The sequence below is a fragment of the uncultured Campylobacter sp. genome (assembly GCF_937980635.1).
Taxonomy (GTDB): Bacteria; Campylobacterota; Campylobacteria; order Campylobacterales; family Campylobacteraceae; genus Campylobacter_B.
Genome location: NZ_CALJPG010000016.1, coordinates 1 through 57,671 on the forward strand (window position 1 = coordinate 1; position 57,671 = coordinate 57,671).

The following is a 57,671-nucleotide window of genomic DNA, read 5'->3' on the forward strand; positions in this document are numbered from 1 at the left end:
GCGGTGCAAACCGCGCTCGTAAAGCTAGCCATATTAAATTTGCCGCCGATAAGCGCGGCGGAATTTAGCGAAAAATTTTAAAACCAAGCTTGTGATCAGATATATCTTGCCGCATGAAATTTAAAAGCTAGAATTTTGCCGCGCAGAATTCCGTTGCGCTGTGGAGCTTTGCAGAAAAAAAAATGAGAGGATTTTTTAGCTGAATAAACGACGCCGGGCAAACAGCGCGAAATTTTTAACTTAATCTTGGAGGATTATGCGAAATAAGCAGCCTTATATCGAAGGCAGGATAAAAAACTTGCGCATCCGCGTCCTTAGGCAGGAGATCGAGACGCTCGTGCTTTTTGAGATCGGCGGCGTTCGCTTTCGTATGCGTTGCAGGGCGTTCTCGTTTAAGCAGGGCGATTTAGTGCGCGTAAAATACTGCGAGCAGGGATATTTAGGCAGCCTCGTCGCCTTGGAGGTCGAGCGTCACAGAATGCCTTTGGAATATGCCCGCGATTTTGAATTGAGCGTGCTGGATGCCGCAAGACGCGCGCTATATTTAGTTTGGGACATTTTGATTACGTTTGGTCTAATTTTTTTCGTCACGGCGGTGTTTTACGCGATCTACCTTGCGCCCAAAAAAGACGCATTCCCAAACCTAGGCGATTTTTTCTACACTTGCGCGGCGCTTGCGTTTGTTGCGATGATAATTCTGGCATACATTTACGCAGCCGCCTGCGCTATTAAGAGCCGCGCACCTCGTTTGACACAACTGGTGTTTAACTTTGCCGAGAGACTACTTAGCTTAGCGCGACTATTTTGGGCAGTATTGATTGCTTGTGTTGCTGCGATTGCGGTGCTGGTTTGGATTTATATGATATTTATTAAGGATAAAACGGCAAGCCTGAGTGATTTTTTCTATTCTTGCGTGGTGCTTGCGTTTGTGTGCGTGATATGCATGGTTTACTCCACTTGCATGCAAAAACTCTCATCGTGGCGCAAGCGTCGTAAGAAATAGCGCTACTCCGCCGCATAAATACACAGTGCGGAATTTTATAATTACGTAGCCTCAAATTTTGCATAGCAGAATTCTGCACTGCGCTATAAATTTTATGCGCCCGAAATTTTAAAATTCCGTTTCGCGAGAATACGGAAGCGGCAAAATTCCGCCACGCGAATAAAGCATACCGCTGCAAATTTTACATTTTTAAAATTTCCGTGCTCCTAAGCCTTTAATCGTTCGCCGTTTATTTTAAAGCTGGTGGAAGCTCAAACAAACTAAAGCTCGTTTGAGCCGGAATTTCGGATAAATTTAAATCGCGCTTCGCACTAGAGTCTAAGCAATCGACCCAATAAGCGACGATTTAAAACGTTATCTCCCAGTTAAATCTAAAATTTCTGCGCGGCGCGTAAAACCTGCCGATGCCCGCACCCGTCGCCTGATCGATCATATTGACCGTTCCGAAAGCCCTGATCGAGCGCGCGCTATCCCAAGTGATATATTTGGCGTTGGTTAGGTTGTAAACGCCTAGACTAAAGTTAAAATTTTTTTGCGGCTTTGCATAAGCAATAACGTCCACTACCGTATAATCACCGCTTCGCCAACCTTTGGTATTATCGGTTACGGGCTCTCCGTTTACTATAGAAGCATCGATGTGTCCCCAATACGGATCCGTTCTTTCGACTTGGCTTTTCCAATACATATTGTAGGTATCTTTGCGCTTCTTGGCTCCTACGTCGGTGATGAAAAGATCAATGCCATATTTGTCGCCTGGCGTGGAATAGCCGATATTATAAACAGAAGTAGGCGGTTGGATCGCATTCATAGGCACCTCTTCGCCCCTGCTGCATCCGGAGTTTGAATTATTGGCGTTTGAGCCGTTGCTGGCGCACGACATTCTGCCTTTTTGTCTGCTATATTTATACCCCAGCCTAAATCCCTCCAGGCTCTCCGATACATCGCCGAGCTCCAGATGGGTATTTATCTCAAATCCATGCACTTTGGCGCTATCTCGGTTTACGTTTTGATAAAACGGATACGGTATCTGTTGATCTACGACTTGTAAATTTCCCAAAAATTCAAGATCGATAAAATTTTTATAATCCGTCTTAAAAACATCAAAAGTTATGCGACTTCTCTCGCTATAAAAGGTAAGAGCGATCTCTTTCGTCCTTGCGATCTCGGCTTCCAGATCGATATTTGGACGGATAGAAAAGTCTGGATGCTTAAAGGTCATATACGCCTCATCCGATGTCGGAGCACGGAAGCCCTTGGAGCCCTTTAGTTGTATCCTCATCCAATCCAGCGGGTCTAAATTTAGACCTAGTTTATATGATCCGCTTTTGTATTCCTTCTCTCTTAGTAGAAATTTTAAATTTTGCTGATAATTCTCTTCTCCATAAGAGGATTTATAGCTATATGTTCCGGTTCCGTCAAAAGGATTATAAGGATAGGGCACCCAAAGACCTATTATCATACCCCTTGGCACTTCGGGATAACCTGTATATTTTGGTTTATGCTTTACCTTGTCGTAGCGGTAGCCAAGATCAAAGCCTACATATTTGGTGATTTGAATTTCATCCCCGATATAACCCGCCGTAGTCGTAGTTTGCACCGGAATCAGATAGGTGTTAATGTCAGTAGTATTATTTCTTAATCTTCCAAGCCTATTCCAATCCGGATTTATTACTCCCTTGGCTGTTTTGCCAAAAAATATATCATTCCACCATTGCGAATTTCCTTCATAAAATCCGTCTCTATTGATCATGGATTTATCTGTTCTATCAAAAAGCCCGCCGTATGATATGGAGTTATCAATGACGTTAAATAGGTTAAGCTCTTTATCAAAATCCAAATTTAATTGCTGGGTATTGGTCTCTAATGTCCTATCGGAATATATTATACGATTATAGCCATCTGTATACGGAGTTAGAAAAAATAACTTATGTTCTTTCGTCATATCGTCTGCATCGCTGGAATCTTTTTTTATAGTTCCGTAAACCCTTCCGTCGGGAAGAGTATGTTTTTCTATCTCTCTTTCTACCAATTCATAGTTATAATCCCAAGTATCCCCATCGTATGTTTCTTTCAATACTTTAAATTTTTTATTGCAATCTATTTTGGAACAATCTAAATAAAGTCCATCTTTGATTGTATAATCGGAATAACGGGAAAGCGCATTGCCAGAACCATCTTTAATAGCGCCCTCTTGCCAACCACCAGGAGTAGGATCGACACTAAGTGGCTTATTATCTTTATCTACGAGATCATATCCACTTGAGTTTTCATTTAGATGCATTCCCGATGGATTTTGTGTTTGCTGGCAGGCGCTCCCCTGGCAACCCTCTTTATTGATCGCGCGATTTTTAATGTTTTGCTTCGAGTATGAAATTTTAACGTGATCCCAAAGCGGCGTCTCGCTGAAATTTTCGTAGCTGAATTGCACGTTTCTTCGATCGGAGCTGTCGTGGTTCGTCCTGCTTCCGTATCGTTCCGGAGCGCCCGGGCGACTGCCGAGCCTGAGCGTGTAAGATAGGTCTTCGCCGTCGGAATTGAGCTTTGAGTTATCCACCGCAACGGAAAATCTATTCTCATCGCCCGGCTGAAATCCCACCTTTACGAGCGTGCTTTTTTTGGTTATGGTATATGGGTCTGCTTTTTCGCGAGTTTTTCCTATATGAAGTTTGTCCTCTTTGCTATCATATATGTCGTAGAAATAGTTTTTTCTTTCATGTCCGTGCCTATCGGTGTTTATAACCAAAAGATCAAACCAGCCGTACCTAGCTGCACCGGTGAAGGAGTGAAAATTTTGACTATCGACGCTTTGATAGCCCTGCTTAAAGCCGAAATGGTAATTCTTTTCCGTCAAGAAATCCCTGGCGTCTTTGGTTTCAAACATAACCGATCCGCCGAGTGCGCCGCTTCCCGCTTTTATGGAATCGGCTCCTTTGGTGATATTGGCCGTTTTGACGTTTTCCATCTCTACGCCGTTTCTTGTGTTGTTAAAATTTCCATACCCCTCAAAGAGGTCTTTAAAGCCTTGCGAGCTTAAAGTCTCCGCTTGACGAAGCCCGTCCACCGTGATAGCCACACGGTTTTCGTCCACGCCGCGAACGGCATATCCGCTAGCGCCAAATCTACCTGTTTCGACTGCCGTGATACCCGTTTGGTATCGCACCAAGTCTCTGCTATCGGTGATCTGCTGCTTCTTGATAGTCTGCGCGGTAGTTTTAGTTTCGCCAACCTTTTGCTCGGCTACGCTTTGCGAATCGACATTGCCCGTTACCTGGATAGTTCCCAGTTCTTGTGAGTTGGTCGGCTCTTCCGCGTAAAGCGAGCCATAAAAGAGCAGCGAGGCATAGAGAGAGAATCTTCTAAACATTCATATTTCCTTTAATGATTATAGAATTGATTATTAACGCGGCGAATAATAATACAAAGATTTTTAATGTTTAATTAAATTGCAGTTTAAATTTAGGGATAAATTTTAAATGCTTGAAATTTTGATTTTTAAGAAGTATAAAATTTTGAATAGGTCTAGGAATACGTAACAGGCGTATTTTGAGCTTTAATCTAGCTCTAAATTTTGCAAAGCGTTTTTAAAACGGCTAGCAAAAATACTGAAAATTATAAAAGAGCGAATGATAACAAAGCGCATTTTATAATATGTAACGCGCTTTTTTAATTATGATATTTTTACCGGTAATTTTAAAATTTTATACCAAATCGCTGCATTGTAAATTTATAATTTTATAGATTGTTGTCTCGCAGGATTTGTTAGCAGATCTATTTATCGGTGCCGGAATAGGGCATAAATTTTGCCGGGCAGAATTCCGCGCCATGCTATAAATTTTATACGCCGCGAAATTTTGAAATTTTGTTTTGCACAAATACGGCGAGTGGCAAAATCCTGCCACGCAAATAAACCATACCGCGTTGCGGCATTGATAATTTACTCGTTTATTCCGCCAAATTAACCCATGCCGTCGTAAATTTTATGTTTTAAAATTTCACGCCGAATCTTTTGCGGCTAAAAAATACCCCGCAGAGCCGCTGTGTCCTCTACATGTCTGTACGGCAAGAAATAATGCACGAAGTTTGTGCAAGCGCCGTCAGGCACGCATATTTCGGCGCTCAGTCTGTGTTTGACATGCGCAGAATCAAGATCAGGTATCTCCAATCCGCCGCTTTTGTAACCGCTATAGCCCATCTCTATCGGCACCTCTAGCTTATCTTTTTCAAAAACGACGCGTCCGCTTTGCACCTGCTCGAGTTTGATGTTTTTTAGCACGATCTCGGGCGCGCTCACGTGGTCAAAATTTATACTTAGTTCATACGGGGCGCCGGTGGAGTTGTCGTCCGAGAAGTCGGGCTTCGGTTCGCGCTCGTCGCGCCATAATCGTCCGCCGATAGTGGTAGCTCTTAAGCGGACACTGACGCTAAAATCCTTCAGATCCAGCGAAGCGCTGCTAAAATCACGGATGAGCGTCCAGGCTACGACGGTGCGGCCGAAAAATTTATCGGCGATCATATATGTGCCGAAAAGCGAGCTTATGACCACCCAAAACAGAAATATAAATTTAAAAATCTTACGTAAAACAAACTTTAACATCTTCATCGCTATCCTTTCAATCTAAAGCTTAAGCGGAATTCCGCCCGCAAATCCGCGGATTAAAATTCCGTGTGCGGATTTCGCTTATGAAATTTTGCGCTTTTTCAGTCTGCGGCGGAATTTTAAGACAGAATTCCGTGGCTAAATTTTACTGCGAAATTATAAAACAAATTTCGCCCATGAAATTTTCCCTAGAACTGCGCCTGTAAAATTCCATAAACGAAATTTGGAGATGAAATTTTATGGGCGGAATTCCATAGTTAAAATTTCACGGCAAGGCTCAGAAATCAATTATCGCGGCAAAATTCCACGCCTTAAAATTTTAAGAAAGTATGAAATTTTTTATCTGATCGCAGATCACCTCTTCGGACTGTGCGGCGTCGATTTGCAGGGTCTCGACGCCGCACGCCGCGCATGCCCGCGCCATAAGATCTTGCACACGCATTAGGTATTTTAGCCCGCGAGCCTCGATTATATCGCTGCTAGCGCGCGTTTTTAGCCGCTGCCCGATGAGCTTCTCGTCCGCCGAAAACAGCACGATTTTATCTGCAAATTTGCCCCCAAGCGCAAATTTGTTAAGCGCGATAAGCTCGCTAAGATCCGCGTTTTCGTCGTTTGCCAGCGCATAGGCGATCCCCGAGATGAAGCCGCGATCGCTTAGCACGAGCCTGTCCGCGCCGCCCTTTATCACGCGCTCGTAGTGCTCGGCGCGGTCTGCGAGAAATAAAAGCAGCTCGGCGCGCTTTGAAATTTCGCCGCAGACCTCGCGCAGATTTATGCTGCCGCGCCGCCACTTAAAATCCTCGCCCAAAACGAGGCTTCGTACCGCCTCGCCAAGCTTCGTGCCGCCGGGCTCCTTAGTCACGATCGCTTGCGGAAAAGCCGCCGCCAGCCGCGCTATCTGCGTGCTTTTGCCCACGCCGTCGATACCTTCGAATATTACATACATTTTTCGCCTTTAAATTTGTGCGTTATTTTACAAGCTTATAGCTAAATAGCGGCTTGTTTTAACAGCGGGGCGTAAAATTTCGCCTCAAAATCGGGCTTCTACGAGAGCTTGTGCGAGCCGATTTTTATTTTTCGGCATAAAATTTATCGGGCGCTTTGTTGCTCGGCTCTTACTCTTTGCGGCACGGCTCGCGGTTAAATTTAGCGCTTGGGCGGATGCGCCGAATAGGCGGTGAGTAAATTTTGCGCTTTCGGACATATACCGAGCGGAGCAGGACGCCAGTCGATAAAGATGGCGCGTCGTGCGGATAGAATAATGGCACGTTGGGCGAAGCAAGGCGTCATCATACAGAGCAGGACATGTACCATACGAAGCGTATGGCGCTAGACGGAAATGGCGGCGCTTCTGGCGGAGTAGGGCGGCAGCATCATTCGGCGTAGGGTATGTTTATTGGCAGTGCGGGTGGGCAAACGCTGCGCGCAATGATAAAATCGCGACGATGAAATTTAAATTTTGCCCTTATACGTGCTTACGAGCTCGGGATTTATCGCTATGAAATCTTTCCTCAGATCGCCAAGATCGCAATCGGTGGCCGTGATCGTAAAATCATCCGTCATATCAAGCGCAAATTCGCCAAGACCTGCTTTGAGCTGCTTCACGCACTCCCAAATGAGCTTTTTAGCCTGCGCATATTTATCATTTAGCTGCGTTTCTTGATTGAAAAGATCAAAAATTTTCGCCGTTTCGTAGTCTACTTCGACCTCGGCTCGAAACTCGTAATCAGGAACAAGCCAAAGAAGCCAACCGTCCTTTCGCGCAAGCCACTGCGCGCGCTGTTCTTGCGAGCCGAATCCGATGATCGGCGGCAAACTCCTATTGTCGCAAGCTAAATTTATGCAGTAGAGTTTACAGGCGGGCGCGTGCTTTTTGATCGTCTCTTTAATCGCGGGCAGCAGCCTTTGAGCGGCGAGCTCATAGAGCTTTTTGTAGCTCATTTTTTTATCAGGTTTTTTGTAGTGCACGTAGCCGCCCTCGACTATTAAGCTTAGCTCGCCCATTGCGTCAAATTCATAGTTTGTTACGTCATTCCTTCTGCCTGCGCGAGGGTGCTCTACATACTCCCGTCTTTGTGCGAGCTTGCCGCCTTCGTAAGTAAAATTTTCTATCCCATAGGCGTTGTTGTCAAAGGCCGAGTAGATGGACTTTAGCTCGCCATTTTCATAGATAAATCTTTTTATATTGAAGCATCCTACGCATCTTTTATTGTAGCAACCGAAATGATATTTTAAAACTTCGTCCCGCCCCCAAAAATAAAGGCTTTCAAAGAAACTTTTTTTGCCGTCATGTTGTCTTTCAAAAACGACGCGATCTTGCGCATCAAAGCCGTATTCGTAGGCGTTTACGATCTTTTTTGGTTTAGCTTTTAAAATTTTGCCCTTTGAGAAGCGGTTATATTCGAAATAAAACGGCTCTAAATTGATATAGCTACCAGACGCCCAGCGCCTACTTACGACCTGCGCTTCGGCTATTTTATTTAGGGCTTTGTATTCATCTCTCACGCTTTTTAAAAACGTTCGCAGTCTTTCTATCTCATCCATTGCTTCGTTCATTTTATCTCCCGTGTGGTTTGTAAATTTTAAATTTAGCTGCGCCTGCGAGCTAAATTCAGGCTAAATTTCAGTCGCTTGCGAGCTCATTTTTTTAAAAATTTTAAAATTTCGCTCGGCACGAGGTGCGAAACGTCGCCGCCGTGGCTCAAAACGGAGCGGACAATCGAGCTTGAGATGAAGGCGTTTTTGAGCGTCGGCATCAAATACACGCTCTCAAATTCCTCCCATAGCGAGGCGTTTGCATAGCCGATCTGCAGCTCGTACTCAAAGTCGCTAACCGCGCGGAGTCCACGGATAACGAAGCGCACGCCGCAGGATCTGGCGAAATCCACGAGTAGATTATCAAAGCTTTGCACGCTCACGCCGCGAAGTTCGCGTGTCGCGGCTCGCGCCATCTCTAGTCTGGATTTTAGGCTGAAGTAGGGCTTCTTGCTCTCGTTGAGCGCCACTGCGACGATAACCTCATCAAAAAGCCCTAGCGCGCGCTTGATGACGTCCAGATGACCGTTCGTGATAGGATCGAAGGTGCCCGGATAGATACATTTTCTTGAGTTTTGCATTATTGCCACCTTTTAAATAGCTCGTTTTGCACGCCCAGCGCGTCGCACCACTTGCCGATTATGAAATTTTTTAAATTTTGCACGCCGCAGTAACCTGCGATCACGGGTGGAGCGATGATGACGCCGAGCGCGGCTAGCTCGCTCATCTGGCGCAGGCTGATCGCAGAAAGCGGCATCTCGCGCACGCCAAGAACCAGCCGCTTGTGCTCTTTTAACGCGACTGCAGCGGCGCGGGTGCTTAAGCTGTCGCAAAGCCCGCCGTAAATTTTAGCCAAAGAGCCGATAGAGCAGGGCGCAAAGATTGTGGCGTCAATGCCGAACGAGCCTGAAGCGGGCGGCGCGCTCAGATCGTCGTCGGGATAAAATTTTACGCTCCTAAATTCCGCGGATTTTAAGACCTCGTCCGCGTCTATGCCGCTTTCGGCGCGCAGGACGCGGCGCGCGCCCTGTGTAAGTACGGCGTGAATTTCATGCGGCGAGCTGGCAAGAAATTTAAGCAGATCAAGCCCGATCTCGCAAAAACTCGCGCCGCTTATGCAAACTAAAATTCTCATTTAAAGGCTTTCATATCGAAATTTTGCAGTTTAAAAACAAACGCGGCGGAAGGAATTTTAAAATTTGAAATTAAGATGGAGCGGGAAACGAGAGTCGAACTCGCGACATCAACCATGGCAAGGTTGCGCTCTACCACTGAGCTATTCCCGCATGCGGTAAAAATAAAGCGCGATTGTAGCCTATAAATTTTCATTTGTCAATAATTTCTCGCTTAAATTTCATAAATTTTTACGATTTCTCCAGCGCGAACTTTGTCGCATTCGGGATCAGCCAAGAAAAAATGCGATGCCGCAGCCAGCGGTCTGATACGCCCAGAAGGCGACGGCATAGGCGTAAAAACTCCGCCTTCATATGCGCCTACGGTTAAATTTACTCTGCCGCTTTTTAGCTTCAGATCGCTTGCGAGCTTGGCATAGATCGCCGCTTCTGCGCTAAAAGCCTCGCTTGCGCCGCTAAGCTTAAATAAGATCGGCAGTATGACTGCGCGCGTAAGCACGAAAGCAGCCATCGGATTGCCCGCCATTGCAAAGACGAATTTGCCGTCTTTTGCGAAGCACTTGCTGGGGCGGCCGGGCTTGATATCAATGTGATCGAAAACCTGCAAAAATCCAAGTTCACTCATAGCGCTTTGCATAAAATCCGCCTCCCCGGCACTTGCTCCACCGCTGGTAATTAGCACGTCAAATTTACGCGTAGCAGTATCTAGCGCCTCGCACACCTCGCTAAAATCATCCTTTAAAATCCCTAAATACTCATTTTCAAAGCCGTATTTTTGCAGCAATGCAGCAATGCCACTAGAGTTAGCGTTATAAATTTCGCGCTCACTTGCGCTCTGCCACGGCTCTTTTAGCTCGTTGCCGCTTGAAAATAGAGCGATTTTAGGACGCGCGTAAACGTCCACTTCGTAAATTCCTTGCGCGGCAAGAAGCATGATTTTGGCAGGGTTTAAAATTTCGCCACGGCGCAATAAAAGCTCGCCCGCACGCACTTCTTCGCCTTTTTTACGAAAGCCGTCGTGGGCATGAACGGAAGCAGGGATTTTTAGAGTTCCGCCTTGCACGTCTACATCCTCTAGCCTCGCGACGGAGTCCGCGCCTGCAGGCATTGGCGCGCCGGTCATTATCTTTTGCGCTTGTGCAGCCTTTATTTCGTAGAATTTCTCATCTCCCGCAAAAATCGTAGGCTCTACGATCTTTAGCTTTTCGTCTTTGAAGTCCGCCGCGTAGGCATAGCCGTCAAGCGCCGAATTATCGAAGCAGGGTAGGTTTTTAATCGCTGAAATATCACTAAAAAGAATGCGACCTAGGGCGCTGGGAAGAGGTACCTTTTCGCTTTGCTTGCTTGATGTGATTCTAGCCGTAGCCAAATCTATAGCCTCATTTATTCCTATCATTTTTAAGTCCTTTTTATCATTTTTACATTTAAAATTCGCGCAGTTAATATCTCGCGTGGTCTTAAATTTTATGTTGCGCCAAAGCTTGCAAAGCAAAATTTACCCAAATAAATGCGCGAAATTTTATGAGCTCAATTGCCTTATTTTACTGCGAGCGTTGCTTAAAATTTCAAAGCATATAGCTCGTAGAATTCCGCTTTGCCCTAGGAATTCCACTCACATTTGCTTAAAGAATTCCACCACGGCTCGTTCATTAAATTTTACCAAAACTTGCTATTTAAATTTAAAGAGACTCATCCTTGAAATTCTACCAAGATTTGCCTTTAAAATTTCGCCACACTTAGCTTTAGCGATTAATGCATTGCTGCTGATAGAATTTACGTGGTGCTTACGCAGCGTGGCTTTTAAACGCGTTTTGTGTAAAATTCCGCATCGCTTTATTTGTACAAGATTTTTATTCCGAAGTCCTCATTCCTCCAGCCTCTGTATGTCCGCGCCAAGCGCACCAAGCTTAGCCTCTAGTCTCTCGTAGCCGCGATCTAGGTGGTAAATTCTATGTATTTTGCTCTCGCCGCGCGCCGCAAGGGCGGCTAAAACGAGCGCCGAACTAGCTCGCAGATCGGTCGCCATCACGTCCGCGCCGTTTAGCTTGCCGCCGCTGATCGTCGCGATGTGTCCGTTTAAGCGGATATCTGCGCCCATTCTTGAGAGTTCGCTAACGTGCATGAAGCGGTTTTCAAAAAGCCTCTCGTCGATGGTGCTGACGCCCGTGGCTACACACGCCAGCGCCATAAACTGCGCCTGCATATCGGTAGGAAAGCCCGGATATTCGCTCGTGATGATTTCTACGGGTTTTATCTTTGAAGCGGGCAGGATCGTGATCTCGTCGCCGCCGTTTGAAATTTCAAATTTAAAGCCCATATCTTCAAATTTTGCAAGCACAGCGCCAAGATGAGCCGCGCAAGCGTGCGTGATCGTGATACGAGAGCCGGTGATCGCGCCTGCGCACAGATAGGTGCCTGCTTCGATGCGATCGGGAATGATCGAAATTTCGTTCAAGCTTAAAAGCTCTCCGCCACTTCCTTTGATGAGGATCTCGTTCGTGCCGATGCCCTCTATGTCGATACCTGTGCTTTTTAATGCGTTGCAAACGGCGATTACTTCGGGCTCTTTTGCCGCGTTTATGATATGAGTGGTGCCGCTTGCTAAGGCCGCCGCCATTACGATGTTTTCGGTGCCGGTGACGGTAATTTTGTCAAAATTTATAGTCGCGCCCTTAAGCCCCTTTTTTGCGGTGCAAACCACGTAACCTTGCTTGATCTTAACCTCCGCGCCCATCTTTTCAAGCGCGCTAAGGTGCAGATCAATCGGTCTGGCGCCGATCGCGCAGCCTCCGGGAAGGCTTACCTCGCAGTGTCTAAACCGCGCTAAAAGCGGCCCCAGCACTAAGATCGAAGCTCGCATTTTACGCACTATGTCGTAGATCGCCTTGGTCGAGTTTACCTCGCGCGGATCGATTTTGGCGGTGTTGGCGTCAAGAAACTCGCACTTTGCGCCTAAATTTGAAAGTAGCTGAATTAGCGTGTGGATATCGGAAACTGCGGGTAAATTTTTAATTACGACTTCGTTTTTTGAAAGAATAGATAGGGCTATGAGCGGCAGTGCGGCATTTTTTGCGCCGCTTATTTTGACGCTACCGCTTAGTTTTTTGCCCCCGTTAATTCGTAGATAATGCATGATTTCTCCGTGTAAAATTTCGGCGATTATACAGAATTTAGCTTTAAAGTTACCATTTTGTTACCACTGAGCGCTAAAATTACGCCTAAATTTAACCGTTACATAATTTTATAAGGATTTTTTATATGAAACAACTAATTATTTGCGCTTTGGGTGCGTTTTTGCTGGTCGGTTGCTCCTCAAAAGCCCCGTCTGCCGGCAGCCAGCAAGCGTATGTCTTAAACGATCATGAAGAAGGAATAACTTCGGTGCCGGGAAGCGAGTTTAACCGCCCTTTAATTGCATCTGTAGACGATTACACTGGCACTCGCGCAGGAGGGGACTGCAGCGGATTTATCACCGTGCTAAATGATAAATACGATGATCTATTTTTCAATTCAAAAGATCTGCCGAAATACTTCACAAACGGACGCAAATCCCAAGCAATATATAATTATTACAGCCGTAAAAATTTACTCAGCAATACGCCGCGAGTGGGGGATTTGGTGTTTTTTCAAAACACTTTGCGTTCTAACAAAGGTAAGGTCAATAACGAAATCAGCCATATCGGTATCGTGCGCGAGATATATGCCGATGGTCGCGTGAAATTCGTCCACAATACTCGTGGTAGAAATCAAGCGGACTTCGTAAATTTAAATAAGAAAAACGTCCATGTAGCGGGGCAAAAGATGGAAAATAGCTATATCGTGCGCTGCGGCAAAGACCGCATAAGCTGCCTAGCATCGAACCGCTTCGCAGGATACGGACGGGTGAATAACTAGAATTTTGAAAATTCTTTCGCCGTATTTTTTGAAAAATTTCTCATAACTTTTGGAATTTATTAGATTTTATGGAATTTTGTTAGACCTTTTAAAAATTCGCAGCGGTTTGATTTATGCTCTAAAATTTCAAGTGAAATTTTGCAGATAATTTAGCTTGGAATTCTAGCTATGACTTGCTTTATAGAATTTATTAAATTCCTAAAATTCTAATCAAATTTTAAAATTTTTATGGCTTTTAAACTCCTGCAGCAAAAACTTATGAATAAAAACTCACTTTGATGCTGTTATGGCAAATCAAATTAGCATTTTTAACGCGTAATTATATATAACAAGCATTTAAAATATTTACTCTAAAATTTATTTTGAAATTAATTTGAACTCAAATTTTGTTATTCTTAGTAAAATTATACTTATAATTTTACATAAAATTCTACGAAATAGCTTCATATAGCTGAAATTCCATCTTTATTAAATTTAACGGCGTGCTTGTTTTTTGATTGATGTCAGATACGCTCTATAAATTCCGTAAAACTTTCAAAAAAGATTTACGGTCTAAATTTTATTATGGAGATTTTAATTTAAAGCTCTATATCTAAATTTTAGCGCAGCTATTTTGATAAGGCGCTTACAACCAAAACTATTGCCAAAATTGTGATGCTAGCTTATCTATAATTTATCTCGAGCCTATAAAATTACACGACGCCTTTAATTTAATCAAAATTTTGCTACTATGCGTGAAAAATTTAAGGAGCTTCATGCAAACAGGCAAATTTACTCTCGCGATCATCGCGGTGAATATCCTATTTTTCGTGATTTCATTCGCATTGGAATATTTTTTCGGCTTTAAGTCCTACCTGTTTTTCGGGCTCAATCCATATTTTTTCGAGGGGATGCCGTGGCAGCTACTAAGTTCATTTTTTATGCACGGCGGAGTGATGCATCTAGCGATGAATATGGCAGTTTTGTATCAATTCGGCGGGATTTTAGAGCGAGCGTTCGGTGGGATAAAATTTACGCTACTTTACATCGCAGGAGGGCTGCTGAGCGGCGCTTTATGTCTGATTTATATCCGTTATGCCATGAGCATGGGAGAAATCGTCAATATCGTAGGCGCTAGTGGCGCTATTTGCGTGCTTTTAGGCGTGATTGCTTATTTTGATGAACACAATGCGGGCGGGATTTTTATCGCAATTTTGATAATGAGCTTTGCGCCGATGTTAATGGGCGTAAATGTGGCATGGTATGCACACATAGCGGGATTTGTGGTTGGTTATGGCTTTGGAATTATCCAGAAAAAATTTAGAATTTTGTAGAATTTAACGCTAAATTTTACATAAAATTTTATGAAAGGATGCAGATGAAACGGATATATTTTATAAGACATGCCGAGGCGCAAAGCGGCAAAAGCGATTTTGAGCGGGCATTAAGCCAAGTGGGCGAACTTTGCGCAATTAAACTCGGAGAAAAGCTGCGCAGCTTGGGACTTATGCCTGATTTGATTATTACAAGCTCGGCTATACGAGCACTCCATACGGCGCAAATTATCGCTAATGCGCTGAGCGCGACAAAAAGGGTAGTGCCATTGCGAGAGTTATACGACATAAGCTTATGGGATTTAGCAAAGTTTGTTCGCAGCTTGGATGAGAAACGATTTTTTGGGTGCAGTGTGAATGTTGAAAAATACAATGCGGTCGGTCTTAGTAGCGAAAAACATCGCGACGCAAACGCTGAAAATTCTGCTTTTAAGAGCACTAAAATTCCCGCTAGCATTAGCGAAAATAATGCGCTATCTTGCAATGATGTGGAAATTTCTAGCACAGATGTTATGCGAAATTTTAACGCAGCTAGCGCAGAATGCGTATTTATCGTTGGACATAATCCGGCAATAGGCGGAATTTGCTCACTTTTAGGAGAAAAGGAAGTCGATAAATTTCCTCCTTGTTCGATTTGCGGCTTAGAATTTAACGTTTATAAATTCTCAGATATTACCGATCATAGCGGCAAAACGGTAATGCTACAATGCCCTTAATTACGCTTTTAATGTTTAATAATTGCATTTTTGAGTATTTAAAGCTGCTTTTTGCCCAGCATTATCATATGCTCGTGAAATAAGACCATATAGCAAAATAGTAAATTACTTTGAGATAACTTTAAATTCTAAAAAATTTCCAATGATATGGCTAGCCTTGAAAATCGCAGACTAAATGAGTCAAAAAACTAAATTTCATATTTTTAGACGATCGAGCGTTAGCGCTTTTGCTTGAAATTCTATTTGCTTTGAAAAATCTTAAGTTTAAATTTTTCGGACGAAAAATTCGTGCCAAAATTTTCTCAAAAATATAAATTTATTGAGAAGAATAAAATTTATTAAGTAAAATTTAATAGTAGCTGTGGTATCATTCCCCAAAAATTTTGATAGGGAATTGAAATGAGACAGTATGAAACTTACAGATGCGAAAAGTGCGGTGCAGAGGTCGAGGTTCAAAACGTAGGCGGCGGCACGCTTAGTTGCTGCGGCGAGCCGATGAAATGTATCACCGAGGATCTGACGCAGGTAAATTTGATGAAGGCGTTCGCAGGCGAGTCCCAGGCGCGCAATAAATACGATCTTTACGGCGATTTGGCCAAAGAGGCGGGCTTTCACGCCATTGCGCGACATTTTTACGAGGCCGCTGAAAACGAAAAATGGCATGCCAGAGCTGAGCTAAAGGCGCATCATGCGGCCGCAGGTATTCCGCTTGATAAGATGGATAAAAATCTGCTTGATGCCGCCGCCGGCGAGCGCTACGAGCACGAGAGCATGTATCCGAGCTTCGCTAAAATCGCGACCGAAGAGGGCAAAAAAGAGGTTGCGCGCCTTTTTAACGCCATCGGCAAGGTCGAGCAGGAGCACGAGCGCGAATACAACGAGCTTCAAAAGATCCTGCTAGAGGAGGGCTTTTTCGAGAGCTTTGACGAGGAAGTTTGGGTGTGCGAGGTCTGCGGGCATGTTCATCGCGGCAAGAAAGCCCCAGGCGCCTGTCCGCTTTGCAAAGCTCCACGTGAGTATTTTAAAAAACAAAGGCTCGTTTAATTTTGATGCTTGCGGCACGGCGTTTTTTTTGCGATAGTTTTTGAAGCCGTCGCAAATCTCGTTTATTGTCGCGAGCCGATCGCTTAAATCTTGGTTTAAAATTTTGCGCGAGATTTCGTCTTTTTGCTCCTTTTTGCCGCGGACTCCGTGGCTAGACGAAATCTCGGGCTAAATTTATTTAGCCTAAACTCCTTTTCTTATCCCCCTAAGAAATGAAATCCTGCTCGCAAGAGCGGGATTTCCGTCGTAAAATAAATCTAAAATAATCATGCCGATGATTTTATCTCTTTAAATTTTATTAGAAATTCCTATATGATTCCTGCGCTATTTACGTAGCAAACTTCGCGCCAGTAAATTTCGTAGCAAACTTTGGTGGCAATCTTTTGCGTCTTTAAATTTTAAGGAGAATTCGGTGCGATGAGAATTTGAAAGCAAATCAAACTATAAAATTTCGATGGTTGAAATTTTAAATCAGAAATTCCATCCTTGCGGAATTTGCAGATAAATTTTATATCTACTATCTCTTAATATGCCGTTTATCTTTTGCTTATAAAATCCTCGGATGAAATCCCGTATCGTAAAAATTTAAATGAAATTTTGCACTAAATTTATCTGGAATTTTAGGCAAAATCACAAGGTAAAATTTTAGGTTTTGTTATGCGAATATGAAAAACAAATTTTAAGATTTTTCAAAATAAAATTCTAAACCTCTTGTAAAATAAATTCCATAAAAAACGATTTAAAAGCCGCCTCAAAACGAAATTCAAAAAATCTCGCTCAAGTAAGCCTCGCGCCGCTGCAAATTTTAAAATTTCACTCCTCGAATTCCTCCGCGACCTTCGCTGCAAGGCGCAGTTTGTCGCTATCGAAGTGGGTGTAGATGCGCGAAGTATTTAGGCTCGCGTGGCCGAGGGCTTCTTGGACGAGTACGAGGTCCTTTTGCTTTTTGTAAAGCATCGTTGCGAAGGTGTGGCGCAGCATATGAGCGCCGTTTTTTTCCTTGCGTATGCCCGCGCTCATTAAAATTTTCTCCACGATGCCGCTGACGTATGCTTGCGTAAGCGGCGCGCCGTTTTTGGTGACGAAAAGATAGCCCTCTTTGTTGGCAAAGTTCGTCTCCAGCGCGTTTAGATGCTCCTCGATCAGGTGGCGTTTGATCATTACGATGCGATATTTGTTGCCCTTGCCGCGGATTCGGATGACGAAAAGATCGCCCTCGGGCGCGATATCTTTGCGCTTGAGATTTATCGCTTCGCCCACGCGGATGCCGGTGTAGACGATGATTTTTACGATCAGGCGGTTGCGATGCGCAAAGGAGCGAAACTCGCTTAGATTTATCGCATCCAAAAACCGCTTCAATTCCTCCTCGCTCATAAACTCCGGAAGCTTCGTACCGCGGCTACCGCTAATGCCGCCCCAGTGCTTAAGCTCGATGCCGAAGTTATGTGAGGTGCCGTCCTGCTCGTTCTGGCGGTCGATGAAGCCGAAAAAATTTATTAGCGCGATTCGGTAGTTTTTTTTGCTCGCATCGCTCAGCCCGCCCGTAATCGAGGCTAAAATTTCGCTCAAAAGCTCCTCGTCGATATTTTTCATACTCTCAAGACCGTACTGCATGATCGCTTCGTAAAATTTTTTAAGCGGATTGAAATAGGTATTGATGCCGGTAAGACCCGCGTTTCGAGCGTCTTTTGCGAGCCGCTCGAGTTCATTGATATTTGCTACCTCGTGATTTAACGCCAGGCTTGCACGGCGAAACAGCGCGTCGTTTTTCAGCTCCTTATTCGATAGCGCGCTTAGCTTGTAGCGCACGAATTTTACGAGCCAAAACAGCAGCGATTTTTCAAAGCTATCCTTATAGTCGAGCGGGAATTTCATCTGTTCTCCTCGCTGTCGCCGAAGATCACGAAAGGTAGCATCAGCGTGTTTTTGATGAGATTATAAGGCGTTTTTAGCACGTCGGTCGCAACGCCGGTCGAGTAGGTAGGCTTTTTCATCGTGCCGCGAATCTCGATGATCGTGGAGATCGTATTGTTTTCGCCCAAGATGATATGATTTAGCAGCGGGATTTTTGAGATTATCGAGCTTGCGTCTTTAAGGTATTTAAGCTCTAGATCGATATTCAGCGCGCCGCTTTTCATATCCACTTCGCCGTTACCAGCAATGTCTGCGCTACTGCCGGTAAAGTTCATCGCGTTTATGTAAATTTTATCGCCGCTGCGGCGAAAGTAAATTTTACCCTTCTGGACGCTAAAGCCGCGATCGTTGAAATCGGGCGTCTTAAACGTTAGTAGCGACGGCACCGAGTTTATAAAGCTAAGCAGCCTTTGATAGATGATGTAGTCCTTCAGATAGGTGTTTTGCACGTTGATCTCGCCGCGGTAGTTACGCGGATCGATACCGCTTGCTTTTAGAGTAAATACCCCTCCGTCGAAGCTCTGCGAGCCTAGGAATTGATTGAGCGCCTCGCCGCTGATGTTTTGCGCAAAAATTTGAAGCAGGCTCTTTTTAAAGATCAACTTCACGTCGCCGCGTTTGAAATTCGCGTTTAGGTTCATATTTTTGCCGTCCAGCACGCCGTTAAAATGCGTAAATTTAAGTGTCTTATTAAGATCGGATAGTACGATCGCAGAATTTTGCCCGCTGAAATTTATCGGCGAGCGCTCCTTCGTGCCGCTATTAAACTCGCTGGTTTGCACGCTCGTATTGATCGCGACGTCCACGTCTTTTAGAGCGACGAAGTTACCGCCTTTGTTTATTTTAAGAGAAATTTTACCGCTTCCGCTAGAGCCGTCCAGATCGCCCCCGCGCACCCGAAGCGCGAAAGAATCGTTTTTGTAGGCTCTGCCGTCTTTGTTTAGCAGACCGAAATCAAAGATAAGATTGTTGCTGCTGATATCCAAATTTGTAAAATCGCTGGTTAAAATTTTAAGATCTCCGCCGCTAATGCCCGCGTTTTTAAGCGTCTTAGAAAAGGGCAGAATTCCGCTAATATCGGGCGAGCTAATCTCGATCCGCTCGCCGAAACTCATCTTTGCGCCCAAAAATTGCGAACTTAGCACCGGCGCCTTGCCGCTAAAATCAAGGCTTATATTATCTCGCGCGTCACCAAATTTTAAAATTTCTTTGCCGTTCGGGGAGAGATTAAAGCTATGGATTATGCCGTTAAATTTGGCCTTGCGCGTGGCGATATCGATACTGCCGCTTGCCGTGGCGTTAAAAATTTCATTTTGTAGATTCGCGTCTTTGATGTCGATCTTTTTTTCTGTGATATGTACCCGCGCAGCTTTGGAGTGAAATTTCGCTTTAGAGATCATCAGATCGGCGTCTTTTAGCGTCACGTTCGCATCCACCTTGGCGCTTTCCTTCTCGACGTCCACGTCTATCAGCACGCGTGCATCGATCCCGCCGCCTAGCGGATATACGGGCTCGTTTATGCCGTAGCTTTGCAAAATATCCACAAGGTCTTTGCCCAAACTCTCCTTGGTTCGCAGATCCAGATATACGATCGGCTTCTCTTCAAAAAGCCCGCCGATACGCACACCGCTTCCCTCCAGGCTTTTGCCTTTAAATTTAGGCTCGTTCAGCGCAAAATTTAGATAATCGTTTTTGAGCGTGATGTTGGCGTCTTTTACCGTTACGGCTTCGATTTGCGGCTGAAATTTTATCGTAAGATCCTGCGCATAAGCCGTGGCGCTAACGTTTTCGGCGATCGGGCGCGGATCTTTTAGATCGACTTTGGCATGCAGATTTTCGATGTAGTAGTTTTGCGCGACCGCCTTGCCGTAGATCCACTCATTCGCAAGAGGATTTAGCCCTGTTAGCGCGCCCAGCTCATTCATAAAATTTTTCAGACTCAAGGCCGAGGCGCGGTTTATCTCGATATTTAACTCCGAGCCGATATTGTGCACGTCAAGCTCGCCTGCGATCTCGTGCGAAGCGAAGGTGCCGTTAAAATCATACGTATCGGCTTTGAAATTTGCTCGTGCCGTGCCGTGCAGAGTGAGATTAAAATCATTTAGCTTAAGCTCGATCGGATCGAAGTTCAGCCCGTCTGCGCCAGGCGTGATCTTTGAGCTTAGCCTAAAAAACCGCGTGTCGGCGTAAAAAACGTCGCTTTTGTATTTTAGCTTTAGGCTTTCGCCTTTTATTTTCATATTGTCTACGTCGATCTCTTCGAAAAAGGAGTTGATGAGCGAGATTTTTTTGCTAAATTCTAAAATTTTCTCGCTTTGCGTGCGCAGATCAGTGGAATTTTGCTCTAAATTTTGTGTATTATTTTGCGTAATTTCAAGATTTTTGATGCGCAGCACGAGACTTTTATTTAGCTTGAGATAAAACCCCTCAAGCTTTGCAAAGCCTACGTCCAGCTGCGAAATCGCAATACCGTGCTTTAGAGCCACGGCGCATATTATAAAAAGTATAGTAAGAGTAAGAAAAAATCTAGCTAAAAATTTATACATCATCGTCCCATTAAAAAGCTACGCTCAAAACCAAATCGAGCGTGCCGAAAAACTGCGCTTATAATATGAAATTTATTCAAAATTTTGGCTTATTTGCCTATAATTTCAGCTAAATTTTGAAAGGAATGCATGAAATTCTTTATAAAGCTCATCAAAGCGGCGTGCATTTGTATCGAGCTTGCGGCTATCGTTCTTTTGGCCGTGGGCTTTGATCTACACGAGCGCGTCGGCAACGCGAAAACCGTACAGATAGGTCAGGGCAGCTCAACGAAAATTTTATCGCAACTCTCAAAGAGTTATCCAAAATTTACGAAATTTGATGCGAGGCTACTTTCTTTTTACGGCGGCGCAAAAACCGGCGAGCTGGAGCTTAGCGGCGAAAATTTGCCCAAATATCAATTTTTGTATGAGCTAAGCGTCGCAAAGCCCGTGATGAACGAGATCAAGCTGATCCCCGGAGAGACTACGATCGTGTTTTTAAAACAACTTGCGAAAGATCGCGGACTAAGCTTTAGCGAGCTTGAGCGCGAATACAACGCCACAGCGCCGTTTTACGAGGGCTTTTTGGTTCCCGAAACCTATAAAATAGGCAAAAACGAAAGCGAAAAAAATATCATCGACCACCTCGTTTCAAGCGCGCAAAAATTCCACGAAGACTTGTCGCGCGAGCTTATCGGCGAATATAACGCCACGGCGTGGAAACAGGTGCTAATCAAAGCCTCTGTCATTCAAAAAGAGGCCGCAAACGCAGATGAGATGCCCCTCGTAGCTTCCGTCATCGACAACCGCTTGGCCAAAAATATGCGCCTTCAGATGGACGGCACGCTGAATTACGGCGAGTTTTCGCATGTCAAGATCACTCCGCAGCGCATCCGCACCGACACCAGCCACTACAACACCTACCTCAACGACGGACTTCCCAAAGAGCCCGTGTGCGTGGTCTCTCGCGATGCGATACGCGCCGTTTTCACGCCCGCAAAGAGCGAGTATCTGTATTTTATGCGAAATAAAAAAACGGGGCTTCACGATTTTGCGCGCACGCAAGCCGAGCACGAGCGCAACGTAAAGGCGCAGAGGTAAAATTTAAGGTCGCTTCGGCTTAAATTTTAAAAACGAAATTTCGTCTTTAAATTTTAAAATTTAAATCCCGCAGTTATAAAAATGCGGGCTGATATTTAGGAGATAACAATGAAAATAGCGATATTCGGCGCGGGAAACATCGGCGCGGCGGTAGCAAACGATCTTATTGTAAGCGATTCTTTAAGCCAAAAGATAGATAGCATCGTGCTTGTGGATACGGTAGAACAGATCGCGCGCGGCAAGGCACTCGATCTTGCCCATACGGCGGCGGTTTACGAGCGCGACCTGCGCATAAGCGGCAGCACCGAGCCCGGCGACATAGCGGACGCAGGCGTTGTCGTGATCACGGCGGGGCGCGCAAGAAAGGCGGGGCAGAGTAGGGAGGAGCTGTTTGGCAGCAACGCCGCCATCGTCGCGCAATGCGCGCGAGATGCCGCAAAATACGCGCCTAGCTCCATCATCATCGTCGTTACCAATCCGCTTGATATGATGGTTTATGCGGCGCTGCAGGCTAGCGGGTTTGCAAAAGAGCGCGTCATCGGCATGGCGGGCGAGCTAGATGGCGCGCGGCTTAAATTTGAACTCGCGCGCGCAAGCGGTAAGGAAATTTCATCGATGAGAAGCGCGATCGTGGGCCCGCATAGCGAAGAGATGATCGCGCTTAAAAACGAGCTGGGATTTGAAATTTCGGATGAAATTTTCGAGCGCGCGGTACAAAATACCAAATGCGCCGGCGCGCAGATCGGCGAGCTACTGGGCACGTCGGCGTATTTGGCGCCCGCTGCTGGGATCGTAAAGATCATAAAATACATCCTTTTTGATACCTGCGGCACGCTCGCCTGCTGCGTCGCGGATAGATCCGGAGTGCCTTTGGGGCGCTTCGTAAGCGTCGGCAAAATGGGCGCGATAGAGAAAAATTTTGCCTACTCTGGCGAGTTTTATGAGCAGCTTGAACGGATGCGTGAGCGGATAGCGGGGCTGAAGTTTTAGTGGATATAGAGCGAATTCGACGCGACGCGGAAACGGGATTCGTAGATTTAAAATTTCAAAGCGTAGAATTCTTGCGATAGAATTTTGCGGCATTAAATTTAACTTTGGCAAGAAATTTAAGCTCGCAGAATTTTACAGCGTAAAATTTCATTCACCATGGAATTTTAAAATTTGCGTAATTTTGCCCGCTGTGAAATTTCGTAGATTAAAATTTTACTTTGGCGAGAATTCTGTGTGGCGTAAAATTTTTAAACGCCACAAAATTTTAAAATTTAAACTCCGCAAAATTTAAAAACGAGAGGACTTTAATGCGATCAAAGCAGGCTTGCGCTGCAAAATTTCAAATTTTAAATCGCAAAGCGGGATTTAGTGCGGATTTTGATAAATTAAGGAGAAAATATGAGCGAAAATGAGAGCCAGCGCGCCGTCTGGACGGATGAGAGCCGCTGTAAGGCGTGCAATATCTGCGTAAGCGTCTGTCCTAGCGGTGCGATCGCGATGAGACAGGACGAGGGCGCCGTGCAGGGCATGATGATCGACGTTGTGGATGAGGGCGCCTGTATCGGCTGTAGGGAGTGCGAGTTGCACTGCCCTGATTTTGCGATTTTCGTTGCGCCCAAAGGCTTTAAATTCGCTCGTCTAAGCTCGCAGGCTAGAGAGATGGCAGAAAAGATCAAAAACAATAATTTTATGAAACCCAAGGACGCATAATGAGAGAGGTAATTTCCATAGGCAACGCCTTAATTGCGCGTGCGGCGATTGATTGCGGCTGTAATTTTTTCGGCGGCTATCCGATCACGCCGAGTAGCGAGATCGCGCACGAGATGAGCCGCTTGCTGCCTAAGGTCGGAGGCAAATTTATCCAGATGGAAGATGAAATTTCGGGCATTTCGGTAGCTTTAGGCGCGTCGATGAGCGGTGCAAAGGCGATGACGGCAAGCTCCGGTCCTGGAATTTCACTAAAATCAGAGCAGATTGGGCTTGGTTTTATCGCTGAAATTCCGCTTTTAATCGTAAATGTTATGCGCGGAGGTCCTAGCACAGGGCTTCCTACGCGAGTGGCACAGGGCGATATTTTGCAAGCTCGCAACCCAACTCACGGCGATTTCCAAAGCATCGCGCTGTGTCCGGGCTCGCTAAAGGAGGCTTACACGCAAACCGTGCGCGCCTTCAATCTAGCCGAGCGGTTTATGACGCCAGTATTTTTGCTACTTGATGAGACGCTTGGGCATATGCAAGCAAAGGCGGTGCTACCTGAAATTTCGGATCTAAAAATCGAGCGCAGGGCGGAATTTAAAGGTAGTCCTAAAGATTATGAGCCCTACGATGCTGCGCCCGATAAGCCTGCGGTGCTAAATCCCTTTTTTAGAGGATATCACTATCACATAACGGGGCTTCATCACGGCGCGAAGGGCTTTCCGACCGAAAATGAGCAGATCGTGGATCGCTCTATAAAAAGGCTTTTTAATAAAATTTCGGCGCATGAAGATGAGATCGTACAATATGAGGAATTTATGCTAGATGACGCCGAAATCTGCATCATCGCCTACGGCAGCGTTAGCCTAGCAGCAAAAGACGCGATTTTAAAGCTACGTAGGCAAGGCGTGCGTGTGGGACTTTTTCGCCCGATCACGCTGTGGCCAAGCCCTGCGCGCAAGCTAAGGGAGCTAGGGGAGAGATTTAATAAAATTTTGATCGCCGAGCTAAATTTAGGGCAGTATCTGCTAGAGGTGCAGCGCGCTTGCTTGAGGGATGATTTTAAGACGCTTCTTAAGGCAAACGGCAGACCGATCAGCCCTAGCGAGATTATCGAGAAAGTAAAGGAACTCTAAATGGCGTTTGATTACGATAAATATCTAAGAACGGACAAGATGCCTACGCTTTGGTGCTGGGGCTGCGGTGACGGAGTGATCTTAAAAGCGATCATCCGCGCAATTGACCGCTTAGGCTGGAGTATGGACGATGTGTGCGTGGTAAGCGGTATCGGCTGTAGCGGCAGGATGTCGAGTTACATAGATTGCAATACCGTCCATACGACGCACGGACGCGCGATAGCTTATGCTACGGGTATCAAGCTCGCAAATCCAGGTAAGCACGTAATCGTAGTCACTGGCGATGGCGATGGGCTTGCGATAGGGGGCAATCACACGATACATGGATGCCGCCGCAATATCGATCTAAATCATATCTTAGTAAATAATTTCATCTACGGGCTTACAAACTCGCAGACGAGCCCTACGACGCCGCGCGGGTTTTGGACGGTTACGGCGCAATACGGCAATGTCGATCCCAGCTTTGATGCGGCAAAACTTGCGATTGCCGCTGGAGCAACTTTTGTCGGACGTGAGAGCGTGACAAATCCCGAAAAAATCGAGCGACTTCTAGCCAAGGGCTTTGAGCACGATGGTTATAGTTTTTTTGATATTTTTAGCAACTGCCACGTAAATTTGGGTCGTAAAAATAAAATGAGCGAGGCGGTGCAAATGCTAAAGTGGCTCGATTCGCGCACGATTTCCAAAGCAAAATTTGACGCTCTTAGCGAGGATGAGCGAGCGGGGCTATTTCCGATTGGAGTTTTACATGAAGATAATGAGCACACCGAATACACAAAGGCGTATCAAAAGGTGATAGATGCGGCACAAAGCGGCGAAGCGATAAATTTTGAAGGACTAAGATGAATCAGTTAAGATTTGTGGGAGTGGGCGGTCAAGGCGTGATCTTAGCAGGTGAAATTCTAGCTGCGGCAAAGATCGCGCACGGCGGCTATGGAATCAAGGCATCTACGTATACCTCTCAGGTACGTGGCGGACCTACGAAAGTGGATATTATCTTAAGCGATGAAGAAATTCTATATCCTTACGCGAGTGAGGGCGAGATCGATTTCATGCTCGCAACGGCGCAGAGTAGCTACGATGCTTTCAAAAATGGCGTGAAAAAAGGTGGCGTGATCGTAATCGAGCCGAATTTAGTAGCGCCGAGCGATGAGGATAGGATAAACTTTAAAATTTATGAAATTCCAATCATCACCATCGCAAAATACGAAGTTGGAAACGTCATTACTCAAAGTGTCGTAGCTCTAGCGATCGCAGTAGAGCTTAGCCGCTGTATGGACTCAGGGCTCGTAAAAGAGCAAATGCTCCGCTCTGTGCCTGAAAAAACCCGTGCGCTAAATGAAAAGGCATATGATTTGGGGGTGAAATACGCGAGAGAGGTTTTAGAGCAAATTTAAAGACTTCATATAGAATTTATGATTAACCGCAAGAGTAAAATTTAAAAATTTTTATAGGTAAGATATAAAGTTTCTAGATTAGAATTTCAAAATTATATAGCTAATTGCTTACATTATTTTTTGATGGGTTGTACTAATTCAAATTGCCCGCCGCGACCTTTTAACTTTTCAGACTTTATAAAAAATTATTGCCGTTCTTTTATCCTGTTAAATTAATCTTATTCCAAAAGTTCTTTAGCTTTTTTCACCGGATTGCATTCATCGTCATTTAAACATGGCTCCAAACCATAGCTCATCTTACAAGCCAATTTTTTCTTCGAAGGCTCTATCGCCGCATCGCATACCTTTTTAAGATTTATAAATGCTCTTTTTATATTGCCCGTATAGTATAAATCATGCATCCCTGCGTTTAGGCAAAAATTTAATAATCCGGCATTGCAAGCTTTGTTTAACGCTTTTGTTGCGTCTTTATCTCTGCGCAAATATATTAATAAAATTCCCAATGCACCGCAGCTCTCAAAATTTTTTTCGTCGCATTTTGTCGATAAAGTATCTTTTAATATCGAGCAAGCTTCATAATCGCCTTTGTTCCAATCGCATTTATTCGCTAAATTTTTTAAGTTTGTATCGTTTATTGCGGCAGAGATATCAATGTCTATATTATTTTTTGCCAGCAAAGGCATGGATAAAAGTATCGCTAATGATAAAATTTTTCTCATGGTTATAGTCCTTTGATAATTTCTTTGGCTTTCATTAGCGGATCGCACTTTGCATCTTTAGAGCAGTCTTCAATCTCTTTCCTTATGCTGCAAGCAAGCCTTTTGTCCTCTGAAATTCCCTGTTTGCAAATTTTATCAAAACCCTTAGCGGCTCTTTCAAGATTTCCCGTAAAAAGTATATCGTTAATGGCAAGATAGGAGCAGTAAGACATGATATTTGCTTCACATGCTTTGATCAAAGGAGCGGATGAGAATTCGTATTGACCCAAATCCGTAAATATTATTCCGACAGCCCCGCAGCTTTCGTAATCTCCGCCGTCGCACTTCTTGGATAAAATTTCGACTAGCCTCGTGCATGCGCTGTATTTTCCGTCGCCGCTATTGCAAGCAATCGCTAAATCTTTTTCCTCTTTGGTTTTTAATAAATAATCCAAGCCTTCCGCCGCCGCAGCGGGGATCGCTGCAAATGCCGCTATAAACGCAAGTGCCAAAATTTTAATATAGAATTTTTTCATCGCAGCCCCCTATTTTTAAGCGGCGATTATATATTAAAATATTTTAGCGGGCTCTTAAAATTTTGCATAGTTAAAATTTCGATCGCCCGCTAAATTTTAGCGGCACCGTTTTCAAAAGCCGCGCCGCTTCGGGATTTAAAACACCGCTTTTAAAATTTTAAACGTCGCGATTAAATTTCAAATGTCGCTTGGCGGCTAAGTAAAATTCGCGGCGCACGATGATAAAATTTTAAAATTTCACCGCAAGCTTTAGGCGGCTTTAAATTTAACATACCGAGTTCTGTTAGCATCCCGAGTTCGGCTGTACCCGCGTTTCGCTGCCCGTGTGGATTAGCAGAGCCTTGCCGCGTCTAAATCTGCACGGCGGATCGGCTTGCACGGATGAGTACTCCTTGCCTTTAAATTTATAGATAATGTTGGAGCCTTGCATCGTCTTTTGGGAATTTTCGATCGCATCTCCGGCGACCGCGCCTACTACTGCGCCGCCCACGAGCCCCACCGTCTCAGCTAAGCGCCTGCCGCTGCTATGTTTGCCGAGCTTATGCCCGATGACCGCACCCGTAGTTCCGCCTGCGACGCCACCTAAAATTTTACCCGTATTGCCCTCGGAGCGCTCTACGTTGATTTTGGCAGGCAAGACGTCGACGATCTCGATCCGATCGCTCTGCCTCATGCGGTTCGTCTCGCTCGCGTCATAAACATCTCCGCCGTATCGATCCTGCGGGGTCGCGCAGCCACAAAGTGCGATCGCTGCAATCAAACATAATGTGAAATTCTTCATGTTTTCTCCTTTGTAATGAGCTACGGGCGGCATTATACTATTGATTTTTATACGAGCGGTTAAGTAGCAGCTTTAAAATTTTGCTGGCTCGCTGCCGCTTAAAATTAGCTGGATATGAGGCATCGCGCTATATCTGAGCGCCTTATAAAATTTTTATTTCACTCAAAATTTATCTTATTTTGTTAGAATCATTCTTATTTTTAAGGAGAGAAAATGAAAAAACTATTAGTTTACGCCACCAAAGGCGGCGACACGAAGGTCGTGAGCGAATACATCGCTTCAAAGCTCGGCTTTGAGATCAAGGAGGCCAAAGAGCTAAATGAAAAGGATTTGGCGGGCGCTAGCGCGTTTATTTTTGCGGCTTCGACGCACGGCGACGGACAGATCCAGGCTAAATTTGACAACAAATTGGAGCTTTTGAACAAAACCGATTTTGACGGACGCAAGGTCGCGCTCATAGGCGTTGGCAACGTCGAGCGCCACGGCAGCGATTTTTGCAGCGGTATGAGTGCGTTTTTGCCGGTGCTTAAAAAGGCCGATCTCATCGGCGCTTGGGGCGCGGAGGGCTATAAATTTCAACATTCGCGTGCCTTCATAAACGGCAAATTCGTGGGTCTTACGATCGATTTTAAGGGCGACGAGCACTGGCAGGCAAGGGCCGATAAGTGGATCGCCGCGGTTAAAGGCGAGTTTTAAATATTTCAACTTTTGCGCGACCGAGCGAGATTTGGGCTCATCGAGCCTAAAGCTCGTTAAATTTCCCATTAAATTTCACGCTCCGCTTCTGAGCTAAGCCCTCTTAAATTTCACTCGCCACAGCGTTAGAATTTCCGCGCGTCTAAGCACCGCCTACTCATACTGCGTAAAATTTTATCGCTAGCGAGAGCCCATAAATTTCAACTCGCCGTGCCGAATAGCTCTAGGCAAGGCGCCGCGATAAATTTAGTTCGCGGTAACTTGCGAGATGTTCGTATGATAAACAATAAATTCCGCCCGCGACGCTCGCATGCCGCTTCGTGCGATAAATTTCGCTCTCGCGACGAAATTCCGCCTGCAGCGCTAGTGCGGCATCGCGCAGTAAAATTCCGCTCGCAGCACCTATGTATCGCTCGCCCGTCAAAATTTCACGCTCCGCTTCCGAGCGAAGTCTCCGCATTAAAATTTTAAAATTTTTAGCTCAAAAAGTCGCTGTGTTTTACAAGCCACACCGCTTAAAATCGCGCAGATAGGCTAAATTTTTCCGCCCAAGCCTCAATTCTACTCGTGCGGCGGTCAATTCAATACGGCAAATTTAATGCGATCGATTTATAAAATCACCGTCCGAGCCTCAAATATCAGCGCCGCATTAGAAAAATTATTTTATAATAACCGCATATCAAAATTTAAGGCGGTCTATGAAAAGGCTTCTATTTTTCGTCGTTTTTGCGCTGGCCGCTCTCGCCGCGGCGATCTACTTCAATCTCGATAGGCGCGAAGAGGTCGCGCACAAGGCCTACGGCATCATCGATATCAGGCAGAGTTCGCTCAGCTTCGAGCGCAGCGGCCGCATAAGCGCGCTTTACCGCGACGAGGGCGATTTCGTGCAGGCTGGCGACGTCTTGGCGGCTCTGGATACGGCGGATCTGAGCTTTCAAAGACGTATTCAGATCGCGAGGTGCGACGGGCTTAAATTTAGCTTGCAAAAGCTGCAAAGCGGCTTTCGCAGCGAGGAGATCGAGATGGCGGCGGCGAACGTAAGCGCGCTGCAAAACGCCCTACAGCTCGCTACTTTGACGAACGAGCGCCTAAAGAGCCTAGGCAAAACAAACTCCGCATCCAAGCAGCAGATCGACGAAGCGTTTTACTCGATGAAGCGCACGCAAGCCCAGCTGCAAAGCGCCCAGGCCAATCTGCGCCAGCTTCAAAGCGGCTACCGCGGCGAGGATGTCGGCGCCGCCCGCGCAAATTTGGCAAGCTGCGAGGAAAATCTGAAATATCTGAATTACCAAATCGAGACGCAAAGCGTGCTAAAAGCGCCCTTTAGCGGGCAGATCAGAGCGCGCCTTAAGGAGCTTGGCGACATCAGCCTGCCCAGCGTGGGCGTTTTTGAGCTTAGCGAAGTAAAAAACAAGCGAGCGAAATTTTATCTAAGCGAAAATCAGCTCCGTTTCCTGCGCGCCGGACAGAGCGTGCGGATCATCGCTGCGGACGGCTCTAGCGCGAGCGCAAAGGTCGCCTACGTGAGCCAAACCGCGATGTACACGCCGCGCACGGTGCAGACCGAGGAGCTGCGCGCAGATCTCGTGTGGGAGGCGCGCGCCGATTTCAGCGACGATGACGGCAGCTTTCGCCTAGGACAGCCGATTAGCGTGGAATTTTGACGGGCGGGTAGCGCACATAAGCATCGTGAACGAGGGTAAAATTCAAAGCGCGGCGCGGGTGGCAGGAACACTACGGATGGAATTTTATCGCGGCGCAACGCCCAAAGCTATCAGGTGCGGCGAGTTGGAATTTAAACGGTTGCCTTAGCGATAAAATTTTAGCGGCATAACGACGCGAAATTTATGAGCGATTTTGGCGGCGGCTGCGAGCGAAATTTGGATAGCAAAGCTCACTGCCCGAGAAATTTTACGCAATATCGCGCGAGCCGTGCATACGGCGTGAGTTTGATGAAATTTTAAAAGCGCGCTTCGAGGTAGAATTTAAACGGCGCCTGTTCGGCAGGGCAGGGCGATAAATTTTTGTTGCGCCTAAAATACATCATCTCGGCGGCGATAAAATGCTGCGCGCTCATAACTAAGCCGTAAAAAGCGGCGTAAATTTTATCGCGCGGGTTTTGCGCGAGCAGGCGGAGGCTTTGGATAAAAGATCAGAATTTTGCAGCGTGGCGAACAAAATTTCGGCGAAATTTTGCTGCAAAGTAGCGCGAGTTAAATTTTAAAATTTGCGGCTCGGAGGAGACGAGGTAAAAGCTGGGCAGTAGAGCGGCAGCAGGCTTTGTTTTGAGCAGGCGTTTGCGATAAACAAGCGGTGATCGAACCGAGCGCGGACGGCAGTAAAATTCACTACGAAACAAGCGGCTTGATTAAATACAGGTTGCACGTGGCGGTAAATTTTACTCCAAAGGACGCGGTAGCTGAAGTCCGTACTATGCTAAGGAAAGCCGAGACTAGGTAAAATTTTGCCAAAAGACATGGTGGTGGTAAATTTTACCCCGAAAGGTAGGCGGAAGTGAAATTTTGCCCAAAAGGCGCGGCAGCGGTAAAATTTCGCCGAAAGAAGCGCGGCGCAGATAAAGAGTTCGGCGATCACGGGTCGCCAGGTGTTTGAAACTCGCTTTTGTTTGCGTTTTGAAGCGAATTTATCGCGGATACTCACAGGTCGCTTCATGTTTTGGAGACCGCCCTGTTCATGCGCGTTGTGTGCGCATCGTTAGCGGCGCGGCTAGCCAATGCGATATGCACACGCTAAAGACCGGATCGGGCGTCGCGCGGAATATTCGGCGCGAGCCGTAAGCAACGCCGATCGTGCGGGCACGCAAAATTCGAGCGGGCGATTTGCAAGGCACCCCGACGCGATAGGGCTTGGTTTCGCGCGCTTGCGGTAAGTTGCGTCGAATTTATGCGAGGTTTGGGCGAAATTGTTCGACGTGCGTTGCTAAATTTAAAGCGCGCGGCGGTTGTAAAACCAAGATGCCGCAGCGACCACAAAAAAGACGTCGCGTCGGCTACGAAACCACGACGTCTCGGCTGCTGCAGAAGCAAGGCGTCGCGACAAAAAGCGCCTTTTAGGCGTGCACAGGTCTCGTTCATCGCGCCGAGCGACGAGGCGAGCAATAAAATTGGAGCTAAGCTTGGATCTACTAAATATCGTAAATTTAAAGAAATTTTACCTGCGAGAGGATCGCAGCAGAAACGTCGTTTTTGAAAATTTTGATCTGCGAATAGGCGACGCGCCGCGGCTCATCAGTCTCACGGGTCCCGACGGCGCGGGCAAATCCACGCTTTTAAAGCTCATCTGCGGCATCATCGCGCCCGATTGCGGCGAGATAAAATTTGCTGGCTTCATCCCTAGCGGCGAAAATAAAGAATTCGTCCGCGCAAACGGCTATATGTCGCAGAGCCTGGGGCTTTACGAGGAGCTTAGCGTCTGGCAAAATTTAAACATCTTCGCAGGCCTAAAAGGGCTTGATCTAAAAGGCGGCGAGGAGTATCTGCGTGGGCTTTTGCGCCGCGTGGGGCTTTTGAAATTTAAAGATTATGCCGTGGATTCGCTCTCCGGCGGGATGAAACAAAAGCTCGGCGTCGCCTGCGCGATTGCGGCTCGTCCGCGGCTTTTGGTGCTCGATGAGCCCACAGTCGGCGTCGATCCGCTCTCGCGCAGCGAGCTGTGGGCGATCGTGCGCGAGTATCTGGATCAAAGCGGCGCGAAATGCATATTTTCGACGGCGTATTTCGACGAAGCGGCGGATGCCGATCTGACGCTGATTTTACTCGGCGGCAAGATCATAGCGCAGGAGCGCGCGGCAAATATCACCGCGGCGTTGCAGGACCGCACCTTTCGCATTGGCGGCGAGGATTATCAGAGCCTGGCGCGCTGCTTGATGTTTAAGACGCAAAGATTTTTAAAAAACTCCCCACTCATCGACATCTGCCCCAGAGACGGCAGCGTCGATCTGCTAAGCGAAGAGCCGATAAGCCTGCGCGATCTACAGGAGTTTTTAAACGCGAGCCTAAGCGGCAGCGACGAAGATGGGGGCGGCGAAAATTTTAAAATTTCAAACGAAAACGAGGGCATTAAATTTAACGAAAGCGGGGGCGCTAAATTTAAACTCAGCCCGCGCGAGGCGAGCCTAGAGGATGCGTATATTTTTTTAAACAAAGCCGAAATCGGCGCGGCGAACTTCGGCTACGAAAAAAAGAGCTTCGATGCGGCTCAAACCGTCATCAAAGTGCGCGACGTGAGTAAAAAATTCGGCTCATTCACCGCCGTGGAAAATACGAGTTTCGAGGTCAAAAAGGGCGAGATTTTCGGCCTTCTGGGTCCAAACGGCGCGGGCAAGACGACGACGTTTCGCATGATCTGCGCGCTTTTGGGGATGAGCGGAGGCGAGATCTCGGTCATGGGCGAGGATCTGCGCTACGCCAAATCGGCGATCAGATCGCGTATCGGCTACGTCTCGCAGAAATTTTCGCTTTATAAAAAGCTAAGCTGCTATCAAAATTTAGAGTATTTCGGCCGCAGTTACGGTATCGGCGGCATGGCGCTGAAGCGGCGCATAGAGGAGCTTTTGAGCGAGTTTGGCTTGCAGCGGCTACGAAATGAGACGTGGCAAAACCTGCCGTTCGGCGCGGGGCGCAACCTTTCGATGGCATGCGCGCTCATCCACCGCCCCGAGATTTTGTTTCTCGACGAGGCCACCAGCGGCGCCGATCCGCTCTCGCGCAGGCTCTTTTGGAACCGCATAAACGCGCTGGCGCGCACCGGCGTGAGCGTAGTCGTGACGACGCATTTTATGGAGGAGGCGGAGTATTGCGATCGGTTTTTGATCCAAGATCGCGGCAAAATCCTGGCGCTAGGCAGTCCCGATGAAGTCTGCGTGCAGCACGGGCGGCGGCTTAGCGTGCAGCAGGCGTTCATAAACGAGGTGCAAAAATTTAGAAGCGAGGCGGGCGATGAGGGCTTTTGATCTAAATTTTGCGCGAGCCGCGAGGATTTTTGATCCGAATTTTATGCGGACTTGGCGAAAACCGGCGCACCCGCGCGATAAAATTTTAAACGGCGAAAGGGTTTTGCGGGACGATGAAATTTTTAAAGGCGATGGAATTTTGAGCGACCGAGCTTTGAATGTCGGTGAAATTCCAAGCGGCGGAATTTTAAACGACGGCAAAATTTGGATCGATAATAAAATTTTGAAAGGCGGCGAAATTTTGAGTGGCAGTGGAATTTTAAATCTGACGTCGCGCGGCGGGATACAGCGCGGATTTAGTAGACGGGTACTGCGCGAGCTCTGCGGCGAAACGAGCCCGCTTCATCTGCGCCGTAAATTTCAAAGCGCGAGTGGCTCGCAAGCAGATTATAAATTTAAAAGGGCGACCGCTCTGCAAACAGATCGTAAATTTAAAATGGCGGTCAGTCTGCGAGTAGCTTATAAATTTAAAACCCCGATGCAAGAATTTCATAGTAGGTCTTGCGCCGTCGAGGGGCTTTTGCGTCAAAAATCTAGCAGCGAGACCGTGCTTCGCAACTGCTTAAAATTTCAAAGTCCGCCGTATGCGCTCGCGCGATTAAAATTTGTGGGCTCGATGAGTGAAATGGGCGCGGGCAGTCGATCTGCACTGCTAAAATTTCAAATCTCGGTCGCCGCACTTTTACAATTAAAATTTGAGGGCGTGCCAAATGCGATTACGCGGTTAAAATTTCAAAATGCGGTCGCTGAATTTGCGCGATTAAAATTCGGGGGCTCGCCGCGAGCGGCGCAGTACCGTAAAATCCGAGTACAGGGGCAGGGCGGATGAACTTTACCTTTTTAAAAATCCTCATAAAAAAGGAGTTCGCGCAGATCGCAAAGGACCGGTCGGCGCTCGTGATCGCGTTTTTGATGCCGCTAATTTTGGTCGTGATCTACGGCTACGCGATGCGAATGGACATAAAGCCCGTCAAAGTGGGCTTCGTAAGCGATCTGGGCTCCAAAATCGAGCGGGATCTGCTCGGCGGATTTTTGGGCTCAAAATACCTACAAACCCGCGTTTACACGGACTTAGAGAGCGCGAGGAGAGATTTTAGGGCGCACGAGATCGAGAGTATTTTGTATTTTGATCCGCGCTTTGCGGCAAAATTTCAAGACACTTTGAGCGGGCTCGGCGGCGCGAGCGGCGGCGTAAATTTAAATCTCTCTAGCGACGAAAGCTCCTTCGCGGGCGGCGCAAGCGGTATCCAAAATACGGGCGGCGGCGCAAATGTCCGTCCGCTTGAGGACGACAGCGCGGGCGCTAGTACGGAGAGCGGCATAAACGCCCCTGCGGGCGGCACCGGCGTAAGTGGCGAGGGTTCATACGGCAACGGCTCGGAAGCGGGCGGCAGCGGAGTAAATTCAAGCAGCGCGACTGCAAATTCCGGCAGCGGCGCAGGCGACGTGAGCGCAAATCAAGGCAGCGCAAATTTAATCGGCGGCGCAGGCGATATCCAAAATATGAGCGGCGGCGTCAATGCAAGCCCCTCCGCTAACGGCGCGGATAGTGTAGGCGACGCTGCAAATAACGGCGGCGGAGTAAGTGGTGCAGGCGGCAGCTCAAGTAATGTAGGAGGCGGTGCGAGCAGCTCAGAGAAAGACGGCGCCGAAATTTTTCTTATCCAAAACGCCACGCAGTCGCAGCTCGCGCTTCTTAGTTACGTTTACGTTGCAGGCGTGATCAAGCAGATTTTGGCGCAAGATTACGGCTTTTTAAACGCAAATTTAAACTCCGCAGCAAAGCCCGTCAGCGTGAATTATCGCAGCTGGTTCAACGAAGCCAACGAATCGACGTGGTATCTCGTATCTGCCGAGTACGTGGGGATTTTGGGACTCATCTGCCTATTTATGGTCGCGGTCGTGATCTCGCGCGAATGGGATCGCGGCACGATCGCCTCGCTTTACAACTCCAACGCAAGCGCGCTTGAGATCGTCACTGCCAAGGTCGGCGCGTATTACTTCCTAGCGCTTTTGGGCGGCGCGATGACGCTCGTTTACGGGCAGGTACTTTTGGGTATCCCGATCCGCGGCAGCGTAGCGATGCTGCTGGCGACGCTGTGCGTCTTCGTGTTGGAGATGACCTGCCTAGGCATGCTGATCTCGGCGATCTGCAAAAATCAATTCCTAGCGCAGGAATACGCCATCGTCATCGGCTACCTGCCCGTGACGCTCCTTAGCGGTATGATCTTCGATCTGCGCGGACTGCCCGCGACGATCAATTTCATCGGGCACCTACTGCCGCCCACATACGCGGTCGAGTCTTTTCGCATCTGCTTCCTCTCGGGCGGACAGAGCGCGACGCTGTGGGTAAATCTCGCCATTCAGGCGCTCGGAGCGGTTCTATTTTTCAGCTTGTGCGTGCTTAGCGTAAAAAGGGGCGCACGATGAAATTTTTATTTTTGCCTTACGCTTGCGCGGAGAAATTTCGTGCCGCAAAAATCGGCGCAATTAACGTTTCGCTTTCGCCCGAGGCATCGATGGCGGAATTTCACGCCGCCAAAAGAGAGGACGCGATGAAATTTTTAGAATTTTTTTGCAAGCGAGCGGAGCGCGGGCTTGAAATTTTAAAATTTCTTAGCGCGAGGTATTTTGGCTCGCATAAACAGGCGGCAGGGCGTAGATCTGAAATTTTAAAATTTACCGCCGCAGAGCGCTTAAAAAGCCGCGCTGCGCCACAAAAGCAAGCGGCGGAATTTTTAAATTTTGCGCCTATGCCGTGCAATCGGTTTGAAATTTTAAAATTTACGCGCGCTTCAGCGCCTTTTGCGGATACAACGCAAAATTTTATATCGCAGCGTGGATTTAAAATTTTAAAGCTTATTTGCTCGCTGCCGTTTGCTCTGCGTCGTACTTTGCCGCGCGCAGATAAAGCCGAAACAGGGCGTGCGGCGCGGCTTACTTCGCAGCATACGTACGACGCGGTAGAAAAACGACGTGCGGTTAAGTTTAATCATGCGGGCGGATATTTGAATTCTGCGCGGCGCTGCATAGTGCGACTTTATGGTACGGCTGCACGGTACGGCTACAAAGCAGGGCGCGCAGAAAAATTTAGCAAATTTAGCCTCGCAGCCACGCTTTTAAATTTCATCTCCTTGCCGCCACGTAAATTTAAACTTGCGCTTTTGAAATTTGCGTCCGAGGTGCCGCGCAATAGATCTGAAATTTTAAATTTTATGTTCGCGTTGTATAAGCTCAAGCTCGCGCTGCGGAAATTTACGCCCGAGCCGCGCAAAATTAAACCGACGCCCGCGGTGCGTTTAAATTTCGCTTTAAATTCCGTTCCGCACGCCCGCGCCGCTAAAGTTGAAAATGGCGTTAAATTTGAAGGTGCCGCTAAATTTAAAAGGGGCGTGCGATGAACGCTCTGCGAAAATCCCTGCTTCGAATTCGCGCGCTGATAAAAAAGGAATTTTTGGCGATGTTTCGCGACAAGGGCACGCGCATGGTGCTGATCGTGCCGGTGCTGGTGCAGGCGATCATATTCGGCTACGGCGCAAATTTCACCCCCGAGCAGGTGCGCTACGCGATTTTGGACGACGCCCGCGATGCGACGTCTACCGCGCTGGTACAGCAGATCGCCGCTACGCCGATGTTTAAAACAGGTCTTGGCTGCAAAGACCTAACCTGCCTGCGCCGCGCGGTAAGCGAGGGCGAGGCGATCATTGGGATCTATTTCGGCAGCGATTTTAAGGACACGCATGAGCTTTTGATCATCGCGGATTCGCGCAATACGACCTTGGCAAACACCATCATCGGCTTCGTGCAGGCCATAGCGGGGGAATACAACGCGCAGCATTTTGTCAATTTAATCAGCATAAATCCGCGCTATGTTTTTAACGAAAACACGATCACGCGCTACACGATCATGACGGGGATGATTTTGGGACTTTCGATGATTCAGGTGCTAATGCTATCGGCGTTTAGCGTCTCTCGCGAGCGCGAGGAGGGGAGCTTCGACATGATGCTGATGACGCCCGCGAACCCGCTTGAGATGCTAATCGGCAAAGCAGTGCCGCCCGTGCTGATCGCGATCGCGCAGGGGCTCGCGCTGTTTTTGATCTGCGTATTTTACTTCGAAATTCCGTTTCGAGGGCGCTTTGCGGATCTTTTTGCGATCATCGCGATCTTTAGCGCCTGCAACGTAGGCATCGGCCTCGTGATCTCGACTGTCTGCAAAACCTCGCTACAATCGGTCGTGAGCTCGTTTTTGTTCCTGCTGCCGTGCATTATGATAAGCGGGCTGATAACGCCTGCGGACGCGATGCCGCGGTGGTTTTACTACATAGCGCACCTCGATCCGATGTATTATGCCAACAACTGCATGTGGCGGATCTATCTGGAGGGCGCGGGTCTAGGCGAGCTGTGGCATCTCATCGTGCCGCTGCTGCTGATCGGCGTAGGCACGTTGAGCTTTGCGGCGTCGCTTTTTAGAAATAAGCTGGATTAGGGATTTAGATCGGAATTTTAGTTTAGAATTTCAGCTGGAATTTTGACTTGGATTTTGCTTCGTCGGAATTTTTGGATTGAGCCTCTGCTTAAAATTTTAAATTGATCGCGGAATTTCGGCTTGGAATTTGCCCTAAATTTTGCGCGTTCGTAGCGGATAAAATTAAATCAAAATTCCGTGTTTCCGCCCGATGCGCCGCGCGTCTCGATAAAATTCCGCGCTTTAAATTTTAAAATTTTGCGAAATTCCATCTTGCGAGTAGAGTTAGAATTTAAATCCGGGGTTGCCCGGGCGTCTTGCGGCGATCGTATCATCTGCGCTCGCCTTGGAAGCGGGCTTTTTAGCATCGTCCGCGTCCGATTTCTTAAAAGCGGCGAGTTTACTGTAAATGCTCAGTTTTTCGCCGTTCGCGCCTAGCTTGGCGCCGTCAAGCTTGCTAGAATTTTCCGCGCCGCATAACCTTGCGGGGTTGAATTTTATCCACGCTATGATTAGCAAAGTCCCCGAAAACGCTGTTACCAGCGATGCTGCGATTAGATACGGCAGCGCGAGGATTACGCCTATTTTAGCTAGCGCGCCCAATATCGCTTCGCAGAGCCACGCCACGGACACTGCTATGCCGTAGATTTTAAATAAATCCACGCCGCTAAGTGTGGCTAGGCGGCAGTTTAATACGCCCCAGATTATCACCGCTGCGCACGTCGAAAGGACGTAGAGCAGGGTGTAGAGTAGACCTAGCATCGCGCCCTCTTTTAGCGCTACTATCATGGCACAGTAGCACAAAATCGCGACGATTGGGATACTTTCTATCAGCCTATAAGTCTTAACGAAGCGCACGCCTAGTGCCTTTTCTAGGCAAACGAAGCAGTCGTAAAATATCGCTAGCGTCGCTAGCAGCGCTAAAACTCTAAAAATCGCGACCGCGTCCTCGTCTATGCTGCTTAAGCCCACCGTACCGCTTACGCCGATGCCTAGCAAAATCACGGCGCCTAAAATTCCGCGGAATTTCGCCTTACGAAGCAGACCTTGCTTTGAAATTTCTTTCATTTTTATCCTTTGAATTTTCTAAATTTACGCGCTATCTTGTGGCTTTGCTGCGTGCGGTAGCGGCTGTGCCGGATGGCGCGGCTTTTGGACGTTGCTGCGATTTAGACTTGCAAAAGCGCGCGGTCGCTGCAAAACGAAAGCGCTTCGGCTTAAGCGAGCTTTTCTATCTTGCTCCAAGCTAGCAGATGCACGATGCTAGTTATTATGAGGGCAGCAAACGGCAAAAATTCCTTCAATGACGCGATAATTAAAACCGCATCGGAATCGCCAATTTGCGGCTTGGAGGTAGCCAAACCGAATGGTCCTGCGCCACATAGCCAATTTAGCGCAAAAAAGAAGGCGCAGAGCCACACATAAGCTCGAAAGATGTTCACGCCGCTTACGCGCGCAAGCGAAAAATTTATGCGAAGCCACGCGATCATTACGTAGATTGTGCCCACTAACGCTAACAAGCTCCATATCGTTTCTTCCGTCTCTTTCATACAGCAATAATGCGGGTAAAATAATAAAAACATCGCGAAGCAAACGCATATCATTACGCAGTTGCGGTAAAGCGTCGCTGCTTTTATGCCGCTAAGCATTGAAATTTTGCGGAGCGCTCTTAACCTATAAATCACCGAGAAACAGATAAGAGCGATAAAAATTCCGCTGACGATCACAAACATTCCGCCGGGAGCAAGGCCTATAGCCTTAAAAACCGCGAGCACCGCCGCTAAAAATAGATCGATGCCAGTGCTGATTATCCCCTCTTTTCTTGCCTGAGATACGATATCTTGCATACATAAGCCTTTTTGAAATTTATCCCGAAGTATAAAACGCTAATCAAACCGAAAAGAGCGAAATTTTATCGTGACAAGAGGTTTATAAAATTTAAAATTTAAACCTCTGTGCTTATCCTTTCTATCTTGCTCCAGGCTAGTAGGTGCACGATGCCGGTTATTATGAGAGCGGCAAACGGCAGGAGCAGTTTAAGCATTACGACAGCAATAGCTAAAGCCGAGACCTGCTCGGTCCGCGGCTCGGAGGAAATAGCTATAGCAATAATCGCTGCATTGCATAGTATATTTAGCACAAAAAGTCCCACACAAAGCCACACATAAGTCCGAAAGGTACTCACGCCGCTTACGCGCGCCAAAGAGAAATTTATGCGAAACCATGCGACGATTATGTAAATAACGCCTACGAGAAGTGCTAGTCCAAATATCGCCGCAAATGGATTATCACTCTGTCCGCCGTCTGCGTCAGGTTCCCTTGGATAAAGGTGATTGAGCACGAGCGCTAGCGCGAAAAAGCAGACGCAGATTATTATGCAGTTGCGATAAAGCGTCGCTGCTTTTATACCGCTAAGCGCTGAAATTTTTCGGAGTGCCTGCAATCTGAAAAATGTCGAAACACAAATAAAAGCAATCAAAATTCCGCTAGCGATATAATTTATCATCTCGTCGTCAAGGCGCCATGGCTCGCTGAAAGAGACATAGCCTACTACGATAAAAACCGCGGGTAGCGCCGCTAAAAACAGATCAATGCCGGTGCTGATCATCCCCTCTTTTCTTGCCTGAGATACAATGAATTGCATATATAAACCCTTTTTAAAAATTTGACCCGAAGTATATATAAACAAACATAAAACACGGATTAAATCGCAAAAATCGGAATTCTATCGCGACAAGAGGTTTATGAAATTAAAATTTAAACCTCTGTGCTTATCTTTTCTATCTTGCTCCATGCTAGTAGGTGCACGATGCTGGTTATTATGAGAGCGGCAAACGGCAGGAGTAGTTTAAATAATATGGCGGTGATAGTCAAAGCCGAGCCCAGGTCAATCTGCCGCTCGGAAAGAGCTAAAGCAATTACTGTTGCGTTACATAGTATGTTTAGTACGAAAAAGATGACGCAGAGCCACACATAAGTCCGAAAGGTGCTCACGCCGCTTATGCGCGCCAAAGAGAAATTTATGCGAAACCACGATACGATCACATAGGCTGCGGCTGCGAGAAAGATCAGAATCCGCGTTATTTCTCTGAAATGAGACTGATAAAAGTACATACACACCGTAGTACAGACGCAGATCACTATGCAGTTGCGGTAAAGTGCTGCCGCTTTTGTGTCGCTAAGCGCTTCAATTTTATCAAGTGCCCGCAATCTGAAAAACATCGAGGCACAAATAAAAGCGATCAAAATTCCGCTAGCAATATAATTTGTCATATCGTCGTCAAAGATTCTCGGTCTGTCGAAAGAGAGAAAGCCAATCATGATAAAAACCACGGGCACCGCCGCTAAAAACAGATCAATGCCGGTGCTGATTATCCCATTTTTTCTTGCTTGAGATACGATATCTTGCATATTAAGCCTTTTTAAAATTTGCCATGAAGTATACATAAACAAACGTAAAGCACAGATTAAACCGTAAAGATTAAAATTTTAAAATTTCGTTGCGGTCAAGCTTCGGACTGCGGAATTTCAGGAATTCTACCAGAGCGAGAATAAAATTCCGCCGCGGGATTTTAAAACGGAATTCCATCTATGGATTTGCAGGGTAGAATTCCACTGTGAAATTTCAAAATCTCAAGCGATAGCATACCTTCATAGCACGCTTTGAAAGTCAGCAAGCCGCAGGTAGAATTCCGCTATGAAGATTTCTACTCGGAATTCCGCGGTAAAATTTCACTATGGAATTTAGACCGGAATTCTAGGGCAAAATCTCGATATAAAATTTTAATCAGAATTTCAAGGTAAAAAATTCTACGATTTAAATTTCGCCCAGGACAAAAATCCCGCGATTTAAAATTTCGCGCTGATTGATACCGCCGCTTTGGCGCTACCTCACCTGCGCGCTGAAAATTTGCGTGATGCTGGATATTTGCTCGCCTGCAACGTCAAATTCCGCCGTTTTGATCTGTACGCCGTAGAGCGAGCTAAGCGCGGCTTCGGTTAAAATTTCGTTGCTTGTGCCGTAGTTGTAGCTAAGATCATTTCGCAAGATCAGTGTGCGATCGGCAACTGCGAGGGCGTGGTTAGGCTGGTGGGTGGTAAAAACTATGCTCGCATCGCTATTTGAGCGTAGATTTGCGATGAGGCTTAGCACGCGGTCTTGGTTTTTGATATCAAGCGCGCTGGCAGGCTCGTCCAAAAACAGCACGTCGCTACCGCTAGCTAGGGCTCTAGCAAAGAGCACGAGCTGCCTCTGCCCGCCGCTAAGGGCGTTAAAGCTGCGCTTTTGAAGATGGGCGACGCCTAGCGTATCCAGAGCGTCAAGACATATTTGAATATCCTTTTTGCCAGGTTTTGAAAAGAGCGAGATCTCGCGTACCCGCCCCATCAGTACGATGTCAAGCACGCTGTAATCAAACGCGACGTTAAAGCTCTGCGGCAAGAAAGCAAATTTTGCCTTGCGCACGATCTCGCCTTCTTTAGGCTGCAAAATCCCCATCATACACGACATTAGCGTGCTTTTACCTTGCCCGTTTAAGCCCAAAATCGCTAATGTTTGAGAGCTGGCAAGCTCGAAGCTTAAGTTGCGAAAGCAGAATTTTTCCGCCTCGTAGTAAAAGCCAGCGTTTTTTACCTCAATTAGATTTTGCATTTTTGGCGCTCCTTTTTAGAAGTAGGGCAAAGATCGGGCTTCCGATGAGAGCAGATAGAATTCCTAAAGGAATTTCGGCGCTACTTAGCGAGCGAGATAGATCGTCGATTGCCAGCATAAAGATCGCTCCTGCGATGAAGCAGGCAGGCATTAGCTTCACGTGGTCGCTGCCCGCGATGAACCTGGTGGCGTGCGGCACTACAAGGCCTACCCAGCCGATATTTCCGCTGACGCTAACTTGTACGGCGATCAGAGCGGTGCAAAGCGCTAGGATAGTGCAGCGCAGAAACTTAACATCCACGCCTAGCACGCGCAAATCATCATCATTTAGGCTGAGTAGATTAAACCGCCATCTCAGCGCGATTAAGACTGCAGAAGCGGGCAGGGCGATCGCGCACATCAAAATTACCTTATCGTATCCTGCGCTTACGAAGCTTCCCAGTAGCCAAAAAACGATATTAGGTAACACTTCCTCATCGTCTGCTAGATACTGCACTAAGCTCGTAAGTGCGGCAAATACGCCGTTAATGACTATACCTGCTAAAATGAGCGAGAAAATATCGGCGCGTGCTACGAATTTTGCCAAAAGATAGAGCAAAAATAGTGCCGCAAGCCCGAAGCAAAATGCAAAACCCGCAAGCCATAAGCCGCTCAATCCTAGCAAGATACAAAGCGCGCCGCCGAATGCCGCTGCGGTGCTAACGCCTACGATGTGCGGGCCAACGAGTGGGTTTTTAAATACCGCCTGCAAGCTCAAACCCGCGATAGCAAGCGCTCCACCGCAAAGGCTGGAGAGTAGAATGCGCGGAATTCTAACATCCATCATCACACTTTTGGCGGCTTCATCGCCGCCTCCGCTAAAGAGAATTTTAAAAATTTCTTCTAACGGTATATGAAACTGCCCGCTAGCGAGCGAGATTAGCGCCAGCACTACCCAAAAAAGAAGCAGGATTAGGTTCAGCATTATTTTTGATATTTGACGCGGTAAAATTTCTCGTAGAATTCCTCTACTTTTTTATCAAAGTTTGCGTCCTTAAAATTTTGCGGATAAAGTTTCATCGCAAGCCATTCCTCACCAAGCGCCATCGCTTCGGCAGTCGGATGACCCCAGGCTTTAACGAATTCGGGCATTAGATAAATTCTATCCTCTTTCACGGCGCTAAGACCTTTTAGCGCAGGGTTTGCTTTAAGCTCGGCAGGTACTTGAGGATAGCGGTTTTGCACTAAGATAATCTGCGGATTCCATGCTAAAATTTGCTCCGGCGAAACCTGCTTGTAGCCCTTTATATCCGCAGCGGCGACGTTCGTCGCGCCCGCTCTTGCTAGCATTACGCCAGTATATTTTCCGCTACCGTAGGTCGTAAGATCGGGATTTGCCATATAAACTCTAGGTCTTTTATCTACGATAAAATTGCTAAATTTGGCATTTAAATCAGCTTGCGATTTTTTAACGAAATCTATCAGCTCAGCGGCATCCTTTTCATGATTACTTAGTTCACCTAGAATTTTAACCCCCTCGTAAAAGCCCTCATCGTAAGCAGCGAAGCTATCGCGCTCATCTTTAAAGGTTGGATTTAGCTTAGCTTTTTCCTCTTGTGCAGAGCTAAAAAATGAAATGCCTACGACTGGGATTTTTAACTCCTCCATTTTAGCGATATATTCTTTAGGAAAGTAGTTTACCACTACGACCGCATCAGGCTTTAGACTAAGCAGGGCTTCGTAATTGACATCTTTGATATCGCCCGGATTAGGTAGGTTTTTAAAACTCGGTGCCAAACGATTATACTCTTTGCCTAGGCGTTGCTCCCAGCTTTTTAGGATGCCTACGACCTTATCTTGGGCATTGATTTCGTTTAAGACATTGAGCGCTTCGTGGTGTAGCACGACGATGCGATTTACTTGATCCGGGATTGTGACCTTACGACCGAGCTGATCGGTAATCGTGCGATCTGCAAAAGCCAGGCTAGCACAAAACGCTGCACCAAGAAGGATTGAGTGAAGTTTAAGCATTTTTTCTCCTTGAAAATTCCGCAAAATATGCGGGGTTAGAATAGCGGAATTATAGCTGATCGGCATAAAATCCAGATAAATTTTTATATAAATTATTTCATTTTGTCGTGGGGGATTTCAGATGCTTTCGTAGGGCAGAATTTTGTGATTTTACGCAGAATTTTGCTAGTAAAATTTTTGCCCTTCATATCTAGGCTAACCGGATACTGCCCGATGCCCAGCGATACCGATTAGTTTTTTGATTTATTTTGCAGGCGTCGTCCATAAGTTTTTATTCCAAAGCTCCGCGCCCGCAATGCCTTTAATCCTAATCCAGGCGATAAGTTCTAAAATTTCAGATAAAAAAATCGCTATAAGTATGATACATACCGCTGTTACATTGCTTATTTTCGGAAGATTAACGAATACATTCATAATATTTAGAAGTATCCAATACATAAAATATAATCCCCCACAGAAGTAAAAAATCTTATTTGTAGCAGCTTTGCCTAGTTTATAATACACTAGTATCAACACTACGTAATTAATAGTTTTAAGTGCTGGAATTACAACAAGAAAGATATTGCTCCATATGGCAATCAGCGTCGCTTCGTTTTGATAACTAAACCCTATATTTTGAGTTGTTCTAATAACAGAATAGAATGTATCTACAAAAGATTCTCTGTGGCTATGAAAGAAGTAATTGAGAGTTTCCGAGCTCGCGATATTTATAGCATACAATAAAAATGCGATAACCATGATAGTCCAAAGCACTCGAGCAATAAAGGTAATTAAATACGTCCTAAAGACCTTACTATCGGAGATATCAGAGATAATTTTGGTTGCCGAGAGTTTAAAAATCATCGAAGCGAAAATTATGGCAACAATTACGGCGTCAACGCCTAAAAATTTGCTTATTTCAACGTCATGCCAAAACTCGCAACAAGCCCAAATGATCAGATAAGTGCAGATTGCCAAAATGCTAGAGGTTATGCCGCGAAATTTTATGGCGTTTAAAATTTTAGGGTTCATAAAGTTGTGCCTTTGGATTTTTGAAATTTATGGCGGATTATACTTGCGGGGTTTGAAATTTAGATAAATTTAGAAACTGCGAGTTGCCAAATTTTAGAATTTAGCGTCGAGTGTGAGAAATCTACTAATAGCAATACGAGGGGGAGGGCGCAAGCAAAATTTGAATGGAATTTAATCTATTTTGTTTAAAAGGTTGAATTCCGAAAGAGGGCAAATTGGCAATTTGGGAGTAAACATAGGGTAATTTGGCTTTTGTGCTAATAAATTATGAAATTTTATTTTATACCGCACAGCGTGTTTGCATCATATAATTGACTTTAAATTTAAAAGCTAAATGGAACGATAGTAAAGTAAAAAAACTCATATATAGAGAAAACTCGCATTTTCGCATTTTGTCTCTTTGGGTTCTTTGAGTCGATATACGATAAATAGTATTAAAAAGCGCTATGGTTCCCATAATCTTAGATATTTTATATTGAAAACTATAATTTTCAAGTAAAAATTCAATACGAAATTCACGTATAATTGTATGAATAATTTCATGTATTTTTAACGCATTTGTTGTTTTTATTAGAAGAATTTTTACATAAATCTAAATTTAATAATTTATGTGATTTCAAATGAAATCAGCAGGATAATGGATGGTATTTATTGCAAGAACGAAATAGGATAAATATCTAAATTGGGTGGAAATGAAATTTTGCTTATGGTAAGTGGGAAGTTATGCCCCTAGAAAACGCCCTCTTTTATTCAATAACCAGGCGCATAAGATACATATCCTCGCCGTCGATTACGCTGATTTCGGAGCTTTTGCAGCGCGGGCAAGAAAAGTCATTTTGCATCAAATCTCCGCTAAAACCGCAGTTTTTGCATTTTACGACGATCTCTTGGGTATGAATGATGAGATCCGCATTTTCGCAGACGGTACCTGCGCGAAAGACTTCATAGCAGTTTTGCAAATAATGCGCTTCTACGCCGCTTAGTCGCCCTATTTTTACGTGCAGTTCCCTTATCTGCGGACTTTTTAAAGCAAGTGTATCGTAAGACGTCTGTGGATTTGCATCCAGATTTTTATAAAAATCACCGTTTTTGCCGTTCGAGTCCATATTCGCAACGCCCGTATTTTTGGTATTCTTAGTGCCTATGTCGGTATTTGCGAAATCCGTATTTTCATTGGCGGTATCGGCGATGTCGCAGCTATTTTTATCGCCCTGCTCGGTTGCGCCTTTTTTCTTTGCTTTTTCAGCGTTTAGCGCCTTTTCACATAGCGCCACAAGATCCGCTACGATCGACAGTTCATGCATTTTTACCTCTAAATTTTACGGCCGTGCCGTATTCTATACGAAATTTTGTTGTAAATTTAAAACGTGCTCTGAAATTTAGGCTTAAATTTGCCAAATTTACACGCAAATTTAACAAATCCTCGGCAGCAGTTCGCCTTTCGGAAGCTCTAAAAATCGCTGCGATCCGTATGCGTTTTGCAAAACCACTCGCCCTTTTGTCGCATGCGGAGTTTGAAATTGCCCCGCCCTATTTTCTGATACCGCGCCCGCGTCACTCGCGTCCGTAAATTCGTTCCGTGCGCTAAGTCTAGGTGTTAAAACACCCTGAAATTCACCTCCACCGCACCCTACTTCGCGTACCTCGCCGATGATTGCGGCATTTTCGTCAAATTCGCGCAGTATCTCAAGCGCCCTATCCGCCTCGGTATCATCTTCTACGATCGCTACGAAAGTTCCTTCGTTTGCAAGTTCGTACGGCTCGAAGCCCAGCAGTTCGCATACGCCCACTACTTCGTCGCTGATTTTGATATCCTCTTCGCGCACCAAAAATTCAAGCCCGCTGGAGTTTGCAAATTCGTTCAAAACCGCGCTGAGTCCGCCGCGCGTCGCATCTCGCATCGCCTGGATCTTCACGCCTTGCGAGATTAGCTTTTCGACCGCAGCGCAAAGCGGTTTGCAGTCGCTTCGCAGCTCGCTACTTAGCGCGATTTCGTCGCGTGCCGCGAGTATCACCGCCCCGTGTCGCCCGATGTCGCCGCTAAGCAGGATTTTTGCGCCCGCTTTGATGTTTTGCACGCGCGCAGGTCGCAAAATACGGCCGATGCCGCTAGTGTTGATGAAAATTTTATCGCATTTGCCGCGCGGCACGACCTTTGTGTCGCCGCAAACGATACGAACGCCGCAGCTTCGCGCGGTGCTCGCCATCGAGTCCAAAATGCGTCGCAGCTCGCTTAGGCTAAGCCCCTCCTCAATGATGAGCGCGCAGCTTAAAAACAGCGGCTTTGCGCCCACCATCGCAAGGTCGTTTACGGTGCCGCAAACGGCGATCTTGCCGATGTCTCCGCCGTTAAAAAACAGCGGCGTGACGACGAAACTATCGGTGCTGAAAGCTAGCTCGCCGCTGAAGTTTGCAGAATTCAAAGCAGAGCTCGGCGCTGCGCGATCAAAACTAGCCCCGGCGTCTAAATTTAGTATCGCGCTGTCGTTGTTGGCGCGCAAAATTTCATTATCAAACGCCGCAAAGATGGTCTCGTTGATGAGCTTATTCATCTCCTCGCCGCCGCCGCCGTGGCTTAAAAGTATAGTTTCGTTCAAATTTTTCCTTTTCACTCGGTTTTAAAATTTAAAGCCCGTATTCCGCAGCCGAACAAGCCGTGCCGCTACGGCGCCGCACAAAATTTTAAAGTAAAATTTAGCCCGACGTTTCGCTTCGGTTAGAATTTTAAAGCATGACTTGTTTTTAAAATTTACGCTCTGCTAGCCGGATACCCGCGCACAAAATTTAGCCCACGTTTTTGACGTCGCCGTATTTATAGTACGCCGCGCACGCCCCTTCGCTTGAAACCATGCACGATCCTATCGGGTTTTGAGGCGTGCAGTGTTTGCCGAAAACTTTGCAATCATACGGGCTTTTTTTGCCGCGTAAAATTTCGCCGCAGATACAGGCCTTGCTCTCGGGGGCGCTCTGTACGCTGCAATCAAACTGCACCCTGGCATCCAGCGCCGCGTACTGCGGGCGCAACTTCATGCCGCTTTTTGGAATTTCGCCGAGCCCTCGCCACGGAAAATCGCAAATTTCAAAATATTTATCTATTAAATTTTGCGCTTTTTGGTTGCCGCTATCTTTTACGACGCGCTCGTATTCGTTGAAAACCTCGTAGGTGCCGGCGTTTTGCTGCTCCACCAAATTTAACACGCCCGCCATTATGTCAAGCGGCTCAAACCCGCTTACGGCGATCGGCTTTTTGTAATCCCGCGCGATGCTCTCGTAGACCTTCGCGCCGGTGATCACGCTTACGTGGCTAGGTCCTAAAAACGCATCGATCTGCACGTCCGCGCCGTCTAAGATCGCTCGCACGGGCGCCGGCACCGTGACGTGGTTGATGTGAAAAAAGAGATTTTTTAGCCCCAAACTCAGCGCTTTATCGATCAGCACGGCACTCATCGGCGTCGTCGTCTCAAAGCCGATCGCAAAAAATATCACCGTTTTTTGCGGATTTTCCTGCGCGATCTTTATACAATCAAGCGGGCTATAAAGCGCTCTGATGTCGTGCCCTTCGCTGCGCAGCTTCTGCAAGCTGGTGCGAGAGCCGGGTACGCGCAGCATGTCTGCTAGAGTGCAAAAAATACTCTGCGGCATCGCGGCGAGCTTGATCGCCTCGTCGATGCGACTGCGCGGCATCACGCACACCGGACAGCCGGGACCGTGGATAAATTTGATATTGTCGCCGACCAGGCTCGGAAGACCGAATTTCATGATCGAGTGCGTGTGTCCGCCGCAAATTTCCATGATGTTTAGCGGCTTTTTGCTTTTGGAAATTATCAGCTTGCTAAGCGCTAAAATCAGCTCCTTATCCCTAAAATCCTTGATTAGATCCATTATTTACCTTAAATTTTACGGGTTTGCAAGTCGCTTTAATTCTCTGCGCCGGCTCTCGGCTCTATGCTTTCATACACGGAGCCCTCTTCCGCCCTCATCTGCTTTGCAATCTGCTCGTAAATTTCGATACTCTCCTTCGCTCGCTGCGTATCGATCTTCTCCATCGCAAAGCCAACGTGGATCAGCACGTACTCCCCAACCGCCGCAGGCTCGGGGAGCAGATCCAAGCTCACGCCGCGGCGCACGCCCAGAGTCTCCACGGTCGCGAAATTATTTTCGTCGATTGAGATGATTTTTGAAGGGATTGAAAGGCACATTAACGAAATTCCTTCTTGTATTGTAGGAATTTCAGCCATTTCTCCACGCCCTCGCCGCTTTTACTATCAAGCGCGATGACATCGGCTTTCGGATTGAGTTTGTGCACTTCGCGCACTACCTCCTCCATATCAAAGTCAAAATGCGGTAGCAGCGCGGTTTTGGTGATTACGACGCAGTCTGCGCGGCGAAATATCACGGGGTATTTTGCGATTTTATCGCTACCCTCGGGCACGCTTAGAAGCACTACGTTTAGGTGCGCGCCTACGTCGAATGCCGCAGGGCAGACGAGGTTTCCGACGTTTTCTATAAAAACTAGATCCAAGCCTTTCGTATCGATATGATGAAGCCCCTCATGAACCATAAAGGCATCCAGATGGCAGGTCTCGCCGGTACTGATCTGATGCGCCTGCGCGCCCGCTTTTATGATGCGATCGGCATCGCGGTTAGTCTCTAGATCGCCCTCGATGACGCCGATTTTAAATTTACCGCTTTTGATAGTGGCCTCAAGTAGCGTCGTCTTGCCGCTACCGGGGCTACTCATCAAATTTAGGCATAAAATTTTATCCTCGTCAAAATGAGCTCTGTTGTGAGCGGCCTCCTCGTCGTTGGCGCTTAAAATTTTACTCATCACCTCGATCGTCTTGACGTCGCTAATAGCGACATTTGCGTGGGCGTGATCGTGCGCGTCGTGCTCATGATTGATCCCCGCCTCGTGCATATGAGCGTGGGAGTGGACGGTACCGTCCGCGTGGGTGTGGAGATGCTCGTGCGAATGAGCGTCATGAGTATGGCCTACTGAACAGCCGCAATCTTTACACATTTTTTATCCTTGGAAAATAAATTTTGCGCGTAAAATACCACGTTTTTGCTTTAAACGGCGTAAATTTGATAAATTTTATATCGAAGCGCGAAATTTTATGAAATTTAACAGGCTTGGAAATTTATGCGCTTCGGTTTTATCTAAATTTCATACGTTGTTTGCGAAGGCTCGCCGCAAAATTTTAAAGCTCACGAGTAAAGCGCTGCTTTAAATTTAATCGCCTGCTCACAGATTGCAGAGCCGCGCTCTGCAAATTTAGACCTCGCAGCTCGCAACGGCTCAAAACAAACTAAAGATCGCCGTAGATAAGGTGCGAAATTCAGGACTTGCGAGCGGATTTTATCCCGGCGCTCTACAATCTCGCACGTGCTCTCCGGCATGCCGAACATCAATGCGGCGGTCGTTTTTATGTCGATTTCTCGGATTCGGCTTTATAAATACAGCACGAAAGCGGCACAGCGACTCACTGCTAGATTTATAAGGCGCCGATCTCGCGCCAGTGCAGTAAAATTTAAACTCGCGGCAAGAATGTTTTTTGATTAAAATTTATAAAATTTTGCGCTTTCGTTTGCCGCGTAAATTTAAATAAATTTTATTTGCACGCCTTGCGCAGCCGCGTCGCCTGAATTCTCCACTCGATCGAGAATCGCGCTTCGTAACCTAAAAAAATCGCGCCGCAGCTGCGTTTAAATTTAAAAGCGCGTAAATTTAGCGCGACACGCTGTTTTTAAAAATGCGCAAAAGCCCTACGCTTCGGTGATAATAGCCTTTACGAGCTTGGAAAATTTCACCCCTTTTAGCGCGCCGATTTTGGCGCTGAGCCGCTCGATCTTTGAAATTTTATCCCGCATCGTGATCTCCTCGAAGCAGTGGCGCTCGTCGATGTGGAAGTGGCTGGTGCTGACGATGGTGACGTTTGCGTGGTGCTCGATCTCTACGAGCTGCTCGATCAGATCGCTTTGGTGATGATCGTAAGCGATGCAAAGCACGCCCACGCAGTCATCCTCGCCATCTCCGTGAAGCACGCCCTCGACCATCTTTTCGCGTATGAGATCGCGGATAAACTCGCTGCGGCTTAGGTATTGCTTGGCGCGCACCATCTCATCGAGATCCTCAAAAAGCTTCGTCGGTAGCGAAATGCTAAATCTTACGGCGCTCTCTTTTTCCTCTTTTTTCATAGTTTCCCTCATTTCGCGTATTTTGAACGTAATTTTACCGAAATTCCGCTCAAATAGTAAGAATTTTGCGCTAATTTGGCTTATTCTTTAAAATTTAAAGCTCCAAGGCATCGTGCGTATTTTGAAATTTTGCTCGCGATTTCGCGTTGTATTTTAGTGCTAGCGCGATGAAATTTACCGGTGCTACCGTTATTTTAAATTCTACCGCGAACTTGCCCAATTTTAAGAGTCGGGCGCTAAATAGCGTCTTAGTTTGGGATTTGCGCAGTATCTAGCCATTCGCCGCGGTAGAATTTTGCATCGATTGTCATAGCTGCGCGCGTAATGCTATGGCGACAGCGTGGGCGCGCCGTTAAATTTTAAAATTTTAACGTTTCGGCTGCGACATATGAAGACGGCAAGGCGTAAATTTGTTCGCTGATTTTGCGATTTTAGAAAAGCTAGCCGCAGTGGATTTTATCGCCCGTAGCGTTAAAATTTACGCAAAGAGCAGGCAGGGCGCAGAGTTCATAAATTTAGCGGCGAGATGATACGATAAATTTTACCAAGCGAGCTTAACGGCTATAATTGCGTTTTTTGTGGACGAGCTTAGCGCGAAATTTCGCTTAGATACGCCGCGAGCTGCCCGTATGCGATGCCGCTGTCGTTGCACGGAATCTCGCGGTTTAGATGAAATTTTACTCCTCGTTCGCGCAGCTTTTTGCACGTAAGATTTAGAAGCGTCGCGTTTTGAAAGACCCCGCCGCTTAGCACGACCTCCAGCCCCGCGCCCTCGGCGAAAGCTGCGATGAAATTTGCGATGGCGTTTATAAATTTCGTCGCAGCCAAGCGCGGCTCATCGCGCAAAGCCTGCAAAAACGCCTCTTTGTAATCGATCACATAGCATTCGCCCTCAAGGCTCGGCGCGCAAGCTCTATTTTGCGGGGTTTGATCCGCATCGGCGGCGCTTTTGCTTTTAGAATTTATTAAATTCAGGGCGGATGCTTGGTTTATAGAATTTGAGGCGGAACTTTCATTCTTTTTATCGCTGCTTTCGGCGATGTTTTGGGTCGCTAGTTTAAGCTTGCCTTTGCTCGCCGCATTGCCAGCAAGCTTTTTAAAATCGCCTTGCAACGCGCAGCTATCTTTCATACCGCTATGATTTTTCGCATTTAAACCGCCCTGCCCCGCTTCGCGCGCCAAATCATCGGCGCTTTGCTGCTGCGAAGCGGATTGTGGCGCGTTTTGGATAAAATTTTTGCCCTCCTTTCGCAGCGTAAATTCGTAGCTCTGCTCGCAGCCGTCGATATAGAGGTTTTCTAGCCGCATGCCCGCCTCGCCGTCGAAGCTTACGGTTCGCAGGTCGCAAATGACCGCCGCAAACGCGTCGAACAGCCGCCCTAGCGAGCTTGAGCGGACGGCACGCGGTGCGATTTTTTCTAAATTTGCGACTTCGCCCGTGCTAAATTTTGCCAAAAACTCGCGTGCAGCGTCCTTTGCGTTAAATTTAAATATGAGCGCGAGCGCAAGTTTGTAGATGTTTTTGATCGCATTCTCGCCGCCGATAAGCGCGATTTCATCAAATTTTGCGATGCGACGATAGCCGTGCGGGTCAAACACCATCACTTCGCCGCCCCAAATTTTGCCGTCCGTGCCGTAGCCGGTGCCGTCGAAGCAGAAGCCGAGGTATTTTTTGCCGCTAAAAAGAAGATCATTTTGCGCTAAATTTGAAACCAGATGCGCGAAATGGTGCTGGTAGCGGATCACGGGGTATCCGCGCCGCTCGAAAAAACGCGTGTGCGAAAACTGCGGGTGCAGATCCGCGATAACGGCGTCGAACTTCAGCTCGTAGGCGCACACGAACATATCCAAAAGCGCGAAAAATCGCTCATTTGTGGCGACGTTTTTAAGATCGCCGATGTAGGGCGAGATGAAAATTTGCCCGTCTTTGTAGATCGCAAACTCATTTTTAAGCTCTGCTCCGAGCGCTAGGAAAGTGCCTTTTAGCTGGAATTTGCTAGGGAAAATTTTTGGATTCATTCCGCGAGAGGTTCGCAAAAACAGCGCTCGATTTAAAATTCCGCTCGCTTGATCGTTCGCGCTTTTGAAATTTAACGCTGTGACGCCGTTTTTAAAATTTAATGTTGTGTCCTGGCTGCCTGGGGTCGCGTCTCGCTTGCTATTTGAGGTCACAAAGCGCTCGCTATCCTGGGCTGCGATATTATGTTTGGTCTCGCTTGGCGCCGCTACGTCGCTTTTTAAATTTGAAGGTGCGGCGCCAAATTTATCGCTCAATGTTGCTGCGCCCTGTCCGCCTTTTGCTTTTTCGAGATTTTCCGCGTTCTCGGTGCCGCAGCGCTTCGTATCAATCGATGCCGCGCCGTTTTTAAAATTTAAAGATGCGCCGTCACGTTCATCGTTTGATGCCACGACGTCGCGCCCGTCATCCGAGAACGCGTCGCAACTATCTATCGCCGCATCGGTGCTTTCATCGGCTATCGTCGCGTCGCAGATGCTACCTAGCGCGGCGCTTTCTTGCTCATTTTTTGCTTTTTCGGATAAATTTTGCGAATTTTTTAGCTCGCAAACGGCTACTCGCGAGCTTTGCAGACCTTCACTCGGATCACGCTTCGAGCCTTGCTTGGAATTTGCCCGTTTTAGAGCATCGCTTTTCGAGTTTGACGTATTTTCATTCGGCTGCCGCTTTATAATCACGTTCAAATCGGACTTCGTATCGATCGAGGGAAGCGACACAGCATGCGGTGCTTCAAAATTTTGTGCCATATTCTCGCTGTGAGCCCGGGTCTCAAGCGTGTATATATCGTGCGTGCAATCGTTTGCATTCGCGCTTGCAGCTTCTTTTTTAATTTCCTGCAAAAACGCGATACTATCGTCGCTCGGCGTTAAAATTTCGCGGTCGTTATCCAGGTAAAACGAGATGACGCCGCTCAGCTTCGCGCGCAACTCCTCGCTGCTAAAAATAATGGGCTCGCCGCTGATATTTGCGCTTGTGGCGACGATCGGGCGATCAAAGTGTTCAAAAAGCAACAGATGCACGCCGGTATTGGCTAGGAAAATGCCAATTTTATTAAGGTTTGGCGCCACGCTTGGAGCGATAAAAATCGCACCCGCCCTAAAAATCGCCGAAAAGCTCGCGGGCAAACGCACGAAATCGCCCCCGTTATCGGAATATGCGCCACGCACGTCCGCCACGCACGCCTGCGCAGAGCATGAGCCTTGCGAATTTATCGTCTGTTGCGAACTTGGCTCGCTCACCGCACATTGCAAAGCCGCCTTATCTGCAGCGTTTTGCAAGTCCTGCTCACACGCCCCATATCGCGAGTTTGCCCTATCCGCGGCATATTGCAAACTTGAAATATTCGCGGATCTTTGCGAAACGGGCTCGCTCGCTGCAGGCTGCAAATCAGATATCTTCGTTGAGAGTTGTAAATTTTGCTCGTCCGCATGCCAAGAACCGGGCGATACGTATCGCAGTTCTCTGCCATTTGCCGCAAATTGCGATTTTAACTCGTTAATCGTAACTTGCGCCTCGCTTACTGCTTGCGGCGAGCTCAAATTTTTAGCCGCGCACCGCAAATCAGATCCATCGTACGCGCGCTCTAGCTCGTTTACTGCACATTGCGAGTCGTCTGCCGCTAGCATATCGTAGGCGAAATTACGGTGCGCCGTTTTGCTGAAAATTTGCGCACTCTGTAATATCCCCTGCTCTGCGCAATTTTCAGCGCTTTGCGTACTAAAATTTTGCGTTGCGGAATTTCGTAAATTTTGTAGTTCAGAGCCCTGCCATTGCGCCGCCTCTTCTTGCTCGCCCGCAAATTTCGGCGATATAGGATTTTTGCCTTGCGCCTTTAAATTTTGCGTGCCGAAATCCGCCGCAAAGCCCGTCAGCGTGCGCCAAACGAACTCACGCTTTTTTAAAATCACGATCGGCTTGACGTTACAGTCTATCAGCGCCTCTTCCTCTGCGCTTAGGCTCGCTGCGCGCCCTGCCTGCGCTGCGTCGCGACACATGATCGCAAAGGGCTTACTCGGGCGCTTTTTGAGCGTTCGCAGCATGCGTACCGCGCGCTCGTTCGTAGCATCGCAAACGATGTGAAAGCCGCCCATCCCCTTGATCGCGCCAATCTGTCCACGCCGCAAAAGCTCCGCCGTGCGCGCTATCGCCTCCTCGCCGCTTGATAAAATTTCACCACCCGCGCCGCATAAAAACAGCTGCGGACCGCAGTGCGGGCAGGAGATCGGCTCGGCGTGATAGCGGCGCGTAAGCGGGTCTGTGTATTCGCCGCGACAGAACTCGCACATCTCAAATGCCCTCATCGTGGTGTTTGCGCGGTCGTATGGCAGCGCGGCGATGATGCTAAGGCGCGGGCCGCAATCCGTGCAGTTGATAAAAGGATAGTGGAAACGCGGATTTTGCGGGTCGTAAAACTCTTTTTTACACTGATCGCAGATCGCAAAATCGGGCAAAATCGGGTTAAATTTGCGCCCCTCTTTGGATTGCGTGATCTTAAAATCAGTAAAATTCTGCGTAAAATATTGCGTATTTAGATCGGTGCAGATAATTTTATCGATTCGACAAAGCGGCGGCGCTTCACTGCGAAGGCGCTGCTCGAAAATTTTCAAAATTTCTTCTTCGCGCAGATCTTGCTCGACGCTTTGCGAATCGTGTTTAAAGTCCTGCAAGTCCTCTTTCGCATCTTGCAAGTCGCGCTTAGTATTTTGCAAGTCTTGCAGCGATTCATTATGTGAAATACCTCGCTGCTGCGACGAATTTTGCACGATGAAATTTTGATCCGACAAAGCGGGCAAAATGGAGCCCTGCTCGTTTAGATCGGTCTCGAATAAGTTCGGTAAAAATTTATCGCTCGCTGCAGCTTGAAAATCTCTCATCAAATCATGTGGCAAACTCGTCAAATCAGGCGGATTTGCTAAATCGTTTGTTAGATCACGTAGCAAGCCGGCCGAATCATTCGGTAAGTTCGGTGCGCTTTGCGGCGAAATGGAGTCCTGGCTTAAATTTGAGCCCGTAAAATTTAGTGACGAGCTTGCGGTCTCGCTAGAATCCGACTCGGCAGAATTTAAAGACCGAGCAGCTGATGACGATACTTTCTGCGCTTGAATTTCGTTAGAATTTGGCTCATCTAAATTTAAAGGGGCGGAATTTTTATCAATCGAGCCTTTTTGCGGCTCGGAAAGATCTGCGCAAACGATGATTTTAACGCCCTCGCCGTCGTTATAAACCTCGCCTTTTAGCCCTAAATCCACGGCGAGTTTGTAGACGAACGGGCGAAATCCGACCCCCTGCACCGCTCCGAAAACCTCAAATTTAGCCGCTTTCATGCACGTGCTTTCATAAATTGCGCGGTGCAGGAGCTGCTTTGCAAGCAAGTTGCGCTCGCTGCAAGCGGACAAAACGTACCAGGCGCCTCAAAATATGCTCTAAATTTAATAAAATTTGTTCCTTTGCTTCCGCGCCCTTTGCCGCTTTTTTAAAATTTCGCGCGATCTCATCTGCGTTAAGCTTAGCCCGTATGGCGCAGCTATCGGCACCGCAATGCCCGCGCAACTCGCCGTTTTGCGAATAAGGCTTCAAAGCTTTGCCAAAAATACGCATATATGCCCGATCTAGCGAGCTTGAAGCGCGAAGCTGTCGCTA

Annotated in this window: 49 protein-coding genes, 1 tRNA gene and 2 pseudogenes (1 of these 52 running past the window's edge); 18 read left to right on the top strand and 34 right to left on the bottom strand. The window is 47.0% G+C overall.

Features of this window, described 5'->3' with window-relative positions:
- Positions 1–256: 256 nt before the first annotated feature.
- Positions 257–1,003, top strand: coding sequence for a hypothetical protein (locus Q0460_RS03135; RefSeq protein ID WP_299084754.1), 747 nt, complete (start codon positions 257–259; stop codon positions 1,001–1,003).
- Positions 1,004–1,349: 346 nt separating this feature from the next.
- Here the strand turns inward: Q0460_RS03135 and Q0460_RS03140 are convergent, their stop codons facing one another.
- From Q0460_RS03140 to murA, 9 genes are all read right to left on the bottom strand, one after another.
- Positions 1,350–4,367, bottom strand: a complete 3,018-nt coding sequence (locus tag Q0460_RS03140) for a TonB-dependent hemoglobin/transferrin/lactoferrin family receptor (protein ID WP_299084757.1) — start codon at positions 4,365–4,367, stop codon at positions 1,350–1,352.
- A gap of 648 nt (positions 4,368–5,015) precedes the next feature.
- On the bottom strand, positions 5,016–5,603 hold the full coding sequence (locus Q0460_RS03145; protein WP_299084759.1) for a hypothetical protein: 588 nt from the start codon (positions 5,601–5,603) through the stop codon (positions 5,016–5,018).
- Between the two features lie 316 nt (positions 5,604–5,919).
- Positions 5,920–6,546 (bottom strand): dTMP kinase, encoded by a 627-nt coding sequence (gene tmk, locus Q0460_RS03150; RefSeq protein ID WP_299084761.1) that lies wholly within the window; start codon positions 6,544–6,546, stop codon positions 5,920–5,922.
- Between the two features lie 506 nt (positions 6,547–7,052).
- On the bottom strand, positions 7,053–8,156 hold the full coding sequence (locus Q0460_RS03155) for a hypothetical protein (protein WP_299084763.1): 1,104 nt from the start codon (positions 8,154–8,156) through the stop codon (positions 7,053–7,055).
- Between the two features lie 83 nt (positions 8,157–8,239).
- Positions 8,240–8,716 carry a pantetheine-phosphate adenylyltransferase gene (gene coaD, locus Q0460_RS03160; protein ID WP_297924057.1) on the bottom strand — a complete coding sequence of 159 codons (477 nt, stop codon included), beginning with the start codon at positions 8,714–8,716 and terminating at the stop codon, positions 8,240–8,242.
- A complete protein-coding gene (locus Q0460_RS03165) occupies positions 8,716–9,270 on the bottom strand; it encodes a UbiX family flavin prenyltransferase (RefSeq protein WP_299084766.1) in 555 nt (184 codons plus the stop codon). Before Q0460_RS03165 ends, coaD begins: the two co-directional genes overlap by 1 nt.
- 76 nt (positions 9,271–9,346) lie before the next feature.
- Positions 9,347–9,421 (bottom strand) — tRNA-Gly (locus Q0460_RS03170).
- Between the two features lie 61 nt (positions 9,422–9,482).
- The gene (locus Q0460_RS03175) at positions 9,483–10,664 is read right to left on the bottom strand and encodes a molybdopterin molybdotransferase MoeA (protein ID WP_299084769.1); all 1,182 of its coding nucleotides are present in this window, start codon (positions 10,662–10,664) and stop codon (positions 9,483–9,485) included.
- Between the two features lie 468 nt (positions 10,665–11,132).
- The gene (gene murA, locus Q0460_RS03180; RefSeq protein ID WP_299084772.1) at positions 11,133–12,401 is read right to left on the bottom strand and encodes a UDP-N-acetylglucosamine 1-carboxyvinyltransferase; all 1,269 of its coding nucleotides are present in this window, start codon (positions 12,399–12,401) and stop codon (positions 11,133–11,135) included.
- A gap of 125 nt (positions 12,402–12,526) precedes the next feature.
- Between murA and Q0460_RS03185 the strand changes: the two genes are divergently transcribed.
- From Q0460_RS03185 to Q0460_RS03200, 4 genes are all read left to right on the top strand, one after another.
- Complete coding sequence (locus Q0460_RS03185; RefSeq protein ID WP_005870540.1) at positions 12,527–13,162, top strand: NlpC/P60 family protein; 636 nt, start codon at positions 12,527–12,529, stop codon at positions 13,160–13,162.
- A 755-nt stretch (positions 13,163–13,917) separates the two neighbouring features.
- Entirely contained in the window at positions 13,918–14,475 is a 558-nt protein-coding gene (locus tag Q0460_RS03190) for a rhomboid family intramembrane serine protease (protein ID WP_299084774.1), read from the top strand.
- A 44-nt stretch (positions 14,476–14,519) separates the two neighbouring features.
- Entirely contained in the window at positions 14,520–15,191 is a 672-nt protein-coding gene (locus Q0460_RS03195) for a histidine phosphatase family protein (protein WP_299084776.1), read from the top strand.
- A gap of 399 nt (positions 15,192–15,590) precedes the next feature.
- On the top strand, positions 15,591–16,235 hold the full coding sequence (locus Q0460_RS03200) for a ferritin family protein (RefSeq protein WP_299084778.1): 645 nt from the start codon (positions 15,591–15,593) through the stop codon (positions 16,233–16,235).
- 813 nt (positions 16,236–17,048) lie between these two features.
- On the opposite strand, the gene Q0460_RS03205 is transcribed toward Q0460_RS03200, so the two are convergent.
- Together Q0460_RS03205 and Q0460_RS03210 are read right to left on the bottom strand one after the other, a co-directional pair.
- Positions 17,049–18,110 carry a tyrosine-type recombinase/integrase gene (locus tag Q0460_RS03205; RefSeq protein WP_299084780.1) on the bottom strand — a complete coding sequence of 354 codons (1,062 nt, stop codon included), beginning with the start codon at positions 18,108–18,110 and terminating at the stop codon, positions 17,049–17,051.
- Positions 18,107–20,695 (bottom strand): AsmA-like C-terminal domain-containing protein, encoded by a 2,589-nt coding sequence (locus tag Q0460_RS03210; protein WP_299084782.1) that lies wholly within the window; start codon positions 20,693–20,695, stop codon positions 18,107–18,109. Before Q0460_RS03210 ends, Q0460_RS03205 begins: the two co-directional genes overlap by 4 nt.
- Positions 20,696–20,824: 129 nt before the next feature.
- Between Q0460_RS03210 and mltG the strand changes: the two genes are divergently transcribed.
- From mltG to Q0460_RS03240, 6 genes are all read left to right on the top strand, one after another.
- Complete coding sequence (gene mltG / locus Q0460_RS03215; RefSeq protein ID WP_299084785.1) at positions 20,825–21,775, top strand: endolytic transglycosylase MltG; 951 nt, start codon at positions 20,825–20,827, stop codon at positions 21,773–21,775.
- Between the two features lie 108 nt (positions 21,776–21,883).
- The gene (locus Q0460_RS03220) at positions 21,884–22,765 is read left to right on the top strand and encodes a malate dehydrogenase (RefSeq protein ID WP_299084788.1); all 882 of its coding nucleotides are present in this window, start codon (positions 21,884–21,886) and stop codon (positions 22,763–22,765) included.
- 399 nt (positions 22,766–23,164) lie between these two features.
- Complete coding sequence (locus tag Q0460_RS03225) at positions 23,165–23,476, top strand: 4Fe-4S binding protein (protein WP_177388316.1); 312 nt, start codon at positions 23,165–23,167, stop codon at positions 23,474–23,476.
- Positions 23,476–24,597, top strand: a complete 1,122-nt coding sequence (locus Q0460_RS03230) for a 2-oxoglutarate synthase subunit alpha (RefSeq protein ID WP_299084795.1) — start codon at positions 23,476–23,478, stop codon at positions 24,595–24,597. The genes Q0460_RS03225 and Q0460_RS03230 overlap by 1 nt, the downstream gene beginning before the upstream one ends.
- On the top strand, positions 24,598–25,443 hold the full coding sequence (locus Q0460_RS03235; RefSeq protein ID WP_299084798.1) for a 2-oxoglutarate ferredoxin oxidoreductase subunit beta: 846 nt from the start codon (positions 24,598–24,600) through the stop codon (positions 25,441–25,443).
- On the top strand, positions 25,440–25,994 hold the full coding sequence (locus Q0460_RS03240) for a 2-oxoacid:acceptor oxidoreductase family protein (protein ID WP_299084801.1): 555 nt from the start codon (positions 25,440–25,442) through the stop codon (positions 25,992–25,994). The genes Q0460_RS03235 and Q0460_RS03240 overlap by 4 nt, the downstream gene beginning before the upstream one ends.
- 218 nt (positions 25,995–26,212) lie before the next feature.
- Here Q0460_RS03240 and Q0460_RS03245 read toward each other — a convergent pair whose 3' ends face one another.
- The 3 genes from Q0460_RS03245 to Q0460_RS03255 all read right to left on the bottom strand — a co-directional run bounded on the left by Q0460_RS03245 (position 26,213) and on the right by Q0460_RS03255 (position 28,009).
- The gene (locus Q0460_RS03245; RefSeq protein ID WP_299084803.1) at positions 26,213–26,713 is read right to left on the bottom strand and encodes a hypothetical protein; all 501 of its coding nucleotides are present in this window, start codon (positions 26,711–26,713) and stop codon (positions 26,213–26,215) included.
- Positions 26,714–26,715: 2 nt separating this feature from the next.
- Entirely contained in the window at positions 26,716–27,228 is a 513-nt protein-coding gene (locus Q0460_RS03250; RefSeq protein WP_299084805.1) for a hypothetical protein, read from the bottom strand.
- A 283-nt stretch (positions 27,229–27,511) separates the two neighbouring features.
- A complete protein-coding gene (locus Q0460_RS03255) occupies positions 27,512–28,009 on the bottom strand; it encodes a hypothetical protein (protein WP_299084808.1) in 498 nt (165 codons plus the stop codon).
- A gap of 213 nt (positions 28,010–28,222) precedes the next feature.
- On the opposite strand from Q0460_RS03255, the gene Q0460_RS03260 reads away from it, so the two are divergent.
- Positions 28,223–28,705, top strand: a complete 483-nt coding sequence (locus Q0460_RS03260; RefSeq protein WP_299084811.1) for a flavodoxin domain-containing protein — start codon at positions 28,223–28,225, stop codon at positions 28,703–28,705.
- Positions 28,706–28,928: 223 nt separating this feature from the next.
- Here the strand turns inward: Q0460_RS03260 and Q0460_RS03265 are convergent, their stop codons facing one another.
- Positions 28,929–29,165, bottom strand: coding sequence for a hypothetical protein (locus Q0460_RS03265; RefSeq protein ID WP_299084814.1), 237 nt, complete (start codon positions 29,163–29,165; stop codon positions 28,929–28,931).
- Positions 29,166–29,403: 238 nt separating this feature from the next.
- Between Q0460_RS03265 and Q0460_RS03270 the strand changes: the two genes are divergently transcribed.
- Entirely contained in the window at positions 29,404–30,369 is a 966-nt protein-coding gene (locus tag Q0460_RS03270) for an HlyD family efflux transporter periplasmic adaptor subunit (RefSeq protein WP_299084817.1), read from the top strand.
- A 772-nt stretch (positions 30,370–31,141) separates the two neighbouring features.
- Here Q0460_RS03270 and Q0460_RS03275 read toward each other — a convergent pair.
- Entirely contained in the window at positions 31,142–31,378 is a 237-nt protein-coding gene (locus Q0460_RS03275) for a hypothetical protein (protein ID WP_299084820.1), read from the bottom strand.
- Positions 31,379–31,829: 451 nt separating this feature from the next.
- Between Q0460_RS03275 and Q0460_RS03280 the strand changes: the two genes are divergently transcribed.
- The 5 genes from Q0460_RS03280 to Q0460_RS03300 are packed head-to-tail and all read left to right on the top strand — an operon-like array spanning position 31,830 to position 38,166.
- Complete coding sequence (locus Q0460_RS03280; protein ID WP_299084822.1) at positions 31,830–33,677, top strand: ATP-binding cassette domain-containing protein; 1,848 nt, start codon at positions 31,830–31,832, stop codon at positions 33,675–33,677.
- Complete coding sequence (locus Q0460_RS03285; protein ID WP_299084826.1) at positions 33,664–34,506, top strand: hypothetical protein; 843 nt, start codon at positions 33,664–33,666, stop codon at positions 34,504–34,506. The genes Q0460_RS03280 and Q0460_RS03285 overlap by 14 nt, the downstream gene beginning before the upstream one ends.
- On the top strand, positions 34,503–36,107 hold the full coding sequence (locus Q0460_RS03290; protein WP_299084829.1) for an ABC transporter permease: 1,605 nt from the start codon (positions 34,503–34,505) through the stop codon (positions 36,105–36,107). The genes Q0460_RS03285 and Q0460_RS03290 overlap by 4 nt, the downstream gene beginning before the upstream one ends.
- Positions 36,104–37,078, top strand: a complete 975-nt coding sequence (locus Q0460_RS03295) for a hypothetical protein (RefSeq protein WP_299084832.1) — start codon at positions 36,104–36,106, stop codon at positions 37,076–37,078. Before Q0460_RS03290 ends, Q0460_RS03295 begins: the two co-directional genes overlap by 4 nt.
- Positions 37,075–38,166 (top strand): ABC transporter permease, encoded by a 1,092-nt coding sequence (locus Q0460_RS03300; RefSeq protein WP_299084836.1) that lies wholly within the window; start codon positions 37,075–37,077, stop codon positions 38,164–38,166. The genes Q0460_RS03295 and Q0460_RS03300 overlap by 4 nt, the downstream gene beginning before the upstream one ends.
- Positions 38,167–38,430: 264 nt before the next feature.
- Here the strand turns inward: Q0460_RS03300 and Q0460_RS03305 are convergent, their stop codons facing one another.
- The 18 genes and pseudogenes from Q0460_RS03305 to Q0460_RS03390 form a co-directional block, all read right to left on the bottom strand.
- Positions 38,431–39,213 carry a hypothetical protein gene (locus Q0460_RS03305; protein WP_299084839.1) on the bottom strand — a complete coding sequence of 261 codons (783 nt, stop codon included), beginning with the start codon at positions 39,211–39,213 and terminating at the stop codon, positions 38,431–38,433.
- Positions 39,214–39,362: 149 nt separating this feature from the next.
- The gene (locus Q0460_RS03310) at positions 39,363–39,992 is read right to left on the bottom strand and encodes a hypothetical protein (protein ID WP_299084843.1); all 630 of its coding nucleotides are present in this window, start codon (positions 39,990–39,992) and stop codon (positions 39,363–39,365) included.
- 98 nt (positions 39,993–40,090) lie between these two features.
- On the bottom strand, positions 40,091–40,789 hold the full coding sequence (locus Q0460_RS03315) for a hypothetical protein (protein WP_299084848.1): 699 nt from the start codon (positions 40,787–40,789) through the stop codon (positions 40,091–40,093).
- A gap of 113 nt (positions 40,790–40,902) precedes the next feature.
- On the bottom strand, positions 40,903–41,556 hold the full coding sequence (locus Q0460_RS03320) for a hypothetical protein (protein ID WP_299084851.1): 654 nt from the start codon (positions 41,554–41,556) through the stop codon (positions 40,903–40,905).
- A 475-nt stretch (positions 41,557–42,031) separates the two neighbouring features.
- Complete coding sequence (locus Q0460_RS03325) at positions 42,032–42,796, bottom strand: ABC transporter ATP-binding protein (protein WP_299084854.1); 765 nt, start codon at positions 42,794–42,796, stop codon at positions 42,032–42,034.
- Positions 42,780–43,760, bottom strand: coding sequence for an iron ABC transporter permease (locus Q0460_RS03330; protein WP_299084857.1), 981 nt, complete (start codon positions 43,758–43,760; stop codon positions 42,780–42,782). Before Q0460_RS03330 ends, Q0460_RS03325 begins: the two co-directional genes overlap by 17 nt.
- Positions 43,760–44,806, bottom strand: a complete 1,047-nt coding sequence (locus Q0460_RS03335; RefSeq protein ID WP_299084860.1) for an ABC transporter substrate-binding protein — start codon at positions 44,804–44,806, stop codon at positions 43,760–43,762. Before Q0460_RS03335 ends, Q0460_RS03330 begins: the two co-directional genes overlap by 1 nt.
- 243 nt (positions 44,807–45,049) lie before the next feature.
- Positions 45,050–45,817, bottom strand: coding sequence for a hypothetical protein (locus tag Q0460_RS03340; RefSeq protein ID WP_299084862.1), 768 nt, complete (start codon positions 45,815–45,817; stop codon positions 45,050–45,052).
- Between the two features lie 746 nt (positions 45,818–46,563).
- Positions 46,564–47,121 (bottom strand): hydrogenase maturation nickel metallochaperone HypA, encoded by a 558-nt coding sequence (locus Q0460_RS03345; RefSeq protein WP_299084865.1) that lies wholly within the window; start codon positions 47,119–47,121, stop codon positions 46,564–46,566.
- Between the two features lie 108 nt (positions 47,122–47,229).
- A complete protein-coding gene (hypE, locus tag Q0460_RS03350; protein WP_299084868.1) occupies positions 47,230–48,414 on the bottom strand; it encodes a hydrogenase expression/formation protein HypE in 1,185 nt (394 codons plus the stop codon).
- 187 nt (positions 48,415–48,601) lie between these two features.
- The gene (gene hypD, locus Q0460_RS03355) at positions 48,602–49,699 is read right to left on the bottom strand and encodes a hydrogenase formation protein HypD (protein WP_299084871.1); all 1,098 of its coding nucleotides are present in this window, start codon (positions 49,697–49,699) and stop codon (positions 48,602–48,604) included.
- A 35-nt stretch (positions 49,700–49,734) separates the two neighbouring features.
- A complete protein-coding gene (locus tag Q0460_RS03360) occupies positions 49,735–50,016 on the bottom strand; it encodes a HypC/HybG/HupF family hydrogenase formation chaperone (protein ID WP_005870452.1) in 282 nt (93 codons plus the stop codon).
- The gene (hypB, locus tag Q0460_RS03365; RefSeq protein ID WP_299084875.1) at positions 50,016–50,837 is read right to left on the bottom strand and encodes a hydrogenase nickel incorporation protein HypB; all 822 of its coding nucleotides are present in this window, start codon (positions 50,835–50,837) and stop codon (positions 50,016–50,018) included. The genes Q0460_RS03360 and hypB overlap by 1 nt, the downstream gene beginning before the upstream one ends.
- A 746-nt stretch (positions 50,838–51,583) precedes the next feature.
- The gene (gene nikR / locus Q0460_RS03370) at positions 51,584–52,015 is read right to left on the bottom strand and encodes a nickel-responsive transcriptional regulator NikR (protein WP_298978682.1); all 432 of its coding nucleotides are present in this window, start codon (positions 52,013–52,015) and stop codon (positions 51,584–51,586) included.
- Positions 52,016–52,603: 588 nt separating this feature from the next.
- Complete coding sequence (locus Q0460_RS03375) at positions 52,604–54,778, bottom strand: hypothetical protein (protein WP_367178651.1); 2,175 nt, start codon at positions 54,776–54,778, stop codon at positions 52,604–52,606.
- Positions 54,779–54,874: 96 nt separating this feature from the next.
- Positions 54,875–55,657, bottom strand: a pseudogene (locus Q0460_RS03380) (Sua5/YciO/YrdC/YwlC family protein); the annotation flags it as partial.
- A 276-nt stretch (positions 55,658–55,933) separates the two neighbouring features.
- A pseudogene (locus Q0460_RS03385) lies at positions 55,934–57,355 on the bottom strand (Sua5/YciO/YrdC/YwlC family protein); the annotation flags it as partial.
- A gap of 285 nt (positions 57,356–57,640) precedes the next feature.
- Positions 57,641–57,671, bottom strand: partial view of a hypothetical protein gene (locus tag Q0460_RS03390; RefSeq protein ID WP_299084878.1) — the final stretch only. The gene runs 1,607 nt beyond the window's last position; 31 of the gene's 1,638 nt are visible here — the last part of the coding sequence; the start codon falls outside the window, past its right edge; it ends in the stop codon at positions 57,641–57,643.

Excerpts from the sequence above, each read along its gene's own strand:
- Q0460_RS03135 (WP_299084754.1), top strand. The coding sequence starts at position 257 with ATGCGAAATAAGCAGCCTTATATCGAAGGCAGGATAAAAAACTTGCGC.
- Q0460_RS03140 (WP_299084757.1), bottom strand. The coding sequence starts at position 4,367 with ATGTTTAGAAGATTCTCTCTCTATGCCTCGCTGCTCTTTTATGGCTCG.
- Q0460_RS03145 (WP_299084759.1), bottom strand. The coding sequence starts at position 5,603 with ATGAAGATGTTAAAGTTTGTTTTACGTAAGATTTTTAAATTTATATTT.
- tmk (WP_299084761.1), bottom strand. The coding sequence starts at position 6,546 with ATGTATGTAATATTCGAAGGTATCGACGGCGTGGGCAAAAGCACGCAG.
- Q0460_RS03155 (WP_299084763.1), bottom strand. The coding sequence starts at position 8,156 with ATGAACGAAGCAATGGATGAGATAGAAAGACTGCGAACGTTTTTAAAA.
- coaD (WP_297924057.1), bottom strand. The coding sequence starts at position 8,716 with ATGCAAAACTCAAGAAAATGTATCTATCCGGGCACCTTCGATCCTATC.
- Q0460_RS03165 (WP_299084766.1), bottom strand. The coding sequence starts at position 9,270 with ATGAGAATTTTAGTTTGCATAAGCGGCGCGAGTTTTTGCGAGATCGGG.
- Q0460_RS03175 (WP_299084769.1), bottom strand. The coding sequence starts at position 10,664 with ATGATAGGAATAAATGAGGCTATAGATTTGGCTACGGCTAGAATCACA.
- murA (WP_299084772.1), bottom strand. The coding sequence starts at position 12,401 with ATGCATTATCTACGAATTAACGGGGGCAAAAAACTAAGCGGTAGCGTC.
- Q0460_RS03185 (WP_005870540.1), top strand. The coding sequence starts at position 12,527 with ATGAAACAACTAATTATTTGCGCTTTGGGTGCGTTTTTGCTGGTCGGT.
- Q0460_RS03190 (WP_299084774.1), top strand. The coding sequence starts at position 13,918 with ATGCAAACAGGCAAATTTACTCTCGCGATCATCGCGGTGAATATCCTA.
- Q0460_RS03195 (WP_299084776.1), top strand. The coding sequence starts at position 14,520 with ATGAAACGGATATATTTTATAAGACATGCCGAGGCGCAAAGCGGCAAA.
- Q0460_RS03200 (WP_299084778.1), top strand. The coding sequence starts at position 15,591 with ATGAGACAGTATGAAACTTACAGATGCGAAAAGTGCGGTGCAGAGGTC.
- Q0460_RS03205 (WP_299084780.1), bottom strand. The coding sequence starts at position 18,110 with ATGAAATTCCCGCTCGACTATAAGGATAGCTTTGAAAAATCGCTGCTG.
- Q0460_RS03210 (WP_299084782.1), bottom strand. The coding sequence starts at position 20,695 with ATGTATAAATTTTTAGCTAGATTTTTTCTTACTCTTACTATACTTTTT.
- mltG (WP_299084785.1), top strand. The coding sequence starts at position 20,825 with ATGAAATTCTTTATAAAGCTCATCAAAGCGGCGTGCATTTGTATCGAG.
- Q0460_RS03220 (WP_299084788.1), top strand. The coding sequence starts at position 21,884 with ATGAAAATAGCGATATTCGGCGCGGGAAACATCGGCGCGGCGGTAGCA.
- Q0460_RS03225 (WP_177388316.1), top strand. The coding sequence starts at position 23,165 with ATGAGCGAAAATGAGAGCCAGCGCGCCGTCTGGACGGATGAGAGCCGC.
- Q0460_RS03230 (WP_299084795.1), top strand. The coding sequence starts at position 23,476 with ATGAGAGAGGTAATTTCCATAGGCAACGCCTTAATTGCGCGTGCGGCG.
- Q0460_RS03235 (WP_299084798.1), top strand. The coding sequence starts at position 24,598 with ATGGCGTTTGATTACGATAAATATCTAAGAACGGACAAGATGCCTACG.
- Q0460_RS03240 (WP_299084801.1), top strand. The coding sequence starts at position 25,440 with ATGAATCAGTTAAGATTTGTGGGAGTGGGCGGTCAAGGCGTGATCTTA.
- Q0460_RS03245 (WP_299084803.1), bottom strand. The coding sequence starts at position 26,713 with ATGAGAAAAATTTTATCATTAGCGATACTTTTATCCATGCCTTTGCTG.
- Q0460_RS03250 (WP_299084805.1), bottom strand. The coding sequence starts at position 27,228 with ATGAAAAAATTCTATATTAAAATTTTGGCACTTGCGTTTATAGCGGCA.
- Q0460_RS03255 (WP_299084808.1), bottom strand. The coding sequence starts at position 28,009 with ATGAAGAATTTCACATTATGTTTGATTGCAGCGATCGCACTTTGTGGC.
- Q0460_RS03260 (WP_299084811.1), top strand. The coding sequence starts at position 28,223 with ATGAAAAAACTATTAGTTTACGCCACCAAAGGCGGCGACACGAAGGTC.
- Q0460_RS03265 (WP_299084814.1), bottom strand. The coding sequence starts at position 29,165 with ATGCGGAGACTTCGCTCGGAAGCGGAGCGTGAAATTTTGACGGGCGAG.
- Q0460_RS03270 (WP_299084817.1), top strand. The coding sequence starts at position 29,404 with ATGAAAAGGCTTCTATTTTTCGTCGTTTTTGCGCTGGCCGCTCTCGCC.
- Q0460_RS03275 (WP_299084820.1), bottom strand. The coding sequence starts at position 31,378 with ATGAAGCGACCTGTGAGTATCCGCGATAAATTCGCTTCAAAACGCAAA.
- Q0460_RS03285 (WP_299084826.1), top strand. The coding sequence starts at position 33,664 with ATGAGGGCTTTTGATCTAAATTTTGCGCGAGCCGCGAGGATTTTTGAT.
- Q0460_RS03290 (WP_299084829.1), top strand. The coding sequence starts at position 34,503 with ATGAACTTTACCTTTTTAAAAATCCTCATAAAAAAGGAGTTCGCGCAG.
- Q0460_RS03295 (WP_299084832.1), top strand. The coding sequence starts at position 36,104 with ATGAAATTTTTATTTTTGCCTTACGCTTGCGCGGAGAAATTTCGTGCC.
- Q0460_RS03300 (WP_299084836.1), top strand. The coding sequence starts at position 37,075 with ATGAACGCTCTGCGAAAATCCCTGCTTCGAATTCGCGCGCTGATAAAA.
- Q0460_RS03305 (WP_299084839.1), bottom strand. The coding sequence starts at position 39,213 with ATGAAAGAAATTTCAAAGCAAGGTCTGCTTCGTAAGGCGAAATTCCGC.
- Q0460_RS03310 (WP_299084843.1), bottom strand. The coding sequence starts at position 39,992 with ATGCAAGATATCGTATCTCAGGCAAGAAAAGAGGGGATAATCAGCACT.
- Q0460_RS03315 (WP_299084848.1), bottom strand. The coding sequence starts at position 40,789 with ATGCAATTCATTGTATCTCAGGCAAGAAAAGAGGGGATGATCAGCACC.
- Q0460_RS03320 (WP_299084851.1), bottom strand. The coding sequence starts at position 41,556 with ATGCAAGATATCGTATCTCAAGCAAGAAAAAATGGGATAATCAGCACC.
- Q0460_RS03325 (WP_299084854.1), bottom strand. The coding sequence starts at position 42,796 with ATGCAAAATCTAATTGAGGTAAAAAACGCTGGCTTTTACTACGAGGCG.
- Q0460_RS03330 (WP_299084857.1), bottom strand. The coding sequence starts at position 43,760 with ATGCTGAACCTAATCCTGCTTCTTTTTTGGGTAGTGCTGGCGCTAATC.
- Q0460_RS03335 (WP_299084860.1), bottom strand. The coding sequence starts at position 44,806 with ATGCTTAAACTTCACTCAATCCTTCTTGGTGCAGCGTTTTGTGCTAGC.
- Q0460_RS03340 (WP_299084862.1), bottom strand. The coding sequence starts at position 45,817 with ATGAACCCTAAAATTTTAAACGCCATAAAATTTCGCGGCATAACCTCT.
- Q0460_RS03345 (WP_299084865.1), bottom strand. The coding sequence starts at position 47,121 with ATGCATGAACTGTCGATCGTAGCGGATCTTGTGGCGCTATGTGAAAAG.
- hypD (WP_299084871.1), bottom strand. The coding sequence starts at position 49,699 with ATGGATCTAATCAAGGATTTTAGGGATAAGGAGCTGATTTTAGCGCTT.
- Q0460_RS03360 (WP_005870452.1), bottom strand. The coding sequence starts at position 50,016 with ATGTGCCTTTCAATCCCTTCAAAAATCATCTCAATCGACGAAAATAAT.
- hypB (WP_299084875.1), bottom strand. The coding sequence starts at position 50,837 with ATGTGTAAAGATTGCGGCTGTTCAGTAGGCCATACTCATGACGCTCAT.
- nikR (WP_298978682.1), bottom strand. The coding sequence starts at position 52,015 with ATGAAAAAAGAGGAAAAAGAGAGCGCCGTAAGATTTAGCATTTCGCTA.
- Q0460_RS03375 (WP_367178651.1), bottom strand. The coding sequence starts at position 54,778 with ATGGCACAAAATTTTGAAGCACCGCATGCTGTGTCGCTTCCCTCGATC.